This window comes from Allobosea sp. 05T439 (genome assembly GCF_056396005.1).
The window spans coordinates 1-57,671 of the sequence record NZ_JBFTKP010000026.1 but is presented as its reverse complement, the minus strand read 5'-3'; the positions used below and the strand labels follow the sequence as shown (position 1 = coordinate 57,671).

Below are 57,671 nucleotides of genomic sequence, written 5' to 3'. Positions count from 1 at the left end.
GCGGGTCAGCCTTGTCCTCGATGGAACCGAGGGYCTTGCCGCCCCCCTGAATGAGCGTCTCGCGGGTCTCGGGGTTCGCATCATCGGCGGACCCGCGCAGGACTTCCGGCTGGAGGAGGATGGCCTGAGCCTGTCTTCGGCCGCGGGGCGGCTGCGTTTCGACACCGTCTATCCCGCCCTTGGCTCGGTCGTTCATTCCGACCTCGCGACCGCATTGGGCGCGGCCGTGACGGATGATGGCTGCATCCAGGTCGATCGCCACCAGCGCACCAGCATCGCGGGATTATACGCGGCCGGCGATGTCGTGATCGGTCTCGACCAGATCAGTCATGCCATGGGTCAGGCCGGCGTGGCCGCGACCGCGATCCGCAACGATCTCGCCGCATCCCGTCCGCAGCTGCGCTAGTCATGGCGGCAAGCCCCCTCCCTTCTGCGACGCCGGCGACAAGGATATTCCAGATCATCCGCTTCGCCGGCTTTCAATCCGGAACAGAGAAGGCCTGCCGAGTGTCGAGGCAGTCCCCGGCGACCATCGCAAAGATTATGGGGGATGAGATCGCCAGTATTCCAAATTCTCCCACTGCGCTCGCTCGACAGGGGTTGGTGCCGGTGCCGGAATTGTCTGTACTGGCAGGTATGATTCGATCGAGGGCCAAAGACTGGCCGCATCAGCCTGCGGTAAGAACGTGTTAATCTTTGTTAATCAATGGTTCCGACATGTCGATCGCTCCAAGACACCGGCCTGCGTGCCGATGAGCGTGTCCAGCCTGCGTCCGGCGCTCGGCCCGGCTCGCGGCCAGACCAGGGGGCGGTTCGCAACCCTTGCCGCCGCGGCCTTGCTGGGTGCGATGGCGGCAGGCTGCGGTGAGCAGAGGCTGACGGATGCCGAACTGTCGTTTGCAACACGCTCCATCGCCGTCGACCCGAGCCGCGCCCTCATCGTGCTGCCGCCGGGCGGGCCAGCGGTCGTGAACGTCACGCAGCGCAGCTACGAAAATGCCGTGTCCCAGACCGTTACGCTCGCCACGCGAGGCCGGACGCCGGGCGAGAATGCGATCTATGCCGCCTTCCTGACGGCGGCGGATGTTCCCGATACGAATGGTGTGGAAGGCAGGCTCCTCTCGCTTCCGAGCATCGAGGATTTCGCGATCGCGCGCGAGATGGAGGAGCGGCTTCCGGGCGTCGCCATGGTGCCGTCGGCCGCCTATGTGCAGAACCGCTACGGCCCGTTCGGCTATGCCTTTGGCCGCGGCCCCGGGGGCGATGGCTGTCTTTACGCCTGGCAGCGCGTCGCAAGCGATGACAGCCTTTTCCGCCCCAGATCGGGCGTGATCTCCGTGCGCCTGCGGATCTGTGCGCCGGGAGCGTCGGAAGCCGCCTTGCTGCGCCTCGCCTATGGGTTTTCCGTCAACGCCTCGCTCAGGCGCGCAGGCTGGAACCCGATCGGGGATGCGCCATCGCCGTCCCCCGATCTCGGCGAGGCCGGCGCGCCGATCTATCCCCTGCCCCAGGCATCCATGACCCAGACATTCCTGCCTGATGCGGTCGAGCGGCCACCTCGGGTTGCCCGCCCGAAACGTCCGCAGCCGGCCCGTACCGAGATKAGAGACCCTGTCCCGGACAGGCCTTTGCCGGACCGACCCCTGGAAGGATACCCGACCGTTCCGCCGCCCTTGTCGCCTTGACCGCAACCAGGATCACCTGAAGACCGATGCGAACAACGATCTACGTCATCGTCTGGGCTGTGATCGCCGCCTTGGTCGTGGTGCTGATCACCTTGCCGATCAGCCTGCAGGCGCATCTGATCGCGGGGGCGATCGTGGTCACGGCGATGATCGCGCTGAAGTTCCTGCGGCCTGACGGCGTCTGGCGGCTGATCGCGCTGGGATTGGGAACGGCGATCGTGCTGCGCTACATCTATTGGCGCACGACGAGCACCTTGCCGCCGGCGAACCAGATCGAGGACTTCATCCCGGCGATGATCCTCTATCTCGCCGAGTTCTATAATATCGGCATGCTGTTTCTCAGCCTGTTCGTGGTCGCGCTGCCCTTGCCGCCGCGCAAGACACCGCCGGTCGACCTGGAGAATGCGCCCACCGTCGACGTCTTCGTGCCGACCTATAACGAAGAGGCGGACCTGCTGGCGACGACGCTCGCGGCTGCGCTCGCGATGGATTACCCGGCCGATCGCCTGAAGGTCTTTCTCCTCGACGATGGCGGAACCGACGAGAAGTGCAACGCGGATAATTTCGTGGCCGCCAACGCCGCCAAGGAGCGCCGGGGGACGCTGCAAAAGCTATGCGAGGGCCTCGGCGTCACCTATCTGACGCGCGAGCGCAATATCAGCGCCAAGGCGGGTAACCTCAACAACGGTATCGCTCACTCCGAAGGCGAGTTGATCGTCGTCTTCGATGCCGATCATGCGCCCGCACGGTCCTTCCTCGCGGAGACCGTGGGCTTTTTCGGCCAGGACCCGAAGCTGTTCCTGGTGCAGACGCCGCATTTCTTCATCAATCCCGACCCGCTGGAGCGCAATCTCCAGACCTTCAAATACATGCCGTCCGAGAACGAGATGTTCTACGGCATCATCCAGCGCGGTCTCGACAAATGGGACGCCTCGTTCTTCTGCGGTTCGGCTGCGGTGCTGCGCCGCCAGGCACTCAAGACCACCAATGGCTTCGCTGGACGTAGCATCACGGAAGACGCCGAGACGGCGATCACCCTGCACGCCACCGGCTGGCACAGCGTCTATGTCGACAAGCCGCTGATCGCCGGGCTGCAGCCGGCGACCTTTGCGAGCTTCATCGGGCAGCGCTCGCGCTGGGCGCAGGGCATGATGCAGATCCTGATCTATCATCGCCCGCTGTTCAAAACCGGTCTCTCGCTGCCGCAGCGGCTCTGCTACTGCTCCTCGGCGCTGTTCTGGCTGTTTCCCTTCGCGCGCTGGATCTTCCTGATCTCGCCTCTGTTTTACCTGTTCTTCGGATTGCAGATCTTCACGGCATCGGGGGCGGAGTTCTTCGCCTATATCCTGAGCTATATGGTCGTGAACCTGATGATGCAGAACTATCTCTATGGCCGCTATCGCTGGCCATGGATCTCGGAACTCTACGAGTTCATCCAGTCGGTCTACCTGCTGCCTGCGGTCGTCTCGGTCCTCATCAATCCGGGCAAGCCGACCTTCAAGGTCACGGCCAAGAACGAATCTCTGGAAACCCGTCGCGTCTCCGAGCTGGGGCTGCCGTTCTTCATCATTTTTGGCGTCCTGGCGCTCGGTGTCGTCGCGACCTACTGGCGGATCATCACCGAGCCTTACAATGCCGACACGACCGTGGTCGTCGGCCTCTGGAACCTGCTCAACCTGCTGATGGCGGGCTGCGCGCTCGGCGTCGTCTCCGAGCGGCCGGAGGGGCGCGCGGCCCGGCGCTTCGCAGTGCGGCGCCGCGGCGAGATCACCATCGACGGGCAGACCGCGCCGATCGTCACCGAGAACGCCTCCGTCGACGGCGTCGGCATCCGCGTCCTGTCCCATGTTTTCGACAAGCTGCCTGTCGGCAGCGAGGCGCTCATTTCTTTCGAGACCACGATCAACATGCCGGCCGGCACGCTGCCGGTGCGTGTGATGCGCCTGGCGCCTGACGACAAGGGTTTGCTGATGGGCTGCCGCTACGCCCCGAGCGAAGCCCTGCACAGCCGCATGATCGCCGATCTCGCCTTTTCCGACGCCGAGCGTTGGACCCTGTTCCAGAAGGCGCGGCGCCAGAACATGGGGGTCGTCTACGGCACGATCCGCTTCCTGCGGATCGCGATCTTCCAGACGAGCCGCGGCTTGTCTTATTTCTTCGGCCTTTACCGCCTGACACGCTCTTCGGCGACACCGGCGAGGCCAGCGGAATGAGGCTGCAGCCATTCTCCCTGATGGCCGCCATGGCCCTGCCGCTGTTCTGCGGCGCCAGCATGGCCCAGGACGGGCGCGTGCAGCCAGCCCCGGCCGAGCCGGCCCCGTTCATGATCGCGCCTCCGGAGCAGCCGCCGGCCGCAAAGCCCCCCGTGGCACCGGCTGCACCTGCTGCTGAGCCCCCTGCCCCGAGCCAGCCGCCGAAGTCCGCGACGGCAGCGACTGCGCCCGTCCCCTTTGCGTTCAAGCCGTTGCTTCCTGCCGCCCGCGTCACCCTGGAAGGCGAGAGCGACAGCCGCAACTGGGCTTTCTTCCTGACGCAGGACGAAGCCGCTGCCGATCTGAACCTGGACGTGGCATTCCAGAATGCCCTCGTCGTGATGCCGGAAGCCTCGCGGTTGACCGTGCGGATCAATGGCGAGCGCGTCATCGAGCAGCCGATTGCATCGTCGGACCGGCTGGCGCGGCTCTCGGTCGCGATCCGCAAGGCGCTTTTGCGCGCAGGCGAGAATACGATCGGTTTCGAGGTCGTGCAGCGCCACCGCACGGATTGCACCCTGGCATCCACCTATGAACTCTGGACGCGCATCGACGGTGCCGGCACGCGACTGAGCTTTCGCAGCCCCGATGCCGCGCAGCTGCGTTTGCGAGGCATCGACGATCTGCCGTCGATCGGCGGGGACGAAAGCGGCCAGACGACGATCAACATCGTGGCGCCCAGCGCGTCGCGGGCGATCGCGGGCAACACCATTCTCGCCGTAGCCCAGGCCGTGGCCCTGCGCGGGCGCTTCGGGCAGGTCGTGGTGCGGGTTTCCGAACGGCCGCCGGAGCGGCTGCGGCCGGGCTCGCTGACGGTTGTGATCGGGACAGCGAACGAACTGGGCGAGCTACTCGGCACAATCCCGGAGGAAGCGGCCACCCGCAGCTTCCTCGGCTTCGTCGCCAGTCCGAAGCTGGGTCCGGCCACACTTCTCGTCACGGGCCAGGGCTGGCCGGATATCGAGGCGGTCGTCGCCAAGATCCTGACCGAGCCGGTTTCGAGGCCGACCAATATCAACCGCACAAGTATGGATACGGCGAGCTGGCACACGCCGAATCCACCTTACGTTACGGGCCGGCAGGTGCTGCGCTTCGCCGATCTCGGCGTTCCCACCCAGGAATCGACCGGCCGGCGCATGCGAGTGCGCGCCGTCGTCGCAATGCCCGGCGACTTTTTTGCGAACGCCTACGGTGAGGCCACGCTTCTTCTCGACGGCGCCTATTCCGCGGAGGTCCTGCCCGGCGTCAGCCATATCGAGATCTTCGTCAACGGCAATGTCGCCGCGACCGTGCCGCTCAACACGACGACCGGCGGCCTGTTCCAGCAATTCCCCATCACCGTGCCGATGCGGCATTTCCGGCCGGGGATCAATGAGCTCTGGCTCGAGGCCGTCACGATCGCGAGAACCGATCTGAGCTGCGGGCCCGGCGCGACGCTGCCTGGCAAGAGCCGTTTCGCGCTGTTCGATGCCACCTCGCTGGCCGTTCCGGATTTCGCGAAGATCGGCGTCAAGCCAAACCTCGCCGCCGTTTCCGGCACGGGATTTCCCTACTCGGTGGCGCCGCGCGTGGCCCTGGTCATGGGCCGGCTCGATGCCGCCAATTACGGCGCGGCGGCGACTCTGCTGGCGCGCCTGGCCCAGCGCGCCAGCCGGCCCATCGCGGTCGATCCGCTGGCGAACGCCGCCACCGTGGGAGATCGCCCGGCGCTGATCGTCGGCGCCGTCGGCCAGTTGCCAAGCGGCCTGCTGCCGCGCGTCGGCATCGCCGACACCGTCCGCACCACATGGCCACAGCGCGCCGACGCCGTCGTGGTCTCGCCCGATGCGGATGGCACGGCCGTGTTCGACGCCGTGCTCAACCGTTTCCAGGGCCGCCAGACGACACCGGAAGATTCAGGCGGCGTGCCGCAATCCACGAACGAGATCCGCGACCGGTGGCGGAACTCGCTCGGTGGCCCGCTGGCCCGCTATCTCGTTGCCTTCGACGGCTGGCTGCAGCGCACCTTCGACCTGTCATTTGCCCAATTGCGCACACCGTCGCGCTCGTCTTCGCTCTACGAGCCTGCCGAGGGAACCGACCTGATCGCAGCCCAGGCCGCCGATCCGGATACCCGGCAGGTCTGGACCGCCTTCGTCGCCCGGCGCGAAGAGGCGCTCGAGAGCAGCGTTGCCCGGATCGTGACGCCGGGCAATTGGGCTGCCATGGCCGGCAGGATCACGGCTTTCCGGGGTGGGCAGGAAACACATGTCCTCTCCGCCGACCGCACCTCCTTCTTCATGACGCGGCCCTTCAGCTTGACAAATATGCGCCTCGTCCTCGCCAACTGGATGTCGAGCAATATCGGCACCTACGCGCTGACGCTCCTGGCCGCCTGCATCAGCCTCGGCATCGGCACCGCGTTGATGCTCGGACGGTTGGGGCGGCGCTCATGAGAAAGCTCCTGGCTACATTCTCAGCCACCATGATGCTTCTCACATCGGCCCTGTCTGCCTCCCTCCCCGACGGCGCATGGGAGCTCTACCGGCAAAAATTCGTCACGCCCGAAGGGCGCGTGATCGACGATGCCAATAGCGGGATCAGCCATAGCGAGAGCCAGGGCTATGGCCTGCTGCTCGCCTGTCTCGCGGGCGACCGCAGCAGCTTCGCCAGCATATTCGCGTTCACGCGCACAGAGCTCCTGATCCGCGACGACGGGCTCGCGGCCTGGCGCTGGGACCCCAAGGCGAGCCCCCATGTCACCGACATCAACAATGCCAGCGACGGCGATCTGCTGATCGCCGAGGCCCTTGCCTGCGCCGGCGCGCGCTGGGCCATGCCGGCCTACACGGCGGCGGCGCGCCAGATCGCCCGGTCATTGGCCAAGGTCGCGCTGTTGAAGCGCGGTGGCGAGACCTGGCTGATGCCCGGCGCGGTCGGCTTTTCCGAGAAGKACCGGCCCGACGGGCCCGTGGTCAATCCATCCTACTGGGTGTTCGAGGCGCTGCCGGCGCTCGCGCAGCTCACCGGCGATCAGAGCTGGATGCAGGTGCAGGCGAGCGGCCTGAAACTGCTCGACACGCTTGCCAAGGCGAAGATGCTGGCGCCGGACTGGGTCTCGATCAAGGACACGCCCAGGCCTGCCGACGGCTTCCCGCCCCAGTTCGGCTACAACGCCATCCGCATCCCGCTCTATCTGATGCGGGCGGGGCTGGCCGACAAGGCGCGCATGGAGCCGTTCCGCAAGGCATGGGCCGGCGGGACTGCCGTGATCGACGTCAAGACCGGCAATCCCGTCGAGCCGCTGCCCGACGCCGGCTATCGCATTCTCGCGGCCGCGATGGCCTGCGCGCTCGACAAGACGCCAATCCCGGCGGAATTGAAGACCTTCCAGCCGACGGCCTATTATCCCTCGACCCTGCATCTTCTGTCCCTCTCGATGCTCCGCGAGAGGTATCCGCAATGCATGTGAAATACGCCGTCCTGGCGATCGTCCTCGCGAGTGCCGCGTTCTATGCCTTCGGCCGCCATGGCCGGGAGGTCGATCTGTCGTTGACGCCGCCTGCGGCGATCCGTCAGGCGGCCGCGGCCGGAAGCTCTTCCCCTGACAGCCAGCAACCCGCGCCGGAACTCGCTCAGGCGCAGCCGCCGGCGACCCCGCCCGGCCAACCGGCGCAGCGGCCCCCCGTCGTCGACGAGAGTGCCTTGCGCTATTTCGCATCTCAGGGCGACACGCGGCGCCTGGAGGCCGAGCTTGCCCGGCTGCGCGCCCTCTATCCGGAATGGAAGCCGCCCGCCGACCTGACGTCTCCGGCTCAAACCGGCGATCCCGAGCTCGAGCGGCTTTGGAAGCTCTTCTCGGAAGGCAAGATCGCCGAGGTCCGGGCCGCGATTGCGCAACGCGGCACCAGAGAGCCGAACTGGCGTGCGCCTGTCGATCTCGTCGCCCGGCTCGACGCCGCCGAGGCGGCGCAGCGGCTGGTCAATGCCTCCAATGCGCGGCAATGGGAGCAGGTGATCCGGATCGGCACCGAGACGCCGGCCTTGCTGACCTGCGCGAATGTCGATGCGCTGTGGCGGGTGGCCGAGGCCTTCGTGCAGACCGGCAAGCCCGAGCGGGCGCGGGACGCCTATTCCTATGTGCTGGGCAACTGCAACACCCCGGCAGAACGGATCGGGACGATGCAGAAGGCGCTGGCGACGCTGCCCGATACGCTGACGGACGCGCTTCTGGCGCAGGAGAGGCAGACCGAATTCTCCAGCATCCGTGACGAGATCGCGCGGCGGCGCATCGGGCGGGCTGCCGAGGATACCAAGCTCACCGTATCCGCCGACGACATCCGGCGGGTCGAGGCGCTTGCGAACGCCGCGACGACGCCGGACGATGCCATCCTGCTCGGCTTCTACACGCTGCGCCACAATGATCCGGTCAAGGCGGAGGCGCTGTTCCAGTCCGCCTTGCAGCGCAAGGGCGGAGCCAAGGCGGCGGAAGGCGCGGTGCTCGCGCTGGCCGCCAATCGCAAATATCGCGAGGCCGAGGCGCTGGGTTCGCAATGGCTGGACGCAGGCGCCGCCAACCGCAAGGCCTATCTCGACGCGGTGACGTCGCTGATCACGCAGGAACCGGCTCCGAAGCTGGATCGCGCCGTCGTCGAGCGGATCGCGAAGACCGTTGCGACCGACCGCTACGCGCCAGGCGCGGCCGGTCTCGGTTGGTATGCCTATAATGCCGGCCAGACCTCCCCGGCCGAGACATGGTTCGAAACCGCCCTCTCCTGGGACCGTGGCTATGAGCCGGCCGCCTATGGGCTTGCCCTGGCACGGCAGCGCCTGCGGGACCAGGCCGGCCTGCGCGCGATCGTCAACGACTGKGGCGGCCGCTCCGAACGGATCGCCGCGCTGCTCGATCCGCGCCGCAACCGCGCCTCGCGCGGCCAAGATGCGCATGGCCAGGATGCGCGTGACCAGCAGCAGCGCCGGGATGATGTCGCCGCTCCGGCCGTGCCGGTCATACGCGAGCGAGACCCGATCGAACCCGCACTGAGCCGCCCGGTGCGCTCCCGGGCAGCCCGGCAGACCGTCCAGACCGTCCAGGCCGATAGCGACGCTGAGCCTGTCCGGCGCCGCCAGGCGGCAGCGCCCGCTTCCGGCAGTTGCGGCAATGGCCAGTCGGGCGCGGCAGCATTGCAGCGCGGCTGGTGCCTGCTCAACCTGAAGCGCCCTGCGGCTGCGGCCGAGGCTTTCGAGGCCGCGATGCGCAGCAGCTCGGGCCAGGTCGCGGCCGACGCGGCCATGGGCAAGACCTATGCGAAGCTCCAGCAAGGCCTGACGGCGGAGGCCAATGTCGCGGCGGCGCAGACCAATCCGGCTCCCGCGCAGCGCCGCGAACTCTCGGCGCTGCTGCTCTCCGAGCGGTTCTATGCGCAATATGACCACAAGGACTTCAACGGCGCCCTGGTAACCCTGTCGGAACGTGCCCGTCTTGCTCCCGAAACCACCGACCTGATGATGATGCGCGGCTGGTCCTACTTCCATCTCGGCCGCTACACCGATGCCAGCAGGGTCTTCACGGCGCTCTACAGGAGCAACGGGTCGCCGCAGGCGCTGGCCGGATTGACCGCGATCGGCGATGTGACGCGCCAGAACAGGTACTGATTTCGCGCGCGGTCAGTGACTGAGGCCGGGCGAGCACCGCTTCATCTCCCGCGTATGGCCAACCGACAAAGGCGCGAGTCTTTGCCGCGGGAACCGATAGCCGGGCCGATCGTTTGACTGTCTCGCATCAGCTTATGACAGGACGGGAGGTCCGCCATGCCTCTGATCGACGAAGCCAAACCCGTGGCCGCGGGGGTGAGCGCGGCAGGTCGTCGGGATGATCCGCGCGTCCAGAGAATTGCCAGGGCGATGTGTCGCGCCGCGCGCATCGACCCCGAGCAGCCGGCCGGAACGGTGGCGATCTTCACGATCATGCACTGCCACGCCGGACGGTCGGAGAATGATCCGGCCTGGATGTTGTTCGCGCGTCAGGCTGAACTCTTCATCGCGATGAATCCGGACGTGGTCGAACCGCTCTGAACCGTCACGGAGACGCCGACAGCCTCGGCGAACCCAGCCCCTCGCGGTTTCGGCATCAGCCGGGCTCTGTGCAAGCGCCCGGAAGTTTGTCACCATGGGCTCAGATCCCAGCGGGGTTCGATCCCACGGGAGTTATGATCCTGGGGGCTTGGGTCCCTGGATCGGTCATTTGCGGGGCATACGGATGACGTTCCGGCTGCTTGTCTCGATTGCGGTGATGGCGCTGGCGCTCGGCGCCTGCAACGACAGGCAAGCCGCGCAACCTCCGGCCGCCCCGCCTGCGCCCGCCGTCGGCATCCAGCCCGCCGCCAAGAAGGGCGTGACCTGGTCCTATTCCTTCGTCGGCCGCATCAAGGCGCCCGAAAGCGTGGCGCTGATCGCCCGCGTGCAGGGCTTCCTCGACAAGATCCAGTTCACCGAGGGGCAGGAGGTCAAGGCCGGCGACACGCTCTACCAGATCGAGAAGGTGCAATATCAGGCGCAGCTCGACCAGGCGACGGCCAACCTCGCCGCCGCCAAGGCCCAGGAGCTCAACGCTCAGCTCACCTATGCGCGCTCGCAGGACCTGGTGAAGACGCAGGCCGTCTCGCAGGCGACGCTCGACAGCAACCGCGCCGCTCTCGACGTCGCCCATGCCTCTGTGCTGCAGAACCAGGCGGCGCTGACCCAGGCCAAGGAGAATCTCGGCTATACCGACATCATCGCCCCGATCGCCGGCCGCATCGGCCGCACGGCCTATACGCAGGGCAATCTCGTCGGCCMCAGCAGCACCCCGCTTGCGACCATCGTCAGCCAGGACCCGATGTATGTCCTGTTCCAGGTCAGCGTACGCCAGCTCGAGGAACTCCGCGAGGCGCGCCGGCGCGAGGATGGCAGCCAGAGCAAGATCGCGATCACCGTGCGCCTGTCCTCCGGCAAGGAATACCCCCATCCCGGCGTCTGGAACTATACCGACCCGCAGGTCGACCAGCAGACCGACACCGTGACCATGCGGGCCTCGCTGCCCAACCCCGATCGCCAGCTGATCGACGGCGAATTCGTCTCGGTCGAGGTCCGCGAGCGGAGCCAGCAGGCACGCCTCGTCGTGCCGCAGGCGGCCGTCCAGGTCGATCAGGCCGGCAGCTACGTCATGGTCGTCGACAAGGACAGCAAGGCCCAGCAGCGCCGCATCAAGCTGGGCCCGCAGCAGGACGCCGATGTCGTCGTCGAAACCGGATTGACCGAGGGCGAGAACGTCATCGTCGAAGGCCTGCTCAAGGTGCGCCCCGGCCTGACCGTCTCCGCCACGCCCGTTGCTCCGGCAAGCGGGAGCTAGACGTGATCTCGTCGATCTTCGTCGACCGGCCGCGCCTCGCCTTCGTCGTCTCGATCGTCATCACGCTGGCGGGCCTCATCGCCATCTTCACGATCCCGGTTGCGCAGTTCCCCGATATCGTGCCGCCGCAGGTCACCCTGACCGCGAGCTATCCCGGCGCCGATGCCGAGGTGGTCGAGACCACCGTCGCCCAGCCGATCGAGCAGCAGATCAACGGCGTCGACAACGCGCTCTACTACCAGTCGACCAGCGGCGCCGACGGCAGCTACACGCTCAACGTCACCTTCGCGCTCGGCACCAACCCGGACATCAATACCGTCAATGTCCAGAACCGCTCGTCGCTGGCCCAGCCGCAGCTCCCGACCGAGGTCACGCGTCAGGGCCTGACCGTCCGCAAGAAATCCGCCGCGCTGCTGCAGGTGGTCGAGATCCACTCGCCGAAGCACACATTCGACTCGCTCTATCTCAGCAATTACGCGACGATCAACCTGGTCGACGCGCTCGCCCGCATCAACGGCGTCGGCCAGGTCAGCCTGTTCGGCCCGCTCGATTACTCGCTCCGGGTCTGGCTCGATCCGAACCGGCTGACGGCGCTCAGCCTGACACCGAGCGACGTCATCTCCGGGGTCCAGGGCCAGAACGTGCAGGCGGCGCTCGGCCGCATCGGAGCCGCCCCGGTCAGCAGCGACCAGCAATACCAGCTCACGGTCAAGACGCAGGGCCGCCTCACCAAGCCGGAGGAATTCGCCAATATCGTTCTGCGCACCAATCCCGGCGGCTCGGTCGTGCGCGTCAGGGATGTGGCGCGCGTCGAGATCGGGGCCCGCACGGCCGATCGCTACAGCCGTTTCAACGGCGCGCCGGGCGCCGCCATGGGCATCTACCAGTCGCCAGGCGCCAATGCGATCGATGTCGCCAAGAAGGTGCGGGCGACGATGGAGGCGCTCTCCAAGCGCTTCCCCGAGGATCTCGCCTACGGCATCTTCTTCGACACCACGGTCTTCGTCAGCGCCACGATCGACGAGGTCATCCGCACCCTGCTCGAAGCCTTCGTGCTGGTCGGCCTCGTCGTCTTCCTCTTCCTCGGCAAGCTGCGCACCACCATCATCCCGCTGGTCGCGGTACCGGTCTCGATCATCGGCACCTTCGCCGTCATGCTGGTGATCGGCTTCACCGCCAACACGGTCTCCCTGCTCGCGCTCGTGCTCGCCATCGGCATCGTCGTCGACGACGCCATCGTGGTGATCGAGAATGTCGAGCGCGTCGTCGAGGAGGAGCCGGAGCTTTCGATCGCGGACGCGACCAAGAAGGCGATGGCCGAGATCACCGGGCCGATCATCGCCATCACCTTCGTGCTGCTCGCGGTCTTCGTGCCGGTCGCCTTCATTCCCGGCATCAGCGGCCAGCTCTTCCGGCAATTCGCGGTCGCCGTCTCGACCGCCATGCTGATCTCGGCAATCAACGCCCTGACGCTGAGCCCGGCGCTCTGCTCGATCCTGATCAAGCGCGGCCATGGCGGCGGCGGGCCGATGCGCTACGTGATGAACGGCATCGACAAGGTCCGCGACGGCTATGCCGCGATCGTCAGGCGCCTGGTCAGGGTCGCCGTCGTCGTCCTGTTCGTGCTCGCCGGCATCCTGGCCGCGACGGGCGGGCTGTTCCTGACCACGCCGCAGAGCTTCCTGCCGGAAGAGGACCAGGGCGCCTTCTTCATCGCGATGCGCCTGCCCGAAGGCGCCTCGGTGAACCGGACCGCGGCCGTGGTCGAGCAGGTCGAGAGCATCGTCCGGCCGGTCGCCGGCGTCCAGGGCGTGCTTTCCGTCGTCGGCTTCAATTTCATCGACGGCCTCGCCTCCTCCAACCAGGCCTTCTTCGTCATCCGCCTGAAGCCGTTCGAGGACCGCAAGGATCCGGCGCAAGGGGTCGGCGCGATCATCGGGGCGCTGCGGCCGCAGCTTGCCGCCGTGCAGCAGGCAACGGTCTTTCCGTTCAACCTGCCGCCGATCATCGGGCTCGGCAGCACCGGCGGCTTCCAATATGTGCTCGAAGCCCTGCAGGGCCAGTCGCCGACCGACATCGCAGCCACGATGCGCGGCCTGCTCATCGCCGCCAACCAGCAGCCCGAGCTCGCCGCGGTCTTCAGCACCTTCGCCGCCGACACCCCGCAGATCTATCTTGATATCGACCGCGACAAGGCGCAGGTGCTCGGCGTCCAGATCGCCGACATCTTCAACGCCCTCCAGGCGACGCTCGGCGGCTTCTACGTCAACGACTTCAACGTCTTCGGCCGGACCTGGCAGGTCAATGTCCAGGCCGAGACGCCCTTCCGCCGGGCCGTGACCGATATCGGCAAGATCTATGTCCGCGGCAAAACCGGCGCGATGGTGCCGCTGAACGCGCTCTCGCAGGTGCGCCTCGTCACCGGGCCGCAGGCCCTGACCCGCTACAATGGCTACCGGGGCGCGATCGTCAACGGCTCGCCGAAGCCCGGCGTCAGCTCGGGTCAGGCGATCCGGGCCATGGAGCGCATCTCGGCGACGACCCTGCCGGCGGGCTTCGGTTTCGAATGGACCGGCACGGCCCTGCAGGAGAAGGCCGCAAGCGGCGGCACCCCGATCGTCATCGCGCTCGCCCTGCTCTTCGCCTATCTCTTCCTCGTCGCGCTCTACGAGAGCTGGAACGTGCCGATCGCGGTGCTGCTCTCGGTCACGGTCGCGGTGCTCGGCGCAGTCGCCTCGGTTGCGCTGACCGGCGTCAGCCTCGGCGTCTACGCCCAGATCGGCCTCGTCGTGCTGATCGCGCTCGCGGCGAAGAACGGCATCCTGATCGTCGAATTCGCGCTGGAGCAACGCGCCAAGGGCGAGTCGATCATCGATTCCGCCGTGTCCGGCGCCAGGCTGCGCTTCCGCCCGGTGATGATGACGAGCTTTGCCTTCATCCTCGGTCTGCTGCCGCTGGTGATTGCCACGGGGGCCGGCGCGCTCAGCCGGCGGGCGGTCGGCACGCCGGTCTTCGGCGGCATGCTCTTCGCCTCGATCTTCGGCATCTTCCTGATCCCGATGCTCTATGTCGTGTTCCAGCGGATGCGCGAGCGCAGCAGGGGCAGGCCGAAAGACGCGGCCCCGGCCAGCGAGCCGGCCCCCGCCCCGGGCCCTGGACACTGAGCCCAGGTCCGGTGCCGGAGCGTCCGCTCAGGCTTGGATCACAGATCCCGCGTGCGGTCGGGGAGCTTGTCGATCGCCTCGTCCGCGCCCTGGTCCTTCTTGAGCACGCCTTCGCGCAGAACCTTGGTGGCCGCGTCGGCCTCCTTCTTCGTGTCGCCGGGAAGAGGTGCCGTCTCGGGCGTAGCAGTGAGACCGATATCCTTGGGCTTCTTGCCGTCATTGCGGGCCGTTGCCGCGAATGTGGCAAGGGATTCGGGTTGTTTGGCCATTGGAGCCTCCCTGGTTTCCAGGGTAACCCGCCAGCCAGCGAACCTGTTCCAGGGCGTTATCGGCAACAGCCCTGGCCGAAGGCGCCGACAGTCGCGCCGCGATAGTGAAACCGGACGGCGCCCATCAGGCAAATTGCCCCTCACGGCACGACCGGCCGAGGCCGGCCTGCCGTGAGGGGCGCGGTCGCCGCGCTCAGGCGACCTTGGCGTGCACCGTTCCGATGCCCTCGACATGGCCCTCCATCACGTCACCGCGGACGATGGCGCCGACGCCCGACGGCGTGCCGGACATGATCAGGTCGCCCGGCTGCAACTCGAACAGGCCGGAGAGATACGAGATCATCTCCGGCACCTTCCAGATCATGTGGTTGAGATCGCCCTGCTGGCGGATTTCGCCATTCACTTTGAGCCAGACCGCACCGTTCTCGGGATGGCCGATCGTGCTCGCAGGCACGATTTCGCTGAGCGGCGCGGAATGCTCGAAGGCCTTGCCGATCTCCCAGGGCCGGCCCGCCTTCTTGCACTCGTCCTGCAGATCGCGCCGCGTCATGTCGAGGCCCACCGCATAGCCATAGACATGCTCGAGCGCGCGCTCGACCGGGATATCCTTGCCGCCCTTGGCAAGGGCGACCACCATCTCGATCTCGTGGTGCACATTGCTGCTCCGCGGCGGATAGGGGAAATCGGCGCCATCGAGGACGACGCTGTCGGGGTTCTTCTGGAAGAAGAAGGGCGCCTCGCGGTTGGGGTCGCCGCCCATCTCGATGGTGTGGGCGGCATAGTTGCGGCCAACGCAGTAGATGCGGTGAACGGGGAACCGGCTTTGCGTCCCCCGCACCGGGACCGTGACCTGTTGCGGGGCCTGGACGACATGGTTCTGAGGCGTGGCGATATTCATCTTGCGGGATCCTTCGTTGGCAAGAGAGGTCTTCAGCGCGCGGCGGCGTAATAGCCGAACCGACGTTCGAGCCGGGCGAGCAGTTCGTTGAGGGTGAAGGCGAAGGCGAAGAGCACGAGCAGCAGCGCCCAGAAATGCTCCATCAGGAAATGCGATTGGTAGATTTCGAAGAGCGTGCCGAAGCCGACGACGGAGACCAGCAGCTGCCCTATGACCACGCCCTTGACGGCGCGGATCATGCCGAGCCGGATGCCCGCCAGGATTTCGGGGAGTGCCGCCCACAGATAGATCCGGCTGAAGGCCTGCCAGCGATTGGCGCCGAAGCTGCGCGCCATCTCGACCAGCGAGGGCGAAATGGCGCGGATGCCGGCGCGCGTGTTGAGCACGATGATCCACATCGAGAAGAGCACGACGGTCAGCACGATCGTCGTCTCGCCCAGCCCGAACAGCACCATGATGACCGGCACCAGCGCGCTGAGCGGCGCGGAGAGGAAGAGGTTCACCCAGGGCAGGAGAAGCCGGTCGGCAATGACCGAGCGGCCCATCACGATGCCGAGCGGGACGCCGACGCAGATCGCAATCGTGTTGCCGAGCAGGAAAGCGCGGCCGGTGATCAGCAGTGCGTCGAGGAAGGAGGCTGTCGGGACGATCTCGAAGACGCGCCAGATGATGCGCGACAGCGGCGGCAGGATGAAGCCGGCATCGGTATGACCGGCGATCTCCCAGATCACGGCCCAGACGAGAAGCGCCGCCATCATCGGAAGGCGGATACCTGAAATGACCATGGCCGACTCCTAGTCCAAGTAATGCCGGAGCTGCTGCCAGATCGCCTCGACGACATCGAGATAGGCACTGTCACGCCTGATCTTCTCGGGGTCGCCGCCACGGACTATCTGCGGCTCGATGATCGCCGAGACGCGGCTCGGCCGGCGCGAGAGCAGCGCAATCCGATCGGAGACATAGACCGCCTCCTCGATGCTGTGCGTGACGAAGATGAAGGATTTTCCTTCATTGGCGACGAGTTCCAGCAGCTCTTCCTGGAACTTGCGGCGGGTCTGCTCATCCACGGCCGAGAACGGTTCGTCCATCAGCACGACCTTGGCATCGACCGCCAGCGCACGCGCCAGGCCGACGCGCTGGCGCATGCCGCCGGAGAGTTCGTGCGGGTATTTCTGTTCAAAGCCCTTGAGGCCAACGCGCGCGATATGGCGTTCGGCGATCGCCTCGCGCTCGCTATGGGCGACGCCGCGCAGCTCGAGCCCGAAGGCGACATTGCGGATGACGCTGGCCCAGGGCATCAGCGCAAAATCCTGGAAGACGAAGGCGCGTTCKGGGCCGGGCCCGGTCACCTCGCGGCCATCGACGAGAACCTGGCCGCCGGTGGCGGGGATCAGGCCTGCGATGATCTTGAGCAGCGTGGTCTTGCCGCAGCCCGAGGGGCCGAGCAGCGTCGTCAGGCGCCCTTCCGGAAACTCCAGCGAGATGCCGCTCAGCGCCTCGACGCCGCCGGCATAGGTTTTCGAGACGCTGCGCACTTCGACGATCGGCCGGGCCGCGCGGGCGGGAAACGGCGGACGGTCACCGAGGTGCTGCGGCATGATGGCTGCGTTGGGGGTCATCTGCGCACCTCCGGTCGAAACAGGGTGACTTCGATCCGCTCGAGCAGCTCGATGAACAGGACCGAGAACACGATGATGGCGAGGATGGCCGCGTACATCTTGGGATAGTCGGCGACCGATTGGTTGTAGGAGATCACGTCGCCGATGCCGGTCGGCGTGATCAGCAGTTCGGCGAGGATCACGCCGATGAAGGCGGCGGCGCAGCCGAGCCGAAGGCCTGCGAAGATCATCGGGCTGGCTGCCGGCAGGATGATCAGGCGGATGCTCTGGCTGCGCGTCGCGAGAAACGAGCTGCCCATTTCGAGAAGCGATTTCGGCGTGTTGCGCACGGCGCCGAGCGTGTTCAGCACGATGACCGGCATCGCCATGATGCAGACGGTCATGACCTTGGCGGTCAGCCCGATGCCATAGGCGAAGGTCAGGATCGGGATGAGGGCCGCCAGCGGCGCCGCCTGGGCGATCACGAAGATCGGCGCGAACAGCCATTCCGAGGGTTCGTGCAACCCCATCAGCACGCCAAGCGCGACGCCGCACAGGATCGAGGCGGTCAGCCCGATGACGAGCGGGTGGAGTGTGATCAGGAAGGCCTTGAACAGGGTTCCATCGGCCATGATCGCGCGAAGACCACCGAGCGTTTCCAGGAAAGTCGGAAAGGCGGGGCTGAGCGGTATCCGCCCGGCATATTCCCAAAGCGCGAGAGCGGCCGCGAAGGACACCAGGCGCAGCACGAGCGGATGGATCAGGAGATCGCGCCAGCGCTGGGCCGGAGCCCTGCCAAGCGCCGGCAGGGCAGGAGCAAGTTCGGAAATCTGCAAGGGAGAGCACTCCGCTTGTGCGCGTTTTCGAAACGAGGGGTCCCCAGGCCGGATGCTGCATGCACCGGCCCCGGGGACGGGTCCGGACGAGGCTAGCTGCCCAGGGCCTTGCGTGCCCGCTCCAGCGGCGCGAGGTACCAGAAATCCTCGACCTTCAGCTCGGCGGCCGGACCCTGCAGCTGGCCGGCCTCGGTGTAGAACTCGAAATCAGCCTTCGCGACCTCGGCGCTGCCGCCGGCCGGCGCATAGACGCCTTCCTTGGTCGCCAGCGTGTAGAATTTGGTGATGCCCTCCAGTACCTCCTTCGGCTGGTCGGCCATCAGCTTGCGCTTGACCCTCTCCTGCTCGACGATCGCCGGATTGGCCGCCATTTCCTGCCAGAGCCGCAGGAATTCGGTGACGATGACATCGACCTGCTTCTCGTTCTTCTGGATCCAGTCGGTCCGGCCGAACAGCGTCTCGTCGGAAGCCGGCTCGCTAACGCCGGGCAGGACATGGAAGCGGTCGCCCGCCTTCTCCAGCAGCAGGTTCTTGTTGGCGAGATCGACGATGGTGGCTTTGATCTGGCCCTTCATCATGCCGATGATCCGGTTCTCCGAGCCCGGCACATAGCTGCGCTCGCCAAACTGGATGCTCTCACGCTTGGCGATAATGTTGCCGATCGCCTCGGTTCCGGTGGCGCGGGCGTGAAAGGCGATCGGCTGGCCGTTMATGTCCTTCCAGGTCTTGTAGGACTTGTCCGCGACCGGGAAGAAGACGAGGCGCGTGCCCTGGAAGAGCACGCGCAGCGGCGCCTTGCTCTTCTGGACGACCGCGTAGGGCGTGCCGACGCCGAGATCCGCCTGGCCGTTGATCACGGCCTGGATGGCAAGGTCCTCCTTCGAGAAATGCGTCACCTGGTAGTCGACGCCCTTCTCCTTGGCGCGCTCCAGCGCGATGATCATCGAGAGCGTCTCGGTCGACAGCACGTCTCCCAGCGCAACCCTGACCTTCGCTTGCGCCTGCGCGGCGGCGCTTCCGAGCATCAGCGCAGCGCCGACGGCGGCGGCTCCGAACAGGACGGACCTTCTCCTCAACGGCTTCATGATCTGACTCCTCCCAGAGTTCTGTTTGGCTTTTTGCGCGATCTTGGTCGCAACCAATTTTATTTTGGGCACTGTCATGTGCCGGATTGATCCTGTCAAGGCTTCGATTTGCAGTAATTTGCCCGAAAATCCTTGCGCAACGCAGCAATAATCACAACCAATATTCAAAATGGTTGCGCTCGCCCGCGATCCATGGGATCACGATCACGTTCCCCATTGCCGGTCGCACATCATGGATCAGAAAGCCCCCACCCCGCCCGATGCCGATGTCTCGGGCGTCCTGACGCAGCTCTATGGCTACATCACCGCGGCGCAGCTGCCGGATGACGGGCGCCTGCCGCCGGAGCGGGAGCTGGCCGAACTGCTAGGGGTGAAGCGCACAGAACTGCGCAAGGGCCTCGCCGCGCTCGAACGCGAGGGCCAGCTCTGGCGCCATGTCGGCAAGGGCACGTTCGTCGGCCCCAAGCCGCCGCAACTGGTCGATATCGCGGACCTGGTGCAGCGCAGCAATCCGGTCCAGGTGATGAAGGCGCGGATCGGCCTCGAGCCCGAGCTCTCACGCCTCGCGGCGATCAACGCCACGGTGGCCGAGATCGCGACGCTCGCCGAACTGAACGCCTCCTGCCGCGCCGCGACGAGCTGGCGCGAATACGAGGCTTATGACGCGCGCTTCCACCACCAGATCGCCGAGGCCGCGCATAACCCGATCCTGATCGCGCTTTTGGAAACGCTGAACGCTGTGCGCCGCGCCGTCACCTGGGGGCGGCCGCGACCGAGCCATTCAAGCCCGCCTGCCGATCATCACAGCTTCGAGGACCATGACCGGATCGTCGACGCGATCGCCCACCGCGAGCCCGGGGGCGCCGCGGACGCGATGCGCCGGCATCTGCAGAATGTCGAGGACCGGCTGATCGGGCGCTCGCCCTGAGGCAGGGCACCTCCTCGATTGCCGTCTGATACCGCCATCGCGCATGGGCCCGGCAAGCATGCCCCACGCGCTGCCGTCAGGCCCGGACCGAAGCGGATCCCGCTGCGATGGTGTTCAACGCCGCGATCGCCTCACCGCTCAGGTCCAGCACGCCGGCGGCGATATTCTCGCGGAGATGAGCGACCGAGCCGGTGCCCGGGATCAGCAGAATATTCGGCGCGCGCTGCAGCAGCCAGGCGAGCGCGACCTGCATCGGCGTTGCGCCGACCCGCGCCGCGACCTCGGTCAGCCCAGCCGATTGCAGGGGCGAAAAGCCTCCGAGCGGGAAGAAGGGTACATAGGCCGTGCCCGCAGCTGCCAGTTCGTCGATCAGCGCGTCATCCGTGCGGTGAACGAGATTGTAGTGGTTCTGGACGCAGACGATCTCGCAGATGCCGCGCCCCTCCCCGACCTGCCTGGCGGTGACATTGCTGAGACCGATATGGCGGACAAGGCCCTGCTGCTGGAGTTCGGCGAGCACGGTCAGCTCGGCAGCCAAGCTGCCCTCAGCCGGGCCATGGCCATCGCCCCAGAGTCGCAGGTTGACGACATCGAGCGCCTCGAGCCCGAGATTGCGCAGATTGTCGTGCACGGCCTGCCGCAACGCGTCCGGCGAGGTCGCGGGAAGCCAGGATCCGTCAGCGCCGCGCCGGGCGCCGATCTTGGTGACGATGACGAGATCGTCGGGATAGGGCGACAGCGCCTCGCGGATCAGCTGGTTGGTGACATGCGGGCCGTAGTAATCGCTCGTGTCGATATGGTCGACGCCGCAGGCAATCACCTCGCGCAACACCGCGAGCGCCGCATCCCGGTCCTTCGGCGGGCCGAATACGCCAGGCCCGGCGAGCTGCATGGCACCGTAGCCGAGCCTTTTCACCTGGCGGGTGCCGAGGCGCCAGGTCGGGGATGGGCTCCTGCCAGGCATGGTCGCTCTCCTGTCGATGAAGGCACGAGACAGCGACTGGATGACCGCCGGATCAGAGCGCACGATCGGCGCCGGCCAGGCGGAATTCCATGCATTGCAGATCCATCTCGAAGACCTCAAGGCGCCCGACATTGTTGCGCGTGCCAAGGGTTTTGGCGAGGGCGATCATCTGGGGAAGGTCCGGGCACGGCTTGAGCCTCGATCCCAGGCCAGGCTTCAAGGTCATCGCGGCAATCTCCTGCGCGCAATCCCAAAGATCAGGACAGCGGCGACGATCGCGGCGGCGAGGTTGTAGGCCATCCCGCCGACGAAGGCAGAGGCGTAGAGCTGGGCTTGCCCTCCTGCGTCGATGCCGGCGGCAAGCGCCGCACCGAAGAGGATGCCGACGACGGCCACTCCCAGCGCCGCACCGACTTGCTGCAGCGTTGCGACGACGCCAGAGGCCATGCCTGCCTGTCCCTCCCCCACAAAACCGAGGACGAGGTTGAGCAGCGGCGTCATGATGAGGCCCTGGGCCGCGCCGACCACGATCAAGGCCGGGATCAGATGCGCGACCACGAGCCCTGCTCCGGCAAGCCAGACCTGCGCGATCAGAATGCCGAGCGACACGGCATAGAGAAGTGCGCCTGCGGCAATTGCGGCTGTGCCAAGGCGCGCGACGAGACGGGGCGCCGCCATGGAGGCGATGACGAACCCGATGCTGCAGGGGACGAAACTGAGACCCGCCTCGAAAGGACTGAGACCGAACCCGGTCTGCGCCAGGAGAGCAAAGCATAGAAAGAACGAGGACGATGTCGAATAGATCAGGACGACCAACAGACCGCCGTGGGCAAAGCACGATTGACGCATGAGCTTCATATCGACGAGAGGCTCGCCGCCCGCCCGGCGCCGGCTCTCCTGCTGCCCGTAGAACGCAGCGATCAGGACGGCGGCCCCTGCCAGCGATGCAAGGGTCCAAAGCGGCCAGCCCTGCGCCGGCCCTTCGATCAGTGGCACGAGCAAGAGCGTCAGCCCCAGGCTCACGAGGGCCACGCCGGACCAGTCGAGGCTCGGACGCTCCGGCGCGTAGGTCTCGGGAATGAACGGCGCCATCAGGATGGCGATGACACCGACGGGAACATTGATGAGGAAGATCATGCGCCAACCGAGACCGAACAGGTTCGCCTCGACGAGAAAGCCGCCGACCACCTGGCCCGCGATGGCGGCAAGGCCCAAGGTCATGCCGAGCAGTCCAAAGGCGCGACGAGCGTCGTCAGCAGAGAAACTTACCCGGATCGAGGCATAGACCTGCGGAAACAGGAGTGCTGCCGCCAATCCCTGCACCACGCGCGCAGCGATGAGGATCTCGATCGTCGGCGCCAATCCGCAGAGCGCCGAGGCGAGCGTGAAACCGGCAATTCCGACGACGAAGAGCCGCCGGCGGCCGTGAATGTCGCCGAGCCGCCCACCGGTGATCAACAGCACCCCGAAGCCAAGTTCATAGCCCGCGACGATGAAGCCGATCTGTGACAGGCGGGCGCCGAGGCTGGCCTGCATGGCCGGGATCGCGACATTGACCACGAACAGATCGAAGATCGTCACGAATCCCGCCAGAAGCAGAACGGACAAACCGAGCCAGGGCGGGCGGACCCCGCAGCTTTCTGCCGGGCTGCGCAGGGTTTGGGCCGTAGCGGTATCGGAACTCATGTTGCGTCCTCGGATTAACGACGCAACAGCCATGAAGCGGCATTGACGCTGATACAATTTAACTCATTATGCTATTACTTTTTGTACGGATGGGGCCATGGCGACCTCCGATCGGACCCGACCCGAGCTTTCAGAGTTCCTGCGTGCGCATCGCGAGCGGCTGACGCCCGAGGATGCCGGCTTACCCTCCGGCAAGCGTCGGCGTACGGCCGGCCTCAGGCGCGAGGAGGTTGCCGCGCTCGCCGGGGTGGGCCTGACTTGGTACACATGGCTCGAGCAGGGTCGCAATATCGGCGTCTCCTCCGGTTTCCTCGACAATCTCGCCAGGGTGCTGAAGCTCGATGGCGCCGAGCGACGGCATCTCTTCCTGCTCGCCCAGGAGCGCCCACCGGCCGAGCCGGGAAAGACATGGTGCACGGTTCCGTCTCTCGTGAACCGGCTGATGGGCGACCTCGCCCCACATGCGGCCTATATTCTCAACCTGCGCTGGGACGTGCTGGCCTATAACGAAGCGGCCGAAGCCCTGTTCCGGTTCGGCAGCCAGCCTTCAAACCGGCGCAACCTGCTGTGGATGCTGTTCTGCGATCAGCACCTCGCCGATACGCTTGTGGATTGGGAAAACCAGGCGCAAGCCATGCTGGCGAGCTTTCGCCGGGATTTTGCAGGCGCGCGCGGCGATGCGGACATGCGCGCCCTGGTCGCGGAACTGGAAGATGTCTCGCCGGAATTCAAGACATGGTGGCGCAGCCCGGACGTCCACGCACCCTGCACCGGCACGCGCACGCTTCGCGTCGGTGGCCACCCCGTCACCTTCGAACACACGTCGCTCACCGTCGATGGCGGACGGCATCTGAGATTGGTGGTCTATGCCGCCCTTGCCGCTCAAACCTCCAACGAACGGACCGAGTGCCTGCCTGCATTGGAGCAGAGCTGAGCGCTTCGCGCCCTCTGCGAAGCGTCGGTCGCGAACCAAGCCGCGGGCATGGTTTCCCGTCGGGCGAATGGACGGTTCAATATCCGTTTCTGTTTCCGCTGCGGGGATCGTCGGCCAGCTTCTCGCGATAGATCTCGCCTTCTCTTGCCCTGGCGCGCCAGGGCCGCGCCCTTTGAAGCGCAATTTCGTAGGCGGGGTCGTTCCGGTCCAGCGTTGCCATAGCTAGCCCAGGCTCCGGGGATGGCGACGATTGCGCGGCCCATGCCCCGTCCGGTCCAATGATGCCGGCGGGGCCTTTGGCGGCGTCCTGCGCGGGGGTAGCAGCAGCGATCCAGATGCAGTTCAGGCCGGCAGGGAAGGCCGTATGATGCGAACAGAACCCCATCGACGCCGAGACGCTCATAGTCGCTGAAGATCTCGGGGAACTGCGATTCGATGCAGATCGCACAGCCAAACCTGTAGCCATCGACGTCGACCATGACCGGCTCCGTTCCAGGCGTGTACCAGCCAGCAAGTTCGGTATTCGAGAGAAACCTCTTGTCGTATCGGGTGAGCAGGGCGCCGGTATCAGAGAAGACGTAGAGACTGTTGTGCGGCGGATATCCCCGACCGAGCCGATGGGCCCCGCCGACGACCGCGACGATGCGGAGCTGCCCGCACAGTTCAGCGATAGCGCGAAGCTCGGCCTCCTGAATGGCCCAATCGAAGGCCTGCCAATCCCCCTGTTTCAGGATCTGGCTCTTTGCGTAGCCTGACAGCGCCCCTTCGCAGAAATTGATCAGGCGAGCCCCCTCGCCCGCCGCACGCGCAATCATCGCGCGGATGGCGCTGCCATTGGCGGCGATGTCGGGGGAAACAACGGTTTGTGCGGCCGCTATCCTCAACACTCGCGCCCCCTTCCGTCTCGTCCCATAGACTTCGCAAGATGTGAAGCGGAGTGAAACCGCTTACCGCAGGGAGTGCAGTCCTGTGGCGCTTGCATCATGATGCCGGAACCCGGGCTGAGGTCAGCACCTGCCAAACCACACCGCGACGGAGCTCATGCCCGTGCTGAAATCGATCATCAGCTCTGTATGGCGCGTGCAGCTCCGCCCGAGCCTCGCCGTCCTGCTCGGCATGAGCGTGCTCGTCGGGCTCAATGAAATGACCGCACGGCACACCGGCGTCGTTGCATTCCTGCTGCTAAAGCATCGGCCCGAAAAGTGGATTGCGGTTTTCGGGAAAGCCGATGCAAACACAAAGGGTTAGATCATCGGTCCGGATATGATTTCCGGCCCGATGATCTAGCTGGCCTCGCAGGCGGACTGGCCTTTGTCTGCTGGGTTGCTCGCGGACCGCGCAATGACGACCGCCGCTGACACTGCCCTCCAATGGACAGCATCGGCGGCGGCCACTCTCTGCGCCGGCTAGTTCTTGGGCGTCAGCTTGCGCATGACGTCATCGAGGTTGAAGCTCGCCGGCTTCTGCCGGATCGGGAACTCCTTGAAGCTTTCCAGCCATTTCCCGACGACCGCCTGCGATGGGACCACGACGAAGGAACGATCGAAGAACCATTTCTCGTATTCCATCGAGGTGTCGCCGCGCTCGAAGGGGTCGGCCCGCAGGTTGAACAGTTTTGGCGCCCGCAGATTGGTGAACTCCCTGCGCCAGACGTCGATGCCCTCGTGCTCCTGCGCCTTGAACACGACCTTCCAGTCGGCGACCCGCACCGCCACCAGTTCGCCGTCGTCGTTCCAGTAAAGGAAATCGCGGCGCGGGGAATCCTTGGCGCTGCCGGTGAAGAACGGCATCAGGTTGTAGCCGTCGAGATGCACCTTGAAGCTCTTGCCGTTGGCCTGGTGCCCCTTCATGCATTTGGCGACCACATCCGGCTCTCCGCCCGCGGCGCAGAAGGTCGGGATCAGGTCGTAATGCGAGAACGCCTCGTTGTAGATCGTGCCGGGCTTGATCACGCCGGGCCAGCGAATGAGGGTCGGCACGCGATAGCCGCCTTCCCAATTGGTCGCCTTTTCCCCGCGGAACGGGGTCGAGCCGCCATCCGGCCAGGTCATCACCTCGGCGCCGTTGTCGCTGGTATAGACGACGATGGTGTTCTGGGTGATGCCGAGATCGTCGAGCTTCTTCAGGAGCTGGCCGATATGCCCGTCATGCTCGACCATGCCATCGGGATAGATGCCCTTGCCGGTCTTGCCCTCGGATTCCGGCTTCAGATGCGTGTTGACGTGCATCCGGGTCGAGTTGAAGTAGCAGAGCCACGGCTTCTGGGCCTTGTTCTGCCGGTCGATGAAGTCGATCGCCGCCGCCGTCGTCTCGTCATCGATGGTTTCCATCCGCTTCTTGGTCAGCGGCCCGGTATCCTCGATCTTGCCGTCGGCCGACGAGCGGATGACGCCGCGCGGTCCAAAGCGCTTCCTGAATTCCGGATCCTTGGGGTAGTCGGGGTTCTCCGGCTCTTCCTCGGCGTTGAGGTGGTAGAGATTGCCGAAGAACTCGTCGAAGCCGTGATTGGTCGGCAGGTGTTCGTCCTTGTCGCCGAGATGGTTCTTTCCGAACTGGCCGCTGACATAGCCGAGCGGCTTCAGCAGTTCGGCGACCGTCGGATCCTGCGGCTGCAGGCCGATATCGGCGCCGGGCAGGCCGACCTTGGTGAGGCCGGTACGGATCGGCGACTGGCCGGTGATGAAGGCGGCACGCCCGGCCGTGCAGCTTTGTTCCCCGTACCAGTCGGTGAACATCGCGCCTTCATTGCCGATGCGGTCGATATTCGGCGTGCGATAGCCCATCATGCCGCGGTGATAGATGCTCGGATTGAACCAGCCGATATCGTCGCCCATGATCATCAGGATATTGGGCTTGCGTCCGGAGGCCGGCGCCGGCGCGGGCTGCTGGGCCTGCGCTGTCTGGATCGTCGGGGCGGATGCAAGGCCCGACGCGGCAAGCGCGGTGCCGCCAAGAAGAATGCGTCTGCGAATAAGGTCCGGTCCATCGGTCGCCATGGTTTCCTCCTTGGTCAGGCAGAGAAACTCAGGCTAGTGCCGCATCGCCCGGGAGGCCAATCGGTATTTGCGCAAAGCTTGCGTGAGCGGGAACGGCCGGTCTGGACGGCCTTGGCGGATGGCCGCCCTCAGCACATCCAGTCGGTCACGCTGCGCGCATCGTGCTCGGCAGCCTCTGTGGTGGCAAAGAGTCCCGATCGCCCCTTGCCCGCGCCAGCCCACCATGACCAGGAGCCGTTCACGTCCACCTCGTGCCGAAGTGCCGCATGCTCGTAGGAATAGAGGCCGTCGGGACGTCGAAACAGCCAAAGGCAATGTAGCCCGTCCGCGCTCAAGACCTGGCTCACGAGGACATCGGGCTTTCGCCTCCACGCATCGCGTAGCCCGAGCAGCGCCCGCGCAACCCGTGTCGCCGGGACGCTCGCGGGAGCCAGCCCCATCATCTCGCTCTCGATCAGCAGGAGATGGGCCAGGATCTCGGCTTCGGACGCCGTCGTGCTCCGCACCAGCGCAATGAGGCMGGGCACATAGCTGTCATATTCATCGGCCGGCCCTTCCGCGCCGAGCCCGATCGGGTCCCAGATGTGGCGGAGCACATGTCCCACCTGCTCCGTCAGAGCCTTGTCGTCGGTTGCCGTGGCCTGCTCGCTCATCATCCGCGCATCGAACCCTCGATGCGCGCCGCCCGCAAGCGACACATCCCCACGCCCCGCATCATTTTGACCCCGAGCCGCAATCGAGCACCGCAGGAGGCAGGGCATCCGGGTCGCTGTTTTCAGCCTCAGCCGAGCTTCGCCGCCGACAGCGGCTCCATCAACTCGATGCGGTTCCCGAACGGGTCGTCCACATACATGCGGTCATATCCGTCCAAGGGCTGGTCCTCGGCCACGTGGTAGCCGCGCGCCTTCAGCGTGGTGACCAGCGCTGCGAGATCGCTCACGATGAAGGCCGGGTGCGCTTTGCGGGCTGGCTTGAAATCGGCGTCCACTCCCAAATGGACCTTCAACGCCCCCTGTTCGAACCAGCATCCGCCCCGGCCGGCGAGATGAGCGGGCTTGGCGACTTCGCTGATGCCGAGAATGTCCGCATAGAAGGCGCGCGCCTCGCTTTCGCCGCCGGCTGGCATGGCGAGTTGCACGTGGTCGAGGCGCGTAATGGTCATTGTCGCAGTTTAGTTTCGGCAGGGGCCGGAATCCACCGACGGAGAAAGCGCGACAAACCGCCTGTGCCGTGGCCAAGGCTATCGGGCGGCCCCGAGCAGTCACTATGCCCCCAACCCGTCCAATGCGGCGGCGAGATCGCCATAGCTGCCGACGATGCGATCGGCCCCCGCCATCCCCAGACGGTCGCCATGATTGCCGGCGCAGTGAGCGCCAGCGGTGAAGCCGATGACCTGCATGCCGGCGGCCTTGCCCGCCATGACGCCGTTGACGCTGTCCTCGACAACCACGCACTCACCGGGCTGCACGCCCATCGCGGCTGCGGCATGGAGAAACAGGTCGGGCGCGGGCTTCCCGTTCGCGACCATGTCCGAGGAGAAGATATGCGGATCGAACAGGCCGATCAGGCCGGTCTGCTGCAGCTTCCAGCGCAGCCGCGCGGACGGCGTGCTCGATGCGACGCAACGGCGCGCCTCGATGCCATCGATGGTCTGCCGGGCGTCCGGAAGGGCGGCCAGATGCACCTCTATGCGTGCCGTCGTGTGGTCATCCAGCCGCACGAAGAAATCGGATGGCAGGGGCGCGCTGCGCTGCTCCGCGATGATCGACTGGAGCCTTGCCTGCCACATCGGCGGGGACAGCCCCATGAACGTGTCCGTATAGACATCGCGTTCGAGGACKACGCCGACCGAGGCCAGGAACTCAAGCTCGGCAGCGAGATAGACCTCCTCGCTGTTCACAAGCACGCCGTCGCAATCGAAGATGATGAGCGTCATCGAGGGCCGTCCGGTTTCAGGCGATGTCCTCGCTAAAGCATCGCCCCGAAATGTGCATTGCGATTTTCGAGAAGGCCGATGCAACCATGGAAGGCTCGATCGGCCGCATTCCAGGACGAGCAGGTCCATCGGCCGGTTGACGGCGCTTCCCCCGCTGCCCCACAGCACCGGCATGAACGCAGAACCCCGCCCCCTGCCCGAGCCGTTCGATGCCGGGCTTCTCGCCGTCGGCGATGGAACCGAAATCTACTGGGAAATCTCGGGCAACCCCGACGGCAAGCCCGCCTTGTACCTGCATGGCGGCCCGGGCAGCGGGCTCCGCTCGGGCAGCTATCGCCGCCATTTCGACCCGGAACGCTACTGCATCATCGGGATCGACCAGCGCGGCTGCGGACGAAGCCGCCCCCTCGCCTCGGACGCTCCCGGCGAATTGCACCGAAATACGACGCAGGCGCTGATCGGGGATATCGAGGCCGTCAGGACGCATCTCGGTATCGCGTCCTGGCTCGTCTCGGGCGTCTCCTGGGGCTCGACGCTGGCGCTGGCCTATGCGCAGGCGCATCCCGGCAGGGTCTCCGAACTGGTGCTGGTCGCGGTCACCACGACCAGCCGCGAGGAGGTCGACTGGATCACCGAAGGCGTCGGGCGCCTGTTTCCCGAAGCCTGGCAACGTTTCGAGCGGGATTCGGGCCGGCGCCCCGGCGAGCGCGTCGTCGAAGCCTATGCCAGGCGGCTGGCCACCTGCGGCCTCCAGGAGCGCGTGCTCGCAGCCCGCGCCTGGAACACATGGGAAGCGACCCATATCTCGCTCGACCCGGGCTGGGAGCCGCCGAGCCAACCGCCCGACGACGAACGCGGCCTGGCGTTTGCGACGCTCGTCACGCATTACTGGGCCCATGACGGGTTTCTGCGGAATGGGCAGGAGATCCTGCGCCGTATCGCCGAGATCGCCGATATTCCCGCCGTTCTCATCCATGGCCGTCGCGATGTCAGCRGACCCGCGATCACCCCCTGGAACCTGCACCAGCGCTGGCCGGCCAGTCGCCTGGTCATCGTCGAGGCCGAAGGGCATGGCGGGCCACAATGCTACGAGCAGATGCGCCTCGCGCTCGATGCATTCGCGCAGGGTCGGTGACGGGCGCGGCAACCCTGCCCCGTCCATCTGCTTTCTGGTGCGTGAAGGCCTGTGGCTACGCGGCGGCCGCGTCTCCTACTGGATATGCGCCGCGTTCAATTGCGGCCAATGGCGCTCGGCCTTGGCGATAAACCCTGCGGGATCGCCGAGCCAGGTCTTCCGGACATCGCGATCGTAGTTGAGGTAGAGCGTGCCATCGACGATGGACCAGGCCTCCGGCTCGATCTTCACGAGATAGCCCCGCGAGGTGCCATAGGCGCAGAAGCCGCCATAGGCCGGCAGGTAGCGCGCCGGATCGGCTTCGAGCAAGGCCTTGTGCTCGGCGCTGGCGAAGCGCCAGGTGGCGCCGTGAAGGGCGACGGAAAATTCCGGCCTGCCCAGCCTCGGGCCGCCATCGTGGAAATAGGCGACGGGATCGTAGCCGCGGATCGCGAGCCCGTCCGGTGAGCCGAGCGTGTTGACCGGGCGGGGCATATCGGCCCGGACACCCGATGCTGCGAGCACCGCGCCAGCGAGCAGGATGAAGCTGCGCCTGCCGAGCATGGCGCGTCTCCCGTCCCTCTCGCCGTTCGCGACGAGCGCGCGTCCTGTGCCGAGATCGTCTTCGGCCGCCCCCGTGCTGCGGACCGGTGACATCGTTTCGTGGTGCATCTCGTCTCTCCGGCGCAGCCGCCCCAGGCGGCTTTGGGGAGAGATCGCTCGGCGGGGCGATTTGGTTACACCGTCACGCAGACGTGAGCGCCTGGCCGGGACGGAGATGAGTGCCGACACAACCATCGCCAGGCACAGCCCTGGGTCGCAGCTTCGACCATCGCGGCGTGGAAGGATCGGGTGCGCCCATTGTTCCCGCGGCACATGGAAACGGCCAGCCTCCACCCCAGAACTCTCTCGGCCCTTTCGTGATCTGCGCGCCCCCCTTCGCAGAAATCCCGCCGGAGCCGCCGAGCAGCTTTGTTTACAGTCCTGCGCTACGTCCCCAGCACCGCGATACGAGGAGATGGAATTGAGTTTTTCCAGGGTGGCAAAGGCCGTTGGTTCGGTGAGTTTCCTTTTGGGCATCCTGATTGCGGCCGCAAGCGTGCGATTCCCGGACCTGTTTCAAGACATGGGGCCCATTCAACACATCGGCGCAGCAAGCTTCTTCTTCGCAGGCGCGTTTGTCGCGATGCAAACGCTCGTCAAGCGAATGGAGGGCGGACATTCCGACGATGCGTCGCTCGCAGCGAGCTTGAAGGAGCTATCTGGGTCATTGCTCTATTCGCTTTTCGGCCTGACCGTTACGGCGATGTCGGTCTGGACGTCATTTGCGCAATAGGTTGGTTGTAGTTTCCGGTCCAATGACCGGTTTCATCTGGGAGCCCGCGCCGCCCTCGGTTTCAAAGAACAGAGCGTGGCGTGGTGCAGGAACTCAGAAGAGGAAAACCGGAATCCGCGAATACGACGCCCCCCATCTCCGGTGTCAGTTGAGCGCAACGGTACCGACAGCACTTCATGAGACCATATCGTGCACCTGATTGACGTGGACCTTCATGTCACGATGCCATGCTCACCCGGTTTCTCCTCCTGCCTTGCCCGCGAGCCGCGATGATCAACACCCGATATGCCCTTGTCATCGCGTCAGTTGCGGTTCTCTCGGGATGCATCGGGGAGACAATGTTCAGTGTCGAACTGCATCGAGAGAGCGACAACGCCAAGGCGACCTGCATGAGCAGCGTCTACTCGCCGGGCTTGTTGTTCGCGGAACGAAGCCAGATACGAGATGTTTCACGCTGCGTAACGGCTTGCCTGAACAAGGGTTTCACCGTCGCTCAGCGTCCCCAGGGCATCTCGATTGACACTCTCGCACCTGACGCAGTCGCGGAGGATGATTGCGCCCATCATGCGCAAGCGATAGCGGCCGGTTCGGCCCCTGGGCGGAAGGGCGGCGATTCCGGCGCCCCAACCCGCCCTCGCCGTCTCAGTCAATGACGAGTGCGCTGCAGCACAAAATCTTTCGCGACTGCGAGGTACTGTCATTCCTTGCGGCCTCTACTGTCGTGCCGGCTCGCTCGTGCAACTTAGGGAAGACATCTCCGGGCCGCTTGTCGCAAGCTCCGCTCACAGAACGCGTGCCTGGTTTGCCGCTCTCGCCGGTTTTATTTCACTCGACGAGAGGTCTGCCAGCAAAGACACGCAGTGCCGAAGTCTTGGCATCATCAAGTTAACATTTGTTAATGCTCTGTTCACAGAGATTTAATCCAAGATTGAATCCCACATTGAGGCGGCAATTTGCGTATTTGATGAATTTCGCAGGAAATCAGATCACGGTTATTTGCATGAACATTTCAGCTTCGCGACGGTAATATGGATACGAAGTCGGATTTCAACCCGGCCTCGTGCTTTGGAACGCAGGAGATCAGTCATGATCACTTACAGGATTGCCCTTGTCGGAGGCCTTCTCGCGCTGTTCGGGATGGCCAACACGGCGCAGGCCTACGAGTTCGGCCCCGAAAGCATCATCCACGAGCAGTACGAGAACCCGCTCGCCCTGCAGGAGCAGCAGCAGTATCGCGCCTATCATGAGCACATGAAGGAGCTGCGTGAGCATCAATATTACGCACCGGCGATGCGGCGCCATCACAGCTGAGAGGCAAGCACCTCTCGGAGGCAGGGGCCGCCCCAGCGGCCCCTCTTTTTTGGATGCCGGCTCTACGCCGGTGCCGAAGCGCGCGAGCCGGCCGCCGGCAATCAGGGCGCGGCGTGGCCGGCTCCTCCCTCCCCGCCAAGCTCGACCCAGTAGCCCGGCTGATAGGGCAGCGGCAGGAAGCGCTCGTGGAGTTCGCGCAGCGTGGCTTCGGGATCGAGATCCGGGAACAGATCGGGATGGAGCCAGCGGGCGATCCTCTGGATCGCCACGAACTGATAGGGATTGTTGTAGAACTGATGCCAGATCGCGTGGACGCGCCCGCTCTTCACCGCGGCCGTATGGGCGAAGGCCGGGCGTTTCGCGAGATTGGCGAGTTTTCGCTTCGCCTCCGCGAGGTCCGCGCCTGGCCCGAGCCCGACCCAGGCGCCGCCCGGCGCCAGCGCGCTCCAATTGCCGCCGGTCGCGATCACCACATCGGGATTCATGGCGATGATCGTTTCGGGGTTCACCGTGCCGAAGGTGCTGGGCAGCAGGAGGCTGCCGAGATTCCGCCCACCGGCGACCTCGACCATTCTGCCGAAATTCTCCGGCCCGAACGTCATGCAGCAATCGTCGGAATAGCCGGGTATCCGGTCGACCATGACGAGCGGCCGCCTGAGATCGGCCACCCCGGCCAGGCGATCGGTGACGCGCGCGATCTCGCGAGAGCGAAAGGCGATGAGTTCCTCGGCGATCTCCGAGCGGCCGAACAGGCGGCCCATCAGCCGGAGCGACGGTTCCGTGTTCACGAAGGGCGCATGGCGGAAATCGACATAGACCACGGGAATGCCGACGGAAGCGAGCTTTTCGACAAGCTTCGTCTCCGCGCTCGCGATCTGGGCCTCGACATTGAGGAACAGCACATCGGGCTTCAGGGCGATCACCGTCTCGATATCGAGATTACCCTCGCTCATGGCCCCGAGCGCCGGCAGCGCCGCAATAATGGGATAGCGCTCGAGATAAGCGCGGTAGCTGTCCGGATCGGCCTTTTGCAAATCGTCGCGCCAGGCGACGATGCGGCGGAACGGCGCCTCCCGGTCGAGGGCGGCGCCGGCGTGGATCTGCCGCCCCTCACCCAGGATCACGCGCTGGACCGGAACCGCCACCGTGACGACGCGCCCGAGCACATCGGTCACGGAGACCTGCTCGGCCGATGCCGGCACGGCACTCGTGATCACCACGAGTACCAGGGCGAGGCAGTGCAGGAGCGCCGCGAGCCCCTGCCCGCATGCGCCGATACCGGGGCGCCGATCGAGTTCGCCGCGACCCGCCATTACAGGTCGACCGACATCGAGAGCCGGAAGGTGCGCGGCGCACCCGCATAGAACGTCCCGAACGAGGCGACGCTCGACCAGTATCTGGTGTCGGCGACGTTCTGGACGGTGGCGCGGAAGGTCGTCTTGCGCCCGGCGATCTCGGTTGCGTAGCGCGCGCCGAGATCGACCCTTGTCCAGTCGGGCAGCGACTGGGTGTTGGCCGTATTGATGAACTGCTTGCCGGTGTGGATCAGCGCGCCCGTCAGGGTCAGCCCCTTCACCCAGGGCAGATCCCATTCGGCGCCGAGATTGAGCTGCATCGAGGGAACGCCGATCGGCCGGTTGCCGAGATTGGCCGCGAGCGCCGGCTTCGTCAGTTCTCCATCCAGCAGGGTGGCGCCGCCAAGCAGCCGAAGCTCGGGGGTGATTTCCCCGTAAACATTGAGCTCGAGACCGCGCACGCGCTGCTCCCCGCTCACCGAAAAGACTCCGCTGCCGCTCAGCTCGGCACTCGGCTTGGTGATCTGGAAGGCGCTGATGCCGGCGCCGAACGTGCCGAACTGCGCCTTCACGCCCGCCTCGTACTGCTTTGCCCGATAGGGCGCGAAGGCCTCGCCGGCATTGGTCGCATTGGTCGGCGCGATATCGCCGCGGCTCAGCCCTTCGACATAATTCGCATAGAGCGAGACGTTGCTCAGCGGACGCAGCACGAGTCCGACCACCGGGGTCGTGGCCTGCTCGTCATAGGACGAGGTCACGGCGCCGGTCGTGGTCGAGTAATTGTTCGTCTCCACCGATTGGCGGCGCACCCCCAGCGTCAGCAGGACGCGCTCGTCCAGGATGGAGAGCGTATCGGCCAGCGCAACGCTCGTGAGATCGCTGTCCGAGGTTCGCGCGCGGGGGACGCGGGTCGCATATTGTGGTTGGGTCAGGACGGGGGCGTAGATGTTCGAACTCACGGGCCGGCCGGCGGTCAATGCCCGCTCGATCTCGTCGTGATAATAGGACGCCTGGAAGGTCAGCTCATGCTTGATGAAGCCCGTCTCGAAGCGGGCCCGGAGGCCGCCATCATAGGTCTGCCGGCCGATCGCCAGATCGAAATATTGCGGGGTGTAGGTGACATCGCCTCGGCCGTTCAGGATCGTCGGCAAGGGCGAGTTGCCGAAGAACCGGTCGACATGGGATTGCGAGCCGCCGACATTGGCGAAAACCGTCACATTATCAGTGAGATCGTACTCGTTCTTCAACAGCACCGAGCCGTCGTCGATCCGTGAATGCTCCCAGGGCTGGATCACGTTGCGCCGCCCGCTCGGGGCCGCCGGCACCGCAACGCCGGGGCTGGCCAGGAAGGGTCGCGTGGGCGCGTCCCAGTAATCGCGCTGCGCCAGGACATAGAGCCAGCTGCGGAAGCGCTCGCCCTGGTAGTCGAGCGCGAGCGAGCCGATGCCCGTGCCGTTGTACTGCCGGTCGACGGCGGTATCGCCGCCGCGCAAGCTGCCATTGACCCGGACACCGAACTCGCGGCCCGCGCCATAGCGCCGGGCGACGTCGAATGTGGCGCCGCCATAGGCTTTTGACGCGAACTCCGCGCCGATCCGGGTGAGATCGCCCTCCGCCCGCTTCGGCACGATGTTGATGATCCCACCGATACCGCCATTCGGGGCGATGCCGCCGAGAGCCGCCGCGGGCCCCCTCAGGACCTCGATCCGCTCGGCATAATCGGTGAAGACGCGATAGTTCGGGGCAACGCCGAAGACGCCGTCAAAAGCGATCTCACCATTATTGCCTTCCGAGATCGGAAAGCCGCGAATGTTGAAGGAATCCACGATTCCGCCCGACGGGTGCGAACTGCGCACCGAGGGATCGAGGATCAGCGCATCGGCGACCGTCGCCGCCTGCAGGTTCCGGATCAGGGCTGCCGTGTAGCTCGTCATGTTGAACGGCGACTTCAGGGTCTGCGTATTGCCGAGCAGGCCGAGCCTGGCCCCTTCCGCCACCTGGCCGCCGGCAAAGGGGGGCGGGACCTCGCTCTTCGTGCCCTGCCCGTCCACGACGATCTCGTCGAGCTGCACGCGCGTCGGCGCGGCGCCCTGAGCCAGGGCGCCCGTTGCGCCCAGGCCGAACATCCCCATGCCCAGCAGCGCCGGGACCACGCGGCTCACCATTGGATCGCTTCGAAGCTTCATCACGCCCTCATGAAAATTCAAAAACATGCCGCATCGAACAATAGCGGCGTGGTTAATGGGGCTTCGTATCGATCAATCCTTATTAACCGTCAACAACACGGGAATGATGTACAAACATACATTTTAAACATCATTCGTAGTGTCGATTATTACTTTCGACTAATTCAAAAATGACTTCGACATCAGGAAATAAATCTGACCAGACAACCACTTGGCGCGAGCCCATTTCAGCCCAAAACGGATCATGCACACCGGCGCAGGCCCCGGCTCGCGCCGGCCGGGCACTCGCACCGGATTCCCGAGGGCCAGTCGATTTCAATTTTTGCAGGCCGCCCGGACAAAATCAGAGGCAGCCGACCGACGGGAGGGCGGCAGCGTCAGGCCGCGTAGAGACGGACGAGATCGCGCGCCGACKAGATTTCGTCGCAGATCCATTCGTCGACCAGCTTGACCTCGCGCCGGCGCCGCATGTCGGGCGGACGGACGAGGTAATAGGAGGCGCCGGTCGGCACCGCCTTGCGCAGCGGCACGACCAGCCTGCCGGCCTGGATCGCCTCATGGGCCAGCACGACATCGGTCATGGCGACCCCGAGCCCGGCTTCGGCGGCGCTGAGCGCCATGTCGAGGGCGTCGAAATCGAGGCCGCTGCGCGGATCGAGATTCGTCCCCGATTTCTCCGTCCAGGTCGCCCAGTCCTGTCGATCCGGCAAGGGGTGGAGCAGCGTCGCCTGGGCGAKGTCAGTCTCGCTGGCCTGGCGCCCGGCGAGATAGCCCGGTGCGCAGACCGGGAGGATCCATTCCGCATAGAGCTCGGTCGTGTAGTCGCGCGGCCAGTTGCCGACGCCATAGCGGATGCCGAGATCGGCATCGGTATCGTTCAGCGTCATGTCGTTCAGGCGCGTCTGGACATTCACCTTGATCAGCGGGTGCCGCTCCTGGAAGGAKCGCAGCCGCGGCAGCAGCCAGCGCAGCGCGAAGGTCGGCAGCACCTTGATGGTCACGGCTTCGCGGTCGTTCTGGAACGGGTTCACCGCATTGGCGATATGATCGAACGCCTCCTTGACGCTGACCGCGAGACGCTGGCCCGCATCGGTGATCTCCAGGCCATTGTGAGTGCGCAGGAAGAGCTGGGCGCCGAGCTGCTCCTCCAGGATGCGGACCTGGCGGCTCACCGCGCTCTCGCTGACATGCAGAGCGAGTGCGGCCTTCTTGATGCTGAGCTCGGCCGCCACGATTTCGAAGCAGCGCAGCGCATTCAATGAGGGGAGCCTGCGGGTCAAAGCGACCTCCTGCTATGTGTCCGGGTCGCGGAGCCGGCCGCTGCCGGCCGCGCCAGAAGGCGTCACCACGCCCCGGCGACGTCTTCAGCTGATCTCCATGCGCGGGTCGAGGGCATCCCTCAGGCCATCACCAACGAAATTGAAGCTCGTCACCGCCAGTGTAATGGCGAGACCGGGCATGATGGCAAGCCAGGGCGCGCTCGACAGGTAGATCTGCGCGTTGTTGAGCATATTGCCCCAGCTCGCGTTGGGCGGCTGGATGCCGTAGCCGAGAAAGCTGACATAGGATTCGAGCAGGATCGCCTTGGCGACATTGAGCGTCGCTGCGACCACGATCGACGCGACCGCATTGGGCAGGAGGTTGCGCCACATGATCCGCAGGCTCGACGCCCCCATCGCCCTGGCGGCGACCGCGTAATCCTGGTCGCGCAGCGCCCTGATCTGCGCCTCGACGATGCGCGCGACATTCATCCAGGATGTCGCCGCGATCAGCAGCGTCATCGAGAGCAGGCCGGGCTTGACCAGTGCGGCCAGCGCCAGGAGCAGGAAGATCGTCGGAAAGCACAGGATCGCATCGACGAAGCGCATCAGGAGCGAGCCGATGATGCCGCCGTAATAGCCTGCGATCATCCCGACCCCGGTCCCTGCCGCGATCGCGATCGCCATGGCGGTGAAGCCGATCGCGAGCGAGATCCGCCCGCCCATCATCAGCCGGGCGAGGATGTCGCGGCCGAGTTCATCGGTGCCGAGGACATGGGCGCCGGACAGCGGCGGCGCGAAACGATGCATCACATCGATATGGGTGTCGTCGAAGGGCAGGAGATAGGGTCCGAGGAAGGAGCCGAGTACCAGGATCGCGATCGTCACGGCTCCGGCCATGGCGAGCTTGTGGCGCCGGAAGCGGCTCCAGGCGCTCTTGTGCTCGCTTCCCGCGCGGGTGTCGGCCAGGTCGATCAGGCTTGCTGCGTCGGTCATGGCTCACCCCATCCGGATGCGCGGATCAGCCACCGCGTAGAGCATGTCGGCCAGCAGCGACCCGAGCAGGACCATCACGGCCGAGAACATCAGGATGCCCATGACCACGGGATAGTCGCGGTATTCCACGGAATCGAGGAAGAGCCGCCCCATTCCCGGCCAGGTGAAGACCGTCTCGGTCACCAGCGCGCCACCGAGCAGCGTCGGGAACTGCAGGCCGGCAAGGGTGATGAGCGGCAGCAGCGCATTGCGCATCGCATGGCCGCGCAGCACCGCCTGCTCCGGCAGCCCCTTGGCGCGGGCGGTGCGGATATAGTCCTGGCCGATCACGTCGAGCATGGCCGAGCGCATGAAGCGGGCCCAGATCGCGGTCTCGACCAACGCCAGCACGAGCGCCGGCGCTATGAGATGATGCGCGACATCGAGGAAGGAGCCGTCGCCGATGGTCTGGCGATTGCCGGCCGGCAGCCAGCCGAGCTGGACCGAGAACAGGTAGATCGCGATCAGCCMGAACCAGAAGGTCGGGATCGAGAGCGCCACCATCGCGCCCACCGTCGCCACCATGTCGAAGATGGAATAGCGCCGGATCGCGCCCAGGATGCCGATCCAGCAGCCGAGCGCGATGGCAATCAGCGTCGAGACCGCCATCAGCTCGAAGGTGGCGCGCAGATGCGAGCCGATGACGCTCCAGACCGGGCTGTTGTCGCGGAAGGAGCGGCCCCAGTCGCCGCTCAGCATGCGCAGCAGCCAGTCCCAGTACTGCACCGGCAAGGGCCGATCGAGCCCAAGCTGGCGGGCGATGCGGTCGAGATCCTCCTGCGACATCTGGGCGGACTGGGCGAATTGCGACATCGGCCCGCCCGGCGCCAGATAGAGGATCGCAAAGCCGATCATCGAGACGATGGTCAGCAGGATCAGGGACTGCCAGAGCCGCCTCAGGAGAAAGGGGATCATCAGTGCCCGCTCACGAAGCCCAGAACCAGCTGCGCATGTTCCAGCAATTCGACGAGCAGTTGATATTGGCGGCGAAGCCCTGCAGCCCGTCCTTGATGCCTTCGGCCATCACCGTCTGGTAGATCGGCAGCAGGACGAGATCGTCGCGGATGATCTTCTGGATCTTGCCATAGGTCGCCTTGCGCTCAGCCTGGTCGAACTGGCTCGCGCCCTCGGCCAGCAGCCGGTCGATCTCGGGGTTCTGGTACTGATAGGTGTTCAGGCCGCTGCCGGCCTTGGCCGGGATCGCCCTGCTGCTGAAGCGCGGCGTCACGTCCGGATCGTTGCCGAGCATGAAGTTGGAGCCGACCATCACGGATTCGAATTTCGACTTCTGCCAGAACTCGCCCCAGATCACCGCTCCCGGCATGTTGTTGATGCGCATGGCCACGCCGAGCGCCCGCCAATCCTGCATCAGGAGCTGCTGCGACTGTTCGCGGCCGGGATTGCCGACCGTGGTCGAGTTGGCGAATTCGAGACGCGCGCCGTTCTTCTGCCGGATGCCGTCGGAGCCGCGGGCCCAGCCGCCGGCATCGAGCAGCGCGTTGGCTTTGGCGGGATCATGGCGCTGCGCCGGCAGGCTTGAATCATAGGCCCAGGATTGCTGCGGCAGGAAGGACTCGGTCGGCACCGGCAGGCCGTAATACAAGGCCTCGATCCGCGCCTGCTTGTTCATGCCGAGATAGAGCGCTTCCCGGACCGCCTTGTCGGCGAAGGGCGCGAATTCGAGGTTGAGCGCGATATGCTCGATGAAGGCGGTCGGCGACAGCGAGAGCTTGCGGCCGCGCAAGCCCTGCGCCTCCTTGACGAAATGGGCGGAGATGCCGCTGAGCCCGAGATAGTCGATCTGCCCGGTCCGGAACTGGGTGTAGAGCATCGTCAGGTCGGGGATGTATTTGAAGACGACGCGCTCGAGATAGGGGCCCTCGCCGTGATGGGCCGGGTTGGCCTGGAGCAGCAGGTGGTCGCCGGCGACACGCTCGCCCCAGCGGAAGGCGCCGGTGCCGACGGGCGCGCTGTTGAACGGCGCCGTATTCGGATCCTGCGCCTTTTCCAGGATGTGCCTGGGCACGATGAAGGTCAGCGCCAGGATCGAGAGATAGGGCGAATAAGCGCTTTCCATGCGCCAGTGGATCTCGTCGGGGGCGACGACGACGATATCCCTGACGAGGCTGTGGCCGACGCGGTTGCGGACCCTGAAGCCGGGGGTATTGATCAGGTCGAGCGTGTATTTGACGTCCTCGGCGGTGAACGGCGTACCGTCATGCCATTTCACGTCCCGGCGCAGCTTGATCTTCCAGATCAGCCCGTCGGCGGAAAGCCCGCCATTGCCAACGCTCGGAACCTMGGTCGCGAGATCGGCGACGAGCCTGCCCTGCGGATCGATCGACCAGAGCGGGTTGAAAAGCTGCCACMAGACGCCCTGGTCGACCTCGCTGCCCGGCATCAGCGGATTGAAGACGGTCGGTTCCTGCGAAATCCCCGCGATCACCTGGCCACGCGGCTTTTGCGGCGGCACCAATGGACGGGCCTGCGCCTGGGCCGCGTCGAGCCCGCCGAGCAGCGAGGCCGCTCCGGCGCCGAGGCCAAGGCCCAGAAGTTCACGGCGGCTGACGCCGCTGCCTGCCTTGCTATCGATCATCGCTTCTATCCCCTTTTATCGGCGCGGGCTGTGTTCAGCCTCGAATGATCGCCGGCTCCTGCCGGCATAGGCCTGGATCACGTCTTCTGCGGTCAGGAAAGGCCGTCAAAACGCTGAATACATGATAAAATACAATATCTTAGAGCGTCTTTCTCGTGAGAAACCGTCGCCACTTTTCGCAGCACGCTCTAGGCAGCTCGCTGCAGCCCATCCCGCATCGGTGAAAGATCCGCGGCGATGAGGCCGAGTGCGGAAAGGTTCGCCGGAAGGCTGCTTCCGGCCATGATCGCGGCGATCGCCTGCCCCATGGCCGGAGAGGTCAGGATGCCGCAGCCGCCCTGCCCCGCCAGCCAGTAGAAGCCCGGCGCGTCCGGCCGCGTGCCGGCCACCGGGTTCTTGTCGGCGACGAAGCTGCGCAGGCCCGCCCACTGGCTGAGCGGCCGACCGACCCGCAAGAGCGTATCCTGCTCGATATTCTCGATCGCCTGCGCGACATCCATGTCGTCGGGATAGACATCGCCCGGCTCCGTCGGCACCGCGTCGGCGAGGCTTCCCATCAGGCAGCCGGTTTCCGGCTTCACATACCAGCCGTAGCCGACATTGCTGACATGCGGCCAATCATGCGTGTCGAAGCCGGGCTGCAGCGCGAAGGTAAAGGCGGTCCGCCGGTGCGGCACCACACCCAGCGCGCCAAGTCCTGCCAGCCGCGTGACCTCGTCGATCCAGGCGCCGGCGGCATTGAGCAGCAGCGGGGCGCGCAGCTCGCGATCGCCCAGGCGCACGCTCCAGAACTCGCCCTCGCGGCAGATCGACTGGACATCGGCGTTGGTCAGCAGCGAGGCGCCATTGCCTTTCGCACCGCGCAAATAGCCCTGCAGCAGCGCATTGACGTCGATATCCATCGCATCGGGCTCATAGACCCCGGCATCGACCTTGTCGGCGACCAGCGCCGGGAAATGCGCGAGCGCGGCGCGACCGCCGAGATACTCGGCACGGGCGCCGACGGAGTGGAGATTGTCGCGCAGGCGGATGAGCGCCGCCTCCTGCCCCGCCTGCGCCACCGTCAGGCAGCCGCGCGGCGTCATGATCGGGTGATCGGTGAAGCCCTCGGGCGGCGTCTCCAGGAAGGCGCGGCTCGCCTGCGCCATCTTGCGCATCGTCGCGGCGCTGATCCCGACGGTGAACTGGGCCGCGGTGCGGCCGGAGCTGTGATAGCTGAAATGCTCCTCACGCTCGATCACGGCGACCGAGCCATGGGCGGAGAGGAAATAGGCCGCTGACGCGCCCGCTATCCCGCCGCCGATGATGATGACGTCAACCTGCATCGGCCGAACGCTTCCCTGCACTGCTGCCCGGCAACCGACGACCGGTTGCGCTGATCTGAAGGAGGGCACCGGGACGCCGGCTTGTCGATTTCAATAATTGGAGGTCGAGGGCTGAAAAACTGGGACCGCCCTCGCCCGATTTCCCGCCCCAAGTTCCCGGACCGAATTTCTGGCCCTCCGCCTCCAATAATTGAAATCGACAAGGCGCCCGTCGCCGCGCTCCCTCTTGGCGCAAGGCAACGTCATGCGAAAGCGATCATGAGCGACACCAGACCATCAGCGGGCGGCCGGCGCCTGATTTCCTCGGGCAGCGAATTCGAACAGACCTATAGCTACAGCCGGGCCGTGGTCGTCGGGCCCAATGTCATGCTGTCGGGCACCACGGGCTATGACTATGCCTCGAGCACGCTGGCAAAGGGCGCCCGCGAGCAGACCCTGCAGCTCTTCCGCAATGCCTCGGCCGCCTTCTCCCAGGCCGGTGCGACGCTTTCCGATGTCGTGCGGGTGCGGATGTATCTGTCGCAGGCCGCTCACTTCGAAGAGATCATGGCCGTCTTCGCCGAGATTTTCCGGGGCGTGAACCCGGCCTGCACGACGGTCGAGGCCGGGCTGTTCGATCCGGAGATCCTCGTCGAGATGGACATGGATGCCATCCTCGATGTCCGCGCTTAGCCTGTTCCCGCACGCCCCCGACGATGTCGTCGCGCAGCTCGGCGCCGAGCCGGTCGCGCTGCCGCGCCAGGCCGATGTCGTCGTCATCGGCGGCGGCATCATGGGGGCGGCCTCGGCCTATTATCTCGCTGGTGCCGGGCTCAGCACCATCCTGATCGAGCGGGACAAGGTCTCGTCCCAGCAATCGGGCCGCAACTGGGGTTTCGTGCGGACGCAGTATCGCGATCCGCTCGAATTGCCGCTGGCGATMGAGGCGCTCAGGATCTGGCCGGAGCTCGAACAGGAGCTCGGCCAGCCGATCGGCTKGCGCCGGACCGGCTGCATCTTCGTGGCGGAGACCGACGCGGAGCTCCAGAGTTTCGCGCATTGGCAGGATGTCACGCGCGACATCGCCGTCGATGCCCGGATGCTGTCTCGCCCTCAGCTCGCGAGCCTGATGCCCTCGCTGCGCGGCCAGGCGCCCGGCGCCCTGCACACACCCTCGGACGGACAGGCCGAGCCCGCGCTCGCGACCACGGCCTTCGCCCGGGCGGCGATGCGGCGCGGCGTCCGCGTGCTCGACGATTGCGGTGCGCTCGCCATCGAGGTCTCCGGCGGCCGGGTCAGCGGCGTCGTCACCGAGCATGGCCTGATCCGCTGCGGCACCGTGGTCTGCGCGGCTGGCCTGCAAAGCCACCGCCTGCTCGCCCCGCTCGGCCTCGTCCTGCCACAGCAGGGCGTGCGCAGCACGGTCTCGCTCACCGCCCCGCTGCCGTCGCTCAGCGACGCCTGTTTCTGCGGTTTCGGCATCGGGCTGCGGCAGCGCGCCGACGGCTCCTGCATCATCGCGGCCGATTCCAGCTCCGATATCGATCTCTCCCTCGATTCATTCCGGGCCTCGCGCTTCTTCCTGCCCGAGCTGCTGCGCTACCGCAGCGGCTTCGCCTTCAGGCTTGGGCGGCCGCTCCTCGACGATCTGCATGAGCGGCTCTCGGTGCCGAAACGCGAGCGGCCGGTGGCGCGCCGGCGCCCGCGCATCCCGGCCAATGAGGCGCGGGCGGCCAGGACCGGCGAGAGCGTCAGGCAGCTTTTCGCCGGAGCGGACGGCATCGAGATCGTGAAATCCTGGGCCGGCCAGATCGACGTGATGCCGGACGCACTGCCGGTCCTGGACAGCCCTGCCGAGATCGCCGGGCTGATCGTCGCGACGGGCTTCTCCGGGCACGGCTTCGGCCTCGGCCCGGCCGTCGGGCGCCATGTCGCCAGTCTCGCCAGCGGTGACGCTCCCGCCGCGATCCTCGCGCCGCTGCGCTTCGACCGTTTCGCGCGCGGCACCTATTCGCGCCCGCACGCCTCTCTCTGAGCCTCATCCGGGATGTCGTCATGAATTTTGAGACCGCGACCCCTTACCGGGCCATCGCCGACAGGCTGGCGCTGCCCGCCGGGGCCTTCATCGACGGCGCGCTCGCGGGCCCGGCCGACGGAAAGCTCCTCGAAACCGTCAATCCGGCGACGGGCGAGGTGCTGACCACGATCGCGCATTGCGGGCCTGACGATGTCGACCGGGCCGTGGCTGCGGCCCGTCGTGCCTTTCGCAATGGCTCCTGGTCGCGCGCCGCGCCCGAGCTGCGCAAGGCGGTGCTGCTGCGGCTGTCCGAACTGATCCGCAGCAACGCGACCGAACTCGCCGTGCTGGAAAGCCTCGACAGCGGCAAGCCGATCAGGGACTGCCTGAAGGAGATCGCGATCGAGGTTCCCGCCACCTTCCAATGGTATGCCGAGCTGATCGACAAGAGCTTCGGCAGGGTCGCGCCCACCGGCGAAGACGCCTGTGCCCTGATCACGCGCGAGCCGATCGGCGTGGTCGGTGCCGTCCTGCCCTGGAATTTCCCGCTGCTGATGGCGGCCTGGAAACTGGCGCCGGCGCTGGCCAGCGGCTGCTCCGTCGTCGTCAAGCCCGCAGAGCAGACCGCGCTGTCACTGCTGCGGCTGGCGGAGCTGGCGACTGATGCCGGTCTTCCCGCCGGCGTGCTCAACGTCCTGCCCGGCCTCGGCGAGACCACCGGCCGGGCGATCGGCCTGCACAGTGACATCGACGCCGTCTCCTTTACCGGCTCGACGCAGGTCGGCCGGCTGTTCCTGCGCTATGCCGCGGAGAGCAACCTGAAATCGATCGGGCTCGAGATGGGCGGCAAGAGCCCCTTCATCGTGCTCGATGATGCCGAACTTTCGCCGGAGCTGATCGAGAACGCCGTGACTGCGGCCTTCTGGAATGGCGGCCAGAACTGTTCCGCCAATATGCGCCAGATCATCGACCGGAAGCGCCAGGAGGAATATCTCCATCTGGTCACGGAACGCGCCCGGGCGCTGGTCGTCGGAGATCCGCTCGATCCGGCGACGGAGCTCGGCCCGATGGTCTCGGCCGAGCATCGCCGGACGGTGCTGGGCGTTGTCGAGGCCGGGCATCGCGAGGGCGCGCGCTGCGTCCTCTCCTCCTCGCAAGCGCTGCAGGCGCAGCCCGGGAATTTCCTCGGCCCGACCGTCTTTGGCGACCTGAGCCCACAGATGACGATCGCGCGCGAGGAGATTTTCGGCCCGGTGCTCGGCGTGCTCCCGGTCGACGGTCTGGATGAGGCGCTGGCGGTCGCGAATGACAGCGATTACGGGCTGCACGCGACGCTCTACACCAGGGATCTCGACCGGGCGCTGTTCATGTCCCGGCGACTGGCCTGCGGCACCGTTGCGATCAACGGCTTCACCGAAGGCGATCTCAAGACGCCGTTCGGCGGCTATAAGCGCTCGGGCTCGCTGGCGCGCGACAAGGGCCTGGAAGCCATGGGGCAGTACCTGCAGACGAAGACGACCTGGATCAGCATCAGCGCGCCGACACGGCAGGGATGATGTGGCGGGACAGGCAGGCCGGGATCTTGGCCAGGAACGGGCAATGGATAAGGCGATGAGCATGGACAGCTCCACCCGCGCGCAGATCGAGCGCTTCTATGACGGCACCTTGCTGCCCGACGAGATGGTCGCGACGATGTCGACCGATGGCGGCTGGTTTCCCTCGCGAACCATCGCACGCGCATCGACGCCGTCCGTGCTGAAACGATCTGGCCAGGCCCTGCCACCGCTCGCCATCCAGGACCACGGCACGAGCTTCGACCTCTACGACTATCTCTCGGTCAACCGCGTCGCCGGGCTGATGGTGCTGCGCGATGGCGAGGTGGTGCAGGAGAGCTATTCACTGGGCATCGGCCCGCAGACGATGTGGAATTCGTGCTCGCTCGCCAAATCGGTGGCCGCGACGCTGGTCGGCATCGCGCTGCGCGAGGGCGCCATCGCKAGCCTCGACGACCCGGTGACGCGCTACGCCCCGCTCGGCGGCGTCTATGCGCAGGTCTCGATCCGGCAGCTCTTGCGCATGGCGTCCGGCATCCGCTGGCGCGAGGCCTATACCGACCCGACCTCCGACCGCAGGCAGCTGCTGGACATCCAGATGCAGTGGCAGAAAGGCGGCATCGCCCGGCATATGTCCGGCCTCCCCGCCGAGACGGCGCCGGGGCAGTCCTGGACCTATAATACCGGTGAATCCTACCTCGTCAGCGCGGTGATGGAAGGCGCCACCGGCACGAACCTCGCCGATTACCTCTCCACCCGGCTGTGGTCGCGCATGGGCGCGGAAGCCGACGCGACCTGGTGGTCGGAGAGCCCGGACGGAATGACCGTGTCGGGCAGCGGCATGCACGCGACCATGCGCGATTACGCCCGTTTCGGGCAGTTCGTGCTCGATGGCGGGCGCATCGGCGGCGAGACCCTGCTGCCCGAAGGCTGGACCGGCGAAGCGGGTTCGCCCTTCCCGATCGGCGACACCCTCATCCCCTATGGCTATATGTGGTGGATTCCCGTCCTCGATGATCCCGCGCTCAAGGGCACCTTCCAGGCCGAGGGCATCTATGGCCAGTACATCCACATCAATCCGCAGAAGCGCCTGGTCGTCGTGGTGCTGAGCGCGCGCTCGAAGCCGAGCTTTCGTCAGCGCCTCGAGATCAATGACGACGCCCTTTTCGCGGCGCTTGCCCGCGCCTTGTGAGGGACAGGGCCGGAGTGCGTTTCCCGCAACGATGGACAAGGGCGTTCGCGCGGCATCCTGTTGCCCGAACTGGCACCATATTGGCCTGGATTGCGAGAAGAGGGCAGAGGCGAACCGACGAGCAGGTAGGTCTGCGACGACAGATCACGCAGCTTGTCCGGGCAATAGGCTGCTCATCGCATCCAGCGCCCGGGAGACCTCAAGGGAGTTTCAGGCCGCGCTCGGCATGCGCGAGATGAAGCTCGCCCGGGTGACCGAAATCTTCATGCCCCCGGCCCCGCTCTGCGCCTCCATGACGGCGTCGAGCTGCTTGACGAGCGCTTGCACGATGGCCGTGCCCAGTCCGGTGCCGGCGTCGCTTGCCGTCTTTCCGATGCCATTATCGGAGACGATCAGCTTCCAGTCGGCACCGTTGATCTCGTAGGTGACGAGGATCATGGCATCGGCCCGGACGACGGGGAATGCGTATTTGATGGCATTGATGACAAGCTCGGTGACGATGAGGCCGAGGCTCACGGCTTGATCGGAACGGATCGCTCCTGAATCCGCCATCACCTTGACCGTGATGGGCTGGCCCTCCCCGACCATTGACGAGGCGAGGCTGCCGCAAAGCTTGGTGAGGTAGGAGCTGACCTCGACCTGGTCGATCGCCTCGGAGGTGTGGAGATGCCGCTGCACTTCGGCGACCGACATGACGCGTTGATGCGCATCCTTCAGGTGCTGGCGGGTTTCCTCCGATGAGACAGCCCGCGCCTTCAGCAGCAGGATGCTGGCGATGATCTGGAGGCTGTTGGCGACGCGGTGCTGGATTTCCTGAAGCAGGACATCCTTCTGGCGCAGCAGCTCTTCGGTTTGCCTGAGAAGCTCCTCCTTCTCCCGCTCGACCGCCCGACGCGCCGTGACGTCGGTGCAGGTGAGAAGGATCCTTGTGGCCGAGCCGTCTTCGTCGACCATCTGCCGGGCATTCAGGAGAATGGTCCGCCGGCCGAGATCGGGACAATCATGCTCGACCTCGAACCCGTCCATGACGGCATGCGTGGGAATGATCCGTTCCAGAAGAACGCGAAGGGCAGCGATGTCCCATTGGCCGTCGCCCAGCGTGGAGAGCGGACGGCCCGGCGCTTCGTCAGGATCGATGCGGAAGGCGGTGCAGAAGGCGTTGCTCGCTGCCAGGACACGAAGCTGATCGTCGAGCACAACAAATGGCTCGGGGATCGTATTGACGATCGCCTGCGCCAATGTGCGTGGGTCTGCCATGTCTTGAGAAATCCTTCTGGGACGCGGCAAGCCCCCCGGCGGGGAGCACAAGCGCATTCTCGGGCCGGCGACCGGCCCGTTTCCGAGGGATAATACACCTTGCAGTCATCACTGTCGCAGCCCGAGCGGGGCTTTCGGGCTTCCAGAAGGGTCCAATGCCCTCATCGCGAATGACACCGCCGATGGCCGTCTTCGATCACCGCCGAGCCTGCGGTCTGGAGTAACTGACGTCCTGGATCATCGGACCGGAAATCGTATCCGGTTCGTTGATCTAACCCTTTGTGTTTGCATCGTCTTTCTCGAAAACCGCAATCCACTTTTCGGGCCGATGCCTTAGAGGGTCCAGTCCGGTCGAAGGGCGTTTGCGGATCGCCCCGCCGCGACCAGGGCTGACTGACCGACCGCAGCCTCCGCGCCATTCACTCACGCGGGGCAACCGCGAGATCCAGGGCTTCACATGCCGGGGCACCGGAGCGGGTTCGTTCCGGTGCCCTCTCCTGGGGATTACTGGCCCACCACGGCCGGAAGCCCCTGCGCCCTGGTGATGGCTGGGGGGTTCCATTTGCCGGTCAAGACCTCGGATTTCGGGCCGTAGAGCCGCATCGTCAGATTGAACTCGCCCTTCGGCGCCGGAAGCCAGTTCGCCTCCTTGTCCTTGCCCGGATTGGCATTCTGGAAATACAGGTCGAGCGATCCGTCGGCGCTGAATTTGAACGGCATCCAGCTGCTGACCGCAAAGCGATCGAGACTGTTGGCGACCYGAAATCCCTCCGGGTCGTAGAGCGTGACCGACCAGAAGGCGTTCACGGGTGGCAGGGCGCCCTTTTCAAAATGCAGCGTGTATTTGCCGGCGCCGTCGAGCGGCTTGCCAGATTCGTCACCGAGATTGAGGGGGTAGACCGCATCTTCGGGGAGATTGGCGCCCAGGCCTACCTGCGCAACGATAGCGCGCTTGAGATAGTAGTTTCCGTAGACGCCCATGGTATCGGTGTTCATCGACCAATGGTTCGCCACCCGGGCGAGCGTCGGGATCTTCCATTCCATGAGCTTCTGCCCGGCCTCGGGTGCAGCTTCGAGGCCCTTCTTTACCGCCGGCGGGAGCTTGTCGATATCGAAGCTCTCGCCCGGCACGATGCCGATGCGCTTCATCTGAGCGATGATCGGCTGATCCGTGGAATGCGGCGGATGAAGCTTCAACAACTCGGCGGCGTAGGCGAAGTATTTAGCCGCAGGCATGGTGTCGACCTGAACCTTCGGCGGCGTCTTCATGTCGATGCTGGGATCGATCTTCACCTCGACCGGCTTCGGCGCCTTGCCCCAGTCGGACAGGGCCGTAACCTTGTAGCCGGCCTGGACCTTGTGAACGGCCTCATAATCCGGCGGACCGTCCGTCTTCGTCCGGCCGATGATCCAGACATAGGGCGTCGGCGCGCCGATACGCGCCATCCCGGCTGGTACCGTCCCGGTMCAGCCAGGAGGTGTGATCAGGAAATTGCCGGCTTGCGTCCCCGTCGTCCGCCATCCCGGCGATGCGAAGACGTCGGTCCACATGTCGAGCATGGGCAGAAGATAGTAACGGCCGCCCGTGTCGGGTGCGGAGACGACCTGCGGTTCCTTGGTCAGATCGAGCCACGCAATGGAATAGAGCGTGTCGAAATTAACCCGGACGACGACCTTCATATCGGCCGGCGGGAACGCCGGCACGTTCACGAACATGTTCATCGGGCCCTTTCCGAATTCTTTTCCGGCCTCGATGTTCGTGGATTGCTTGCGGGTTACGTCCATGGAGAGCAATGGATAGAAGTAGAGATAGGCATCGACCCCAATGGCTTGAGCCTCAGCTTCGGTCAGCGCTGGCTGCGAACCCTGGGCCATCGCGATATGTACAGATCCAAAACCAAGAAGAACACCCAGAGACAATCCAATTGCAATTTTATTCATTTCAGTCTCCCGCTTCCGCTAGAGATGTCAGAACTTAAATTCGGAAGCCCAGAATTTATCTTCCGTAGATCAGTATACCGATGCACCGATTTATGTAATCATCGATTTGATATTCGGCGAACATTTGTTGTCGACAAAGGCCACGCAGAATTCATTGTGACTGAGAAGGAGACCGCGTCAATTCGTAATGGAGCGGGAGAGCCGACATGCTTGGCCTCTGCCATGAAGGCCGAACCTGGCCGTTACACGACGCGCCTCGGCGCCATTCCTGCTGGCCTCCTGCGCCAGTTCGCCATCCCGACCATCCGAATGCCCGGCTCTGCAGCCCTGCGAGAGCGGAGCACGTGCCAATGCCATGGATGACGTGGCMGTATAGTGCGCTAAGCTTGCCCTGCCGAGCTCGTGGGCTGCCCCTGCTGAATGGGTTCAGGGTCCGACTTATCCTGGCTTGCAGGGGCTGAGCCGACGTCTTCGAAGCGAGGCGCAGTTCGGGACATGTGCCATKAACATCTCGATGTCGCGTCTCCTGCTGATCGCCGCGGCGGCCTTCGCGCTGCTCACCGCCGCCGTCGTCGGCTATCTCTCCTGGTCGCAGCCCCTGCATCTGCGCGTCGCGGCCGGCCCCAAGGACGGGATCGATGCCAAGCTGCTGATCGCCTTCAATCGCCTGCTCGACGTCAACCGGGCCGGGGCGCGCCTGGACCTGGTCACGACGGCCGACATGCACGAAAGCAGTCAGCTGCTGGAGAAACGGGAGGTCGACCTCGCCGTGCTGCGGCTCGACGATCCCCTGCCGACCGGGGCTGCACTGGTCGCAATGCTGCGCACCAATCTCATGATCGCTGCAGCACCGGCCAGGCTCAAGCTGGAGACCCTCGCCGACGTGAAGGGCAAGCGCCTCGGCCTTGTCTCCCGCTCACCGCTCGACGAGCCGTCTTTCGTCCGGCTGCTCGACATGGTGGGCCTCACACCGGCAGATGTCCGCATGACGATCATCAAGCCCGAGGATGTCGCCCGGCTCGTCGCCGGCGGACAGCTCGATTGCGTCGTCGTGCTCGGCGTCCCCGCCGATCCCGTGGTCAGGGACGTGGTTGCCGCGGTCGGCGACAAGCGCAAGACTCCCCCGACCATCCTCAGCATCGAGCTTGGCGAGTCCCTGAAGCAGAACACACCGGCCGCCAGCTCCGAGACGATCGAGAAGAACGCCTTTCCGCGCCTGTCCATTCCCGACGACGATGTCGACACGGTCGGGGTTCCAACCGCGCTGGCCGCCAATCGCGCCTCGACCGGCCCCATGCGCGTGCGGCTCTACAACAACGCGATCATGGAGGTGACGCGCGGCCTGCTCGAACGGCGCAGCGAGCTGGCGCGCGAGATTCCGCTGGCCAGCCTGATCACCCCGCCCGACAGCGAAAAGGACGCACGCTTTCCGCTTCACCCCGGAACCGCCGCCTATCTGGAAGATACGGACACGAGCTGGTCGACCCTGTTCAGCGAACAGATCTGGAATGTCGTGCTGGTCGGCGGGGTCATCAGCTCGATGCTCGCCGCCGCCGGCGGCTTCCTCAACCAGGGCGGCGCCGATCCGATGGGCGGGATCCTGTCCCGCCTGAAGGACATCACGGAACGCGCCGGCGCCTCGACCGATCCAGCCGACGCGCAAGGGCTGTCGCAGGAACTCGGCGTCCTGGCGATCGACATGGCAGCCCTCGGCTACAAGCGCCGATGCAGCTACGAGGAGTTCGCGCCGCTGCAACTCGCCTATGAGAGCGCGCGGGACGCTGTCGCGGCACTGCGCGCCGGACCGCCGCCCACGGCTCGCGGCGACATGGCATCGGAAGCCGTGGCGCGGCCCCAGTCACTGCAACGGGAGCGCAGCCCGTGAGCCCTGCCCCTGTCGCACGGCGCTGATGGCCGCCCCGGCAAGGACGCTCGCGATGAATGCCCCGCCCACGAGCACCCGGACATTGCCCGCGCGAGCCGGATTGTGGGCGTCAGAGTTGCGAGTCGATCGGCAGGAGCTTCAACAGGTCGGCGACGAGGCGCCGGCGCAAACGGGTCTCGGGCTCGCCCCGATAGTGGACGCTTTGCCCCTCCCGCGCCGTCTCCCAGACGATCCCGCCATTCGGCTCGAGCAGAACACGGTAGCTGTTGGCGGGCCCGACGCCGGTCGCCATGTAGGCGACCAGCCTCTCCGCCAGCTCCGGGCTCTCGATATAGAGCCCGGCCTCGGTGTTGATCACGGCGGAGCGCGGATCGAGGTTGAAGCTGCCGATGAACACGGCCTGCCGGTCGAAGGCCATGGCCTTGGTATGCAAGGCTGCAGGTGACCGGCCGGAACGGAGCGACCAGCCCGGCCGGTAGGCGTCGGTATCCGGGCGCAGCTCGTAGAGCTCCATGCCGTTCTCCAACAGCCGCCGGCGGGTCTTGGCGTAGCCGGAATGCGCCGGCAGCATGTCGTTCGAAGCCAGCGAATTGGTCAGCACGCGCACCCGGACATGGCGCTCGTGCAGCGCCTTGACGGTTGCCTGCGCCCTGGCGGGAAGCACGAAATACGGCGTCTCGACGAGCAATTCCTGCTTCAGCTCGGCGACACGCCCGCGGATGAACGCAACCACATGGTCGCTCTCGATGCCCGGCGCGATGGTTTCCGGATCGTCGGCGATGACCCGGCCCTGTGCCCAGACGAGATTGTCGCGAAGCTCCGCGCTCTGGAGTGCCAGTTCGTCGAGGTCCTGGTCGATCGGATAAGGGTATTCGGCGGCGGCGATCTCCGCGCGCAGGCGAATGAGGATGGCATCGAGATCGGCGGCGCCATAGCTGCGCTCGACGATCGTCGCGATCGGCACGGTCGAGGGATTGTTCCAGAACCGGTCGAAAACATCGGACAGATTGCGCACGACAGGCCCGACCGCCAGCACGTCCAGATCGCGATAGTTGGCGATCGTGTTCACGCCATAATAGATGTCGCCGATATTGCGGCCGCCCACGATCGCCGCAGCATTGTCGGCAACCATCAGCTTGTTGTGCATGCGGCGGTTCAGCCGGCCGAAATCGACGATATAGTCGAGCGCAGACCAGCGCCGGTTTGTCACCGGATTGAACAGGCGGATCTCGACATTGGGATGCGCGTCGAGGGCGGCTTTGACGGCATCGCTGGCCTTGTAGAAGGCGTCGTCGACGAGAAGACGAACCCTGACCCCGCGATCGGCCGCCTTCATCACGCTGTCGACGATGATGCGGCCGGTGATATCGCCGTCCCAGGAATAGTACTGCATATCGAGGCTGCGCTCGGCCAGGTCGGCCAGCGCGAGACGGGCGATGAAGGCCTCACGCCCGTGGATCAGGAGGCTGAAGCCGGAGAGGCCGGGATGTTGATCGGCAGCCGCGCCGAAGGATTGTCCCAGCCTGGTCGAAGCGGGGTCGCCGAACGCCGTCGATATGCTGCGCTGGTCGTCGGACCAAGGGCGGGCAGCGCGGCCGGTGAAAACCCTACCCAGCCAATTCACGACCATGCGCGGGATTGCGCTCGCGCCGGGCGCCCGAGGCCGGACCGACCCTGCAGAACGGCTGGTTCCTTGCGTATCGGCGCGTATCGGGCTGGGCTTTTCGCGGCGCATGGTGCTCTCCACCATCCCTGGCTGGCAAGCAAGCGCGGCAGCGGGCAATCCGTCAAGCACAAGCCGCGGGCCAATTGGCCTGTGCCTCGAAAAATCACGGCCAATGCGGTGGGGGATACTGCAAGGACATTGGGCCATGCCCGGCCAGGCGCGGCGGTTGTGGCGTGGCGCTGCCCACACCGGAGAGACGACGCGCGGAACGAGCCGACAATTCGGTGCGATCAGGGCCTCAAAGGCAGTTCTCGAATTCGCGAAAAGGCGTACCTTACGCAAAGATTGCACCGGCTGTTTTCTGTGTGGGGGCGTCATGTCTGCAAGATCGAACAGGCTCGCGTCGCCAAAGAGGTCTGAGCTGGAGGTCCTGCACGGCGCCAGCGCCGACGAGATCCTCACCAATCGGCCGCTACCGGATGAATTCACGCGGGTGATGTCGTTGGCGGAGCGGATGGAGGCCGGAAAGGCGCTTCGCGATCGCGTCCCCCGCCCGCAGCATCGGACATGGGCGCCGAACGGAAGCCGCCCCGACCCGCTCGCCCTTCTTCAGGCGGCGGATGCCGATCGCATTCCCGAGCTCGTCCCCATCCGCTATGGGCGCATGCTGCAGTCGCCCTTTGCTTTCTACCGGGGATCAGCAGGCATCATGGCAGCCGATCTCAGCACCACGCCGAACACCGGCATCCAGGTGCAGGCCTGCGGCGACTGCCACCTGATGAATTTTGGCGGCTTTGCCACGCCCGAACGCAACATCCTCTTCGACATCAACGATTTCGACGAGACCTTGCCCGCCCCCTGGGAGTGGGACATCAAGCGGCTCGCGACCTCGTTCGTCCTCGCGGCCCGGTCGATCGGATTGCCGGCCAGGACCGCGCGGGACACCGCCATCGCCTGCGTGCGCAGCTACCGCAGGCACCTTGCGACTTACGCGGACATGCATCCGCTCGACGTCTGGTACGCGCGCGTCACGGGAGACGATCTCGTCTCCGTGGCGCCCGCGCGCGAACGCGGCCGAATTCAGAAGCGGATCGCGAAGGCGGCCCAGCAGGACGGCTCGGAAACCGATTTTCCCAAGATAACGGACATGGTTGGCGGTCGCGTCCGCATTCGCGACATGCCGCCCCTGATCTACCATCCCGAGGGATCGCGGCGTCCGGATTTCGAGGAGCAGTTGAAGCGGATCTTCCGCGATTACCGGGAGACCTTGTCCGAGGACCGTCGCGTCCTGCTGGACCGCTATCATCTGGTCGACGCAGCCATCAAGGTCGTCGGCGTCGGCAGTGTCGGGCGCCGCTGCTGGGTTGTCCTGATGATGTCCTCCTGCAACGACCCCTTGTTCCTGCAGTTCAAGGAGGCGGTGGCCTCGGTGCTCGAGCCCTATGCCGGCACGAGCGCCTATTCCCTGCACGGTCAGCGCGTCGTCGTCGGGCAGCGCCTGATGCAGCCTGCATCGGATCTGTTCCTGGGCTGGGTCACCGCCGAGCTTTCAGGCAAGCAGTTCTATGTGCGGCAGTTGCGCGACGCCAAGATCAAGCCGCTGGTCGTGACCTTCGACGCCGAGCTGCTCCTGAGCTACGCCCTCGCCTGCGGTTGGGTGCTGGCACGCGCGCATGCTGTTGCCGGCAACGCCGACGGCATCAGCGGCTATCTCGGATCGAACGACCAGTTCGACGAGGCATTGGGCGATTTCTCGGTGAGCTATGCCGACCAGGCGGAGCGCGACCATGCCGCCCTCAAGGCCGCCGTGCGCCTGGGCAAGGTCAAGGCCTATCTGGACGCCTAGCGGAACCGGTCACGGATGGCGCTTCAATGCATCACGACCGCCGCAATCAAGGCGAAGGCTCCGGCAAGGGTGAAGAGAGCGAGCCAGGCGGGATAGCGCGGTGCCATCCACAGCCCGAGCGCGCGGCAATGATCCAAACTCAGCCACAGGCTTGTCATGGTGGTCTCCATCGCATGTTGCCGGGATCGGACCATCCGCGGAGAGGCTGAACCTTAAGGCTGAGGCTAAAGCTGAGGCCAAGGCCGAGGCTGGTCGCCGCTTCGCGAGCGATCGTCCGGAGACCTGGGTCAGGCCGCCGGCGATATCATCTAAGCGGCATCGGACATGGCGCGGGATCGCGCCAAATGCCTGGCCTTGCCGGGCTCGACTGGAATTGCGGTGGGCCGAGGCAAGGTCGGCGTCGGGGCTGGTCTCAGTTCGGTCCGAAGCGAGACGGCCGCTTCACTGGACGCTCAATCGGCGGATTAAGCAAGCAGCCCGCCCGCGTCATCTTGGCCACGCCTCAGGCGCGGCCTGCCGACGGGCTGACAGGCACGACCGTGAAGCGATCGCGGGGGCGCCGCGGAGCGAAGCTCGTCCTTTGATTGAGGTCGCCGGTCTCGTAGCGCATATAGGCCTGAATAGCGGTCATCACGGCGCCAAGCGAGGCGTAGGGGCCGAACCGGATCATGGGGAGCGCCAGCACGCCGCGGTTCTGCGGGCCGATCCAGAAGTCGTCATCCCGCTCCGCGACAATCGTTCCGAAATGGCGACCGAGCCGGTCCTTCATTTCCCAAACGCTGTGCTCGAGCTGCGTGACGACGATGTCCATGAACGCCTCCGGCTGGCCGGTTGCGCGCTTGCGCCGGTCGCCAGGATATGGGGTTGCCGGGTCATGCCGATAAGGTCGCCAGCCGGGAATACAGCCGCCGCGACGAGGCCAGGGCGTTCACGCCCCCTGGCGCTGCCGGCCGCCATCGCCGTCAGAACCTCTTCCTGGTGATCAGGGTCAGCCGCCCATTGGCACCGGTCTCGGCGACGAGCACCTGCAGCGATGACAGCCCCTGCGCCCGAAGCGCAAGGGCGAGGAGCGGTGCTGCATCGATCGCCGTCCGGAGCTTCTGCAGTTCGTCATCGCCGCGTGCTGCGACGATCCGGGTGACGCGTAGCCGTTCCGGCTTTGGCAGCGCGCGGATATCGACGACGATCACCGACCGGTTCCTCAAGGGTCCCGATGCAGCCACGGGACTGAGCCCGACCTCGCGGTCGACAGCAGCTTCTTCAGGCGGAGCCTGGGCCTGGGCGACACCGGTGAGTGCGAGGGCGGAAACAGCGGCCACGATCGGGATCATGTGCATCGGCAGTCCTTCCATCCGGTCACGGGTCGGCGCAGAGTTCAGGCACGCCCGGGCGGTAACGCCCGTGCTGCGATCACCGCCTCGACGCGTTGCGAGCCCCCATCCTGCCCATCCGGTTTCGTGCAGGCCTCGTGATCGTCATCTCGCCGAGCAAGACTGCGCTGACGATCTCGCGATCCCGCGCGACGTTTCAGCAGAGCTGCGATGCCCTCTACCAGAAGTGGACGATGACCAAGAACTGCAACTAAAATACTCACTACAGTCAGATCTTTCCGATCAAACTTTAATCTCGGACAGATTTTATGATCAAAAAATCACCAGAGGAATGAATACCTTTTAAAAGCCTGATATCCTCTGAGAAAGCGGGGCAGTGAAACGTCAAATACGCAAATTTGTACAGGGTTTTCTCTACCCGATTACGCTTTTGTTACCCGCCCGGAGTCCACAAGGAGCAGGGATGCCACAGTCGATGCGATCACGGCATGGCGCCCGGGCCAATCGCCGCCGCGCCCTGCGCCCATGGAGCAGCCGGGTCAGAACGGGAGCCTCGCCTGGAGCAGCGGCGCCATCGACGGCGCCGCTGAGGGGCGTTCCCCGGCGTCGCGGTCGCCCTCGCCCGGCGGCATAACATTCCGGCATGAAGTCATGCCTGCCGGCGGATTGCCCGCCGGGGCCCGGTTCCTATGCTCGGCCCACGGACACACTCACTTCGGATCAGCTCTTCATGGCACATGCGACCACCGCGCACCCTCGCCCGGGAGATCACGGCGCGACGGCCGATCGCCCTGTCGGGCTGAAGCAGACCTCCCTGAACACGGATACGGCCGTGGAGATGATCGGGGTCAACAAGTGGTATGGCGAGTTCCATGTGCTGCGCGACATCAACCTGAAGGTGGCGCGCGGCGAGAAGCTGGTGATCTGCGGCCCCTCAGGCTCGGGCA

General features: G+C 65.6%; 49 protein-coding genes and 1 pseudogene (1 of these 50 running past the window's edge). 22 read left to right on the top strand and 28 right to left on the bottom strand.

All coding sequences use genetic code 11. The annotated features are described in order from the left end of the window. The 9 genes from AC1DIO_RS24595 to AC1DIO_RS24555 form a co-directional block, all read left to right on the top strand. Nucleotides 1-406, top strand: the 3' portion of a protein-coding gene (locus tag AC1DIO_RS24595; RefSeq protein WP_476854234.1) for an NAD(P)/FAD-dependent oxidoreductase. Its footprint begins 506 nt before the window's first position; only the last 406 of its 912 coding nucleotides appear in the window; the start codon falls outside the window, past its left edge; its stop codon occupies nucleotides 404-406. Between the two features lie 346 nt (nucleotides 407-752). Further along, entirely contained in the window at nucleotides 753-1,685 is a 933-nt protein-coding gene (bcsN, locus tag AC1DIO_RS24590; protein ID WP_476854233.1) for a cellulose biosynthesis protein BcsN, read from the top strand. A gap of 26 nt (nucleotides 1,686-1,711) precedes the next feature. Further along, the gene (gene bcsA / locus AC1DIO_RS24585) at nucleotides 1,712-3,898 is read left to right on the top strand and encodes a UDP-forming cellulose synthase catalytic subunit (RefSeq protein WP_441506842.1); all 2,187 of its coding nucleotides are present in this window, start codon (nucleotides 1,712-1,714) and stop codon (nucleotides 3,896-3,898) included. Continuing rightward, complete coding sequence (locus tag AC1DIO_RS24580; RefSeq protein WP_476854232.1) at nucleotides 3,895-6,372, top strand: cellulose biosynthesis cyclic di-GMP-binding regulatory protein BcsB; 2,478 nt, start codon at nucleotides 3,895-3,897, stop codon at nucleotides 6,370-6,372. Before bcsA ends, AC1DIO_RS24580 begins: the two co-directional genes overlap by 4 nt. Further along, a complete protein-coding gene (locus tag AC1DIO_RS24575) occupies nucleotides 6,369-7,388 on the top strand; it encodes a family 8 glycosyl hydrolase (RefSeq protein WP_476854231.1) in 1,020 nt (339 codons plus the stop codon). Before AC1DIO_RS24580 ends, AC1DIO_RS24575 begins: the two co-directional genes overlap by 4 nt. Beyond that, complete coding sequence (locus AC1DIO_RS24570; RefSeq protein ID WP_476854230.1) at nucleotides 7,379-9,571, top strand: hypothetical protein; 2,193 nt, start codon at nucleotides 7,379-7,381, stop codon at nucleotides 9,569-9,571. The genes AC1DIO_RS24575 and AC1DIO_RS24570 overlap by 10 nt, the downstream gene beginning before the upstream one ends. Nucleotides 9,572-9,727: 156 nt before the next feature. Further along, nucleotides 9,728-9,991, top strand: coding sequence for a hypothetical protein (locus tag AC1DIO_RS24565; RefSeq protein WP_441506846.1), 264 nt, complete (start codon nucleotides 9,728-9,730; stop codon nucleotides 9,989-9,991). A 184-nt stretch (nucleotides 9,992-10,175) separates the two neighbouring features. Next, nucleotides 10,176-11,306 carry an efflux RND transporter periplasmic adaptor subunit gene (locus AC1DIO_RS24560; RefSeq protein ID WP_476854229.1) on the top strand — a complete coding sequence of 377 codons (1,131 nt, stop codon included), beginning with the start codon at nucleotides 10,176-10,178 and terminating at the stop codon, nucleotides 11,304-11,306. Between the two features lie 2 nt (nucleotides 11,307-11,308). Next, the gene (locus tag AC1DIO_RS24555; protein WP_476854228.1) at nucleotides 11,309-14,470 is read left to right on the top strand and encodes an efflux RND transporter permease subunit; all 3,162 of its coding nucleotides are present in this window, start codon (nucleotides 11,309-11,311) and stop codon (nucleotides 14,468-14,470) included. Nucleotides 14,471-14,508: 38 nt separating this feature from the next. Here AC1DIO_RS24555 and AC1DIO_RS24550 read toward each other — a convergent pair whose 3' ends face one another. From AC1DIO_RS24550 to AC1DIO_RS24525, 6 genes are all read right to left on the bottom strand, one after another. Next, a complete protein-coding gene (locus AC1DIO_RS24550) occupies nucleotides 14,509-14,739 on the bottom strand; it encodes a hypothetical protein (protein ID WP_441492255.1) in 231 nt (76 codons plus the stop codon). 193 nt (nucleotides 14,740-14,932) lie between these two features. Then, a complete protein-coding gene (locus tag AC1DIO_RS24545; protein WP_476854227.1) occupies nucleotides 14,933-15,637 on the bottom strand; it encodes a fumarylacetoacetate hydrolase family protein in 705 nt (234 codons plus the stop codon). A gap of 32 nt (nucleotides 15,638-15,669) precedes the next feature. Next, nucleotides 15,670-16,422 (bottom strand): ABC transporter permease, encoded by a 753-nt coding sequence (locus AC1DIO_RS24540; protein WP_441492253.1) that lies wholly within the window; start codon nucleotides 16,420-16,422, stop codon nucleotides 15,670-15,672. Between the two features lie 9 nt (nucleotides 16,423-16,431). After that, entirely contained in the window at nucleotides 16,432-17,235 is an 804-nt protein-coding gene (locus AC1DIO_RS24535; protein WP_441506936.1) for an ABC transporter ATP-binding protein, read from the bottom strand. A gap of 17 nt (nucleotides 17,236-17,252) precedes the next feature. Then, nucleotides 17,253-18,071 carry an ABC transporter permease gene (locus AC1DIO_RS24530; RefSeq protein WP_441492252.1) on the bottom strand — a complete coding sequence of 273 codons (819 nt, stop codon included), beginning with the start codon at nucleotides 18,069-18,071 and terminating at the stop codon, nucleotides 17,253-17,255. A gap of 92 nt (nucleotides 18,072-18,163) precedes the next feature. Further along, nucleotides 18,164-19,156, bottom strand: coding sequence for an ABC transporter substrate-binding protein (locus AC1DIO_RS24525; protein ID WP_476854226.1), 993 nt, complete (start codon nucleotides 19,154-19,156; stop codon nucleotides 18,164-18,166). A 232-nt stretch (nucleotides 19,157-19,388) separates the two neighbouring features. Here AC1DIO_RS24525 and AC1DIO_RS24520 point away from each other — a divergent pair, with 232 nt between their 5' ends. Further along, nucleotides 19,389-20,084 (top strand): FadR/GntR family transcriptional regulator, encoded by a 696-nt coding sequence (locus AC1DIO_RS24520; protein WP_441506851.1) that lies wholly within the window; start codon nucleotides 19,389-19,391, stop codon nucleotides 20,082-20,084. Nucleotides 20,085-20,160: 76 nt separating this feature from the next. Here the strand turns inward: AC1DIO_RS24520 and AC1DIO_RS24515 are convergent, their stop codons facing one another. The 3 genes from AC1DIO_RS24515 to AC1DIO_RS24505 are packed head-to-tail and all read right to left on the bottom strand — an operon-like array spanning nucleotide 20,161 to nucleotide 22,734. Further along, on the bottom strand, nucleotides 20,161-21,048 hold the full coding sequence (locus AC1DIO_RS24515) for an aldo/keto reductase family oxidoreductase (protein WP_476832732.1): 888 nt from the start codon (nucleotides 21,046-21,048) through the stop codon (nucleotides 20,161-20,163). Nucleotides 21,049-21,100: 52 nt separating this feature from the next. Continuing rightward, the gene (locus AC1DIO_RS24510; protein ID WP_441492248.1) at nucleotides 21,101-21,274 is read right to left on the bottom strand and encodes a hypothetical protein; all 174 of its coding nucleotides are present in this window, start codon (nucleotides 21,272-21,274) and stop codon (nucleotides 21,101-21,103) included. Continuing rightward, nucleotides 21,271-22,734 carry an MFS transporter gene (locus AC1DIO_RS24505; RefSeq protein WP_476768198.1) on the bottom strand — a complete coding sequence of 488 codons (1,464 nt, stop codon included), beginning with the start codon at nucleotides 22,732-22,734 and terminating at the stop codon, nucleotides 21,271-21,273. The genes AC1DIO_RS24510 and AC1DIO_RS24505 overlap by 4 nt, the downstream gene beginning before the upstream one ends. Before the next feature lie 97 nt (nucleotides 22,735-22,831). On the opposite strand from AC1DIO_RS24505, the gene AC1DIO_RS24500 reads away from it, so the two are divergent. Continuing rightward, nucleotides 22,832-23,668: a helix-turn-helix transcriptional regulator gene (locus AC1DIO_RS24500; RefSeq protein WP_476832730.1), complete on the top strand. Its 837-nt coding sequence runs from the start codon at nucleotides 22,832-22,834 to the stop codon at nucleotides 23,666-23,668. On the opposite strand, the gene AC1DIO_RS24495 is transcribed toward AC1DIO_RS24500, so the two are convergent. After that, nucleotides 23,617-24,555, bottom strand: coding sequence for a carbon-nitrogen hydrolase family protein (locus AC1DIO_RS24495; RefSeq protein ID WP_476768196.1), 939 nt, complete (start codon nucleotides 24,553-24,555; stop codon nucleotides 23,617-23,619). The two genes, AC1DIO_RS24500 and AC1DIO_RS24495, sit on opposite strands and share 52 nt — an antisense overlap. A 160-nt stretch (nucleotides 24,556-24,715) precedes the next feature. Here AC1DIO_RS24495 and AC1DIO_RS24490 point away from each other — a divergent pair, with 160 nt between their 5' ends. After that, nucleotides 24,716-24,916 carry a hypothetical protein gene (locus AC1DIO_RS24490; RefSeq protein WP_476768195.1) on the top strand — a complete coding sequence of 67 codons (201 nt, stop codon included), beginning with the start codon at nucleotides 24,716-24,718 and terminating at the stop codon, nucleotides 24,914-24,916. 158 nt (nucleotides 24,917-25,074) lie between these two features. Here the strand turns inward: AC1DIO_RS24490 and AC1DIO_RS24485 are convergent, their stop codons facing one another. The 4 genes from AC1DIO_RS24485 to AC1DIO_RS24470 form a co-directional block, all read right to left on the bottom strand. Then, nucleotides 25,075-26,664 (bottom strand): arylsulfatase, encoded by a 1,590-nt coding sequence (locus AC1DIO_RS24485; protein WP_476768194.1) that lies wholly within the window; start codon nucleotides 26,662-26,664, stop codon nucleotides 25,075-25,077. A 128-nt stretch (nucleotides 26,665-26,792) separates the two neighbouring features. Then, complete coding sequence (locus tag AC1DIO_RS24480) at nucleotides 26,793-27,317, bottom strand: hypothetical protein (protein ID WP_476854225.1); 525 nt, start codon at nucleotides 27,315-27,317, stop codon at nucleotides 26,793-26,795. Between the two features lie 128 nt (nucleotides 27,318-27,445). Then, complete coding sequence (locus tag AC1DIO_RS24475; RefSeq protein WP_441492240.1) at nucleotides 27,446-27,826, bottom strand: VOC family protein; 381 nt, start codon at nucleotides 27,824-27,826, stop codon at nucleotides 27,446-27,448. Nucleotides 27,827-27,928: 102 nt separating this feature from the next. After that, nucleotides 27,929-28,600 (bottom strand): HAD family hydrolase, encoded by a 672-nt coding sequence (locus AC1DIO_RS24470; protein ID WP_441506858.1) that lies wholly within the window; start codon nucleotides 28,598-28,600, stop codon nucleotides 27,929-27,931. 172 nt (nucleotides 28,601-28,772) lie between these two features. On the opposite strand from AC1DIO_RS24470, the gene pip reads away from it, so the two are divergent. After that, nucleotides 28,773-29,735: a prolyl aminopeptidase gene (pip, locus tag AC1DIO_RS24465; protein ID WP_476854224.1), complete on the top strand. Its 963-nt coding sequence runs from the start codon at nucleotides 28,773-28,775 to the stop codon at nucleotides 29,733-29,735. Between the two features lie 75 nt (nucleotides 29,736-29,810). Here the strand turns inward: pip and AC1DIO_RS24460 are convergent, their stop codons facing one another. Beyond that, complete coding sequence (locus tag AC1DIO_RS24460; RefSeq protein WP_441492237.1) at nucleotides 29,811-30,386, bottom strand: YHS domain-containing (seleno)protein; 576 nt, start codon at nucleotides 30,384-30,386, stop codon at nucleotides 29,811-29,813. A 346-nt stretch (nucleotides 30,387-30,732) separates the two neighbouring features. Between AC1DIO_RS24460 and AC1DIO_RS24455 the strand changes: the two genes are divergently transcribed. After that, complete coding sequence (locus AC1DIO_RS24455; RefSeq protein ID WP_476832727.1) at nucleotides 30,733-31,050, top strand: hypothetical protein; 318 nt, start codon at nucleotides 30,733-30,735, stop codon at nucleotides 31,048-31,050. Nucleotides 31,051-32,136: 1,086 nt separating this feature from the next. Then, entirely contained in the window at nucleotides 32,137-32,361 is a 225-nt protein-coding gene (locus AC1DIO_RS24450; RefSeq protein WP_441492235.1) for a hypothetical protein, read from the top strand. A gap of 101 nt (nucleotides 32,362-32,462) precedes the next feature. Here AC1DIO_RS24450 and AC1DIO_RS24445 read toward each other — a convergent pair whose 3' ends face one another. The 7 genes from AC1DIO_RS24445 to AC1DIO_RS24415 all read right to left on the bottom strand — a co-directional run bounded on the left by AC1DIO_RS24445 (nucleotide 32,463) and on the right by AC1DIO_RS24415 (nucleotide 42,057). Continuing rightward, nucleotides 32,463-33,674, bottom strand: coding sequence for an ABC transporter substrate-binding protein (locus tag AC1DIO_RS24445; RefSeq protein ID WP_441492234.1), 1,212 nt, complete (start codon nucleotides 33,672-33,674; stop codon nucleotides 32,463-32,465). Then, a complete protein-coding gene (locus AC1DIO_RS24440; protein ID WP_476854223.1) occupies nucleotides 33,674-35,842 on the bottom strand; it encodes a TonB-dependent receptor in 2,169 nt (722 codons plus the stop codon). The genes AC1DIO_RS24445 and AC1DIO_RS24440 overlap by 1 nt, the downstream gene beginning before the upstream one ends. A 377-nt stretch (nucleotides 35,843-36,219) precedes the next feature. Continuing rightward, entirely contained in the window at nucleotides 36,220-37,122 is a 903-nt protein-coding gene (locus tag AC1DIO_RS24435) for a LysR substrate-binding domain-containing protein (protein ID WP_476854222.1), read from the bottom strand. An 84-nt stretch (nucleotides 37,123-37,206) separates the two neighbouring features. Then, nucleotides 37,207-38,097, bottom strand: a complete 891-nt coding sequence (locus AC1DIO_RS24430) for an ABC transporter permease (RefSeq protein WP_441492231.1) — start codon at nucleotides 38,095-38,097, stop codon at nucleotides 37,207-37,209. A 3-nt stretch (nucleotides 38,098-38,100) separates the two neighbouring features. Continuing rightward, nucleotides 38,101-39,051, bottom strand: a complete 951-nt coding sequence (locus AC1DIO_RS24425) for an ABC transporter permease (RefSeq protein WP_476854221.1) — start codon at nucleotides 39,049-39,051, stop codon at nucleotides 38,101-38,103. Between the two features lie 10 nt (nucleotides 39,052-39,061). Next, nucleotides 39,062-40,732: a peptide ABC transporter substrate-binding protein gene (locus tag AC1DIO_RS24420; RefSeq protein WP_476854220.1), complete on the bottom strand. Its 1,671-nt coding sequence runs from the start codon at nucleotides 40,730-40,732 to the stop codon at nucleotides 39,062-39,064. A gap of 188 nt (nucleotides 40,733-40,920) precedes the next feature. Beyond that, the gene (locus AC1DIO_RS24415; RefSeq protein WP_441506862.1) at nucleotides 40,921-42,057 is read right to left on the bottom strand and encodes an NAD(P)/FAD-dependent oxidoreductase; all 1,137 of its coding nucleotides are present in this window, start codon (nucleotides 42,055-42,057) and stop codon (nucleotides 40,921-40,923) included. A gap of 258 nt (nucleotides 42,058-42,315) precedes the next feature. Between AC1DIO_RS24415 and AC1DIO_RS24410 the strand changes: the two genes are divergently transcribed. Genes AC1DIO_RS24410 through AC1DIO_RS24395 form a run of 4 tightly spaced genes read left to right on the top strand, consistent with a single transcriptional unit; the run spans nucleotide 42,316 to nucleotide 46,798 of the window. After that, nucleotides 42,316-42,729 (top strand): RidA family protein, encoded by a 414-nt coding sequence (locus tag AC1DIO_RS24410; RefSeq protein ID WP_441506863.1) that lies wholly within the window; start codon nucleotides 42,316-42,318, stop codon nucleotides 42,727-42,729. Next, nucleotides 42,716-44,071, top strand: a complete 1,356-nt coding sequence (locus AC1DIO_RS24405; RefSeq protein ID WP_476854219.1) for an NAD(P)/FAD-dependent oxidoreductase — start codon at nucleotides 42,716-42,718, stop codon at nucleotides 44,069-44,071. The genes AC1DIO_RS24410 and AC1DIO_RS24405 overlap by 14 nt, the downstream gene beginning before the upstream one ends. 20 nt (nucleotides 44,072-44,091) lie before the next feature. Beyond that, nucleotides 44,092-45,609, top strand: coding sequence for an aldehyde dehydrogenase (locus AC1DIO_RS24400; protein ID WP_441506865.1), 1,518 nt, complete (start codon nucleotides 44,092-44,094; stop codon nucleotides 45,607-45,609). Nucleotides 45,610-45,664: 55 nt separating this feature from the next. After that, on the top strand, nucleotides 45,665-46,798 hold the full coding sequence (locus tag AC1DIO_RS24395; protein ID WP_476832726.1) for a serine hydrolase domain-containing protein: 1,134 nt from the start codon (nucleotides 45,665-45,667) through the stop codon (nucleotides 46,796-46,798). Between the two features lie 210 nt (nucleotides 46,799-47,008). On the opposite strand, the gene AC1DIO_RS24390 is transcribed toward AC1DIO_RS24395, so the two are convergent. Continuing rightward, nucleotides 47,009-48,055 carry a sensor histidine kinase gene (locus tag AC1DIO_RS24390; protein ID WP_441506867.1) on the bottom strand — a complete coding sequence of 349 codons (1,047 nt, stop codon included), beginning with the start codon at nucleotides 48,053-48,055 and terminating at the stop codon, nucleotides 47,009-47,011. A 504-nt stretch (nucleotides 48,056-48,559) separates the two neighbouring features. Further along, the gene (locus AC1DIO_RS24385; protein ID WP_476854218.1) at nucleotides 48,560-49,996 is read right to left on the bottom strand and encodes a DUF1254 domain-containing protein; all 1,437 of its coding nucleotides are present in this window, start codon (nucleotides 49,994-49,996) and stop codon (nucleotides 48,560-48,562) included. Nucleotides 49,997-50,510: 514 nt separating this feature from the next. Here AC1DIO_RS24385 and AC1DIO_RS24380 point away from each other — a divergent pair. Beyond that, nucleotides 50,511-51,881 carry a TAXI family TRAP transporter solute-binding subunit gene (locus AC1DIO_RS24380; protein ID WP_476854217.1) on the top strand — a complete coding sequence of 457 codons (1,371 nt, stop codon included), beginning with the start codon at nucleotides 50,511-50,513 and terminating at the stop codon, nucleotides 51,879-51,881. Between the two features lie 109 nt (nucleotides 51,882-51,990). Here the strand turns inward: AC1DIO_RS24380 and AC1DIO_RS24375 are convergent, their stop codons facing one another. Next, complete coding sequence (locus AC1DIO_RS24375) at nucleotides 51,991-53,511, bottom strand: phospholipase D family protein (protein WP_441506870.1); 1,521 nt, start codon at nucleotides 53,509-53,511, stop codon at nucleotides 51,991-51,993. 412 nt (nucleotides 53,512-53,923) lie between these two features. Here AC1DIO_RS24375 and AC1DIO_RS24370 point away from each other — a divergent pair, with 412 nt between their 5' ends. Further along, nucleotides 53,924-55,393: a DUF2252 domain-containing protein gene (locus AC1DIO_RS24370; protein WP_441506871.1), complete on the top strand. Its 1,470-nt coding sequence runs from the start codon at nucleotides 53,924-53,926 to the stop codon at nucleotides 55,391-55,393. Nucleotides 55,394-55,416: 23 nt separating this feature from the next. On the opposite strand, the gene AC1DIO_RS24365 is transcribed toward AC1DIO_RS24370, so the two are convergent. The 3 genes from AC1DIO_RS24365 to AC1DIO_RS24355 all read right to left on the bottom strand — a co-directional run bounded on the left by AC1DIO_RS24365 (nucleotide 55,417) and on the right by AC1DIO_RS24355 (nucleotide 56,724). Beyond that, the gene (locus AC1DIO_RS24365) at nucleotides 55,417-55,551 is read right to left on the bottom strand and encodes a hypothetical protein (RefSeq protein WP_441506872.1); all 135 of its coding nucleotides are present in this window, start codon (nucleotides 55,549-55,551) and stop codon (nucleotides 55,417-55,419) included. A 344-nt stretch (nucleotides 55,552-55,895) separates the two neighbouring features. Continuing rightward, nucleotides 55,896-56,204, bottom strand: a complete 309-nt coding sequence (locus tag AC1DIO_RS24360; protein WP_441506873.1) for a BTB/POZ domain-containing protein — start codon at nucleotides 56,202-56,204, stop codon at nucleotides 55,896-55,898. A gap of 151 nt (nucleotides 56,205-56,355) precedes the next feature. After that, the gene (locus AC1DIO_RS24355) at nucleotides 56,356-56,724 is read right to left on the bottom strand and encodes a hypothetical protein (RefSeq protein WP_476832724.1); all 369 of its coding nucleotides are present in this window, start codon (nucleotides 56,722-56,724) and stop codon (nucleotides 56,356-56,358) included. Nucleotides 56,725-57,454: 730 nt separating this feature from the next. Here AC1DIO_RS24355 and AC1DIO_RS24350 point away from each other — a divergent pair. Beyond that, a pseudogene (locus AC1DIO_RS24350) lies at nucleotides 57,455-57,671 on the top strand (hypothetical protein); the annotation flags it as partial.

Excerpts from the sequence above, each read along its gene's own strand:
- bcsA (WP_441506842.1), top strand. The coding sequence starts at position 1,712 with ATGCGAACAACGATCTACGTCATCGTCTGGGCTGTGATCGCCGCCTTG.
- AC1DIO_RS24580 (WP_476854232.1), top strand. The coding sequence starts at position 3,895 with ATGAGGCTGCAGCCATTCTCCCTGATGGCCGCCATGGCCCTGCCGCTG.
- AC1DIO_RS24565 (WP_441506846.1), top strand. The coding sequence starts at position 9,728 with ATGCCTCTGATCGACGAAGCCAAACCCGTGGCCGCGGGGGTGAGCGCG.
- AC1DIO_RS24550 (WP_441492255.1), bottom strand. The coding sequence starts at position 14,739 with ATGGCCAAACAACCCGAATCCCTTGCCACATTCGCGGCAACGGCCCGC.
- AC1DIO_RS24545 (WP_476854227.1), bottom strand. The coding sequence starts at position 15,637 with ATGAATATCGCCACGCCTCAGAACCATGTCGTCCAGGCCCCGCAACAG.
- AC1DIO_RS24540 (WP_441492253.1), bottom strand. The coding sequence starts at position 16,422 with ATGGTCATTTCAGGTATCCGCCTTCCGATGATGGCGGCGCTTCTCGTC.
- AC1DIO_RS24520 (WP_441506851.1), top strand. The coding sequence starts at position 19,389 with ATGGATCAGAAAGCCCCCACCCCGCCCGATGCCGATGTCTCGGGCGTC.
- AC1DIO_RS24515 (WP_476832732.1), bottom strand. The coding sequence starts at position 21,048 with ATGCCTGGCAGGAGCCCATCCCCGACCTGGCGCCTCGGCACCCGCCAG.
- AC1DIO_RS24510 (WP_441492248.1), bottom strand. The coding sequence starts at position 21,274 with ATGACCTTGAAGCCTGGCCTGGGATCGAGGCTCAAGCCGTGCCCGGAC.
- AC1DIO_RS24505 (WP_476768198.1), bottom strand. The coding sequence starts at position 22,734 with ATGAGTTCCGATACCGCTACGGCCCAAACCCTGCGCAGCCCGGCAGAA.
- AC1DIO_RS24500 (WP_476832730.1), top strand. The coding sequence starts at position 22,832 with ATGGCGACCTCCGATCGGACCCGACCCGAGCTTTCAGAGTTCCTGCGT.
- AC1DIO_RS24485 (WP_476768194.1), bottom strand. The coding sequence starts at position 26,664 with ATGGCGACCGATGGACCGGACCTTATTCGCAGACGCATTCTTCTTGGC.
- AC1DIO_RS24475 (WP_441492240.1), bottom strand. The coding sequence starts at position 27,826 with ATGACCATTACGCGCCTCGACCACGTGCAACTCGCCATGCCAGCCGGC.
- AC1DIO_RS24460 (WP_441492237.1), bottom strand. The coding sequence starts at position 30,386 with ATGCACCACGAAACGATGTCACCGGTCCGCAGCACGGGGGCGGCCGAA.
- AC1DIO_RS24455 (WP_476832727.1), top strand. The coding sequence starts at position 30,733 with ATGGAATTGAGTTTTTCCAGGGTGGCAAAGGCCGTTGGTTCGGTGAGT.
- AC1DIO_RS24450 (WP_441492235.1), top strand. The coding sequence starts at position 32,137 with ATGATCACTTACAGGATTGCCCTTGTCGGAGGCCTTCTCGCGCTGTTC.
- AC1DIO_RS24445 (WP_441492234.1), bottom strand. The coding sequence starts at position 33,674 with ATGGCGGGTCGCGGCGAACTCGATCGGCGCCCCGGTATCGGCGCATGC.
- AC1DIO_RS24440 (WP_476854223.1), bottom strand. The coding sequence starts at position 35,842 with ATGAAGCTTCGAAGCGATCCAATGGTGAGCCGCGTGGTCCCGGCGCTG.
- AC1DIO_RS24430 (WP_441492231.1), bottom strand. The coding sequence starts at position 38,097 with ATGACCGACGCAGCAAGCCTGATCGACCTGGCCGACACCCGCGCGGGA.
- AC1DIO_RS24415 (WP_441506862.1), bottom strand. The coding sequence starts at position 42,057 with ATGCAGGTTGACGTCATCATCATCGGCGGCGGGATAGCGGGCGCGTCA.
- AC1DIO_RS24410 (WP_441506863.1), top strand. The coding sequence starts at position 42,316 with ATGAGCGACACCAGACCATCAGCGGGCGGCCGGCGCCTGATTTCCTCG.
- AC1DIO_RS24400 (WP_441506865.1), top strand. The coding sequence starts at position 44,092 with ATGAATTTTGAGACCGCGACCCCTTACCGGGCCATCGCCGACAGGCTG.
- AC1DIO_RS24390 (WP_441506867.1), bottom strand. The coding sequence starts at position 48,055 with ATGGCAGACCCACGCACATTGGCGCAGGCGATCGTCAATACGATCCCC.
- AC1DIO_RS24380 (WP_476854217.1), top strand. The coding sequence starts at position 50,511 with ATGTCGCGTCTCCTGCTGATCGCCGCGGCGGCCTTCGCGCTGCTCACC.
- AC1DIO_RS24375 (WP_441506870.1), bottom strand. The coding sequence starts at position 53,511 with ATGGTCGTGAATTGGCTGGGTAGGGTTTTCACCGGCCGCGCTGCCCGC.
- AC1DIO_RS24370 (WP_441506871.1), top strand. The coding sequence starts at position 53,924 with ATGTCTGCAAGATCGAACAGGCTCGCGTCGCCAAAGAGGTCTGAGCTG.
- AC1DIO_RS24365 (WP_441506872.1), bottom strand. The coding sequence starts at position 55,551 with ATGACAAGCCTGTGGCTGAGTTTGGATCATTGCCGCGCGCTCGGGCTG.
- AC1DIO_RS24360 (WP_441506873.1), bottom strand. The coding sequence starts at position 56,204 with ATGGACATCGTCGTCACGCAGCTCGAGCACAGCGTTTGGGAAATGAAG.
- AC1DIO_RS24355 (WP_476832724.1), bottom strand. The coding sequence starts at position 56,724 with ATGATCCCGATCGTGGCCGCTGTTTCCGCCCTCGCACTCACCGGTGTC.